Below are 55,132 nucleotides of genomic sequence, written 5' to 3'. Positions count from 1 at the left end.
TCACGGCGACGGCACCGCGGGCTACCACCCGCACGAGAGCCCGCTGCCGATGCTGATCCCGCTCATCGTGCTGAGCCTGGGCGCGGTCTTCGCCGGCCTGGTCTTCCACCATTCGTTCATCAGCGAAGGCGACGGCGAGTTCTGGAAGGGCAGCCTCGTGTTCAGCGAGCACCTGATCCACGCGATGCACGAAGTGCCGACCTGGGTTAAGTGGGCGCCGTTCACGGCGATGACCATCGGTCTGCTGACCGCCTGGTACGCCTATCTGAAGAACCCGAGCTTCCCGGCGACCTTCGTCAGCCAGTTCGGTGCGCTTCACAAGTTCGTCTACAACAAGTGGTTCTTCGACGAGCTCTACAACTTCCTGTTCGTCCGCCCGGCCTTCTGGCTCGGCAAGGTGTTCTGGAAGCAGGTGGACATCGGCATCGTCGATCGGCTCGGTCCCGATGGCGCGGCCTGGGTCGTCGCCAAGGGTTCGACCTACGCGCAGAAGGTCCAGTCGGGCTATCTCTACAGCTATGCGCTGGTGATGCTGCTGGGTCTTGTCGGGGCAATTAGCTGGGCAATGGTGGGCTAAGGTAATGAACGGTTTTCCCATCCTCTCGCTCATGATGCTCGTGCCGCTCGTCGGCGCGGTGGCTTGCCTTCTGACCGAGGCCAAGGCGGCGCGTTCGATCGCGCTGATCGCAACCTTGATCGACTTCGCGCTCGGCGTGCTGCTCTGGGCCAATTACGACGTCGGCGGCGCGCAGTGGCAGTTCCAGGAAAAGGTCGAGCTCTTCGCCGGCTTCAACTGGGCGCTCGGCATCGACGGCATCGCCCTGATGCTGATCATGCTGACGGTCTTCCTCATGCCGGTTTGCATCGGCGCGGGGTGGAACTCGATCGAGAAGCGCGTCGGCGAATACAACGCCGCCTTCCTGCTGGTCGAAGTGCTGATCATCGGCGTGTTCACCGCGCAGGATCTGTACCTGTTCTACATCTTCTTCGAAGCCGGCCTGATCCCGATGTACCTGATCATCGGCATCTGGGGCGGCACGGACCGCATCTACGCGTCGTACAAGTTCTTCCTCTACACCCTGCTCGGCTCGGTGGTGATGCTGATCGCGATGCTGTGGATGGTGAACGAGGCGGGCACCACCGACATCCCGACGCTGATGGCCTACGACTTCCCGAAGGAGGCGCAGACCTGGCTGTGGCTGGCCTTCTTCGCGAGCTTCGCGGTGAAGATGCCGATGTGGCCGGTCCACACCTGGCTGCCGGCCGCGCACGTTCAGGCGCCGACCGCGGGCTCGGTGATCCTGGCCGGCGTGCTGCTCAAGATGGGTGGCTATGGCTTCATCCGCTTCGCGCTGCCGATGTTCCCCGAGGCTTCGGCCCAGTTCGCCTGGCTGGTCTACTGGCTGTCGATGGTCGCGGTGGTGGTCACCTCGCTGATCGCGCTGGTCCAGCACGACATGAAGAAGCTGATCGCCTATTCGTCGGTCGCGCACATGGCGATCGTCACGATCGGCCTGTTCTCGTTCAACGTGCAGGGCCTCGAAGGCTCGATGATCGTCATGCTCAGCCACGGCCTGGTTTCGGGCGCGCTGTTCCTCGGCGTCGGCGTGATCTACGATCGCCTGCACACGCGTGAGATCGACCGCTACGGCGGCCTTGCGACGAACATGCCCTACTACGCGCTGTTCATGATGCTGTTCACGATGGCTTCGGTCGGCCTGCCCGGCACCTCGGGCTTCGTCGGCGAATTCCTGAGCCTGGCCGGCATCTTCCAGGTCTCGACCTGGGTGGCGCTGATCGCGACGACGGGCATCATCCTCGGCGCCGCCTACATGCTCTATCTCTATCGCCGGGTGATCTTCGGCGAGCAGAAGAACGCCGATGCCGCCGCCATGCTCGATCTCGACCTGCGCGAGTGGCTGATGATGGCGCCGATCGCAGCCGCCGTGCTGTGGATGGGCGTCTATCCCGAAAGCTTCCTGGCGCCGATGCGGCAGGACATCGCTGCGCTCGACGCGCGTATCGCCCGGGCTCGGCCCCATGGCGACGCGACGCTCGCGGTGGCGAAGGCACAACCCAAAACCCAAGATGCGGCGCATGAGGGGGCGCACCACTGATGGACTGGTCCCACTCGCTGCGCCTTATTGCGCCCGAAGAACTGCTGAGCATTGCCGGCCTGATCCTGCTGCTCGTCGCCGCCTGGAGCGGTGACAAGGCGAGCCGCCTGATCTCGATCCTGTCGGTCGCCGCGCTCGTCGGCGCCGCCTGCTTCGCGGCGCCTGCGCTCTGCGCCGGTGCCTCGGGCCCCGATACCTATGCCTTCTTCGGCCAGTTCCGCGCCGACGCCTTCGCCAGCTTCGCCAAGCTGCTGATCTACGGCGCCGCCGGTGCCTCGCTGATGATCGCGCCGCAGTTCTTCGAACGCGCGGGTGCGATGCGCGCCGAATATCCGATCCTGGTCCTGTTCGCCGCGCTCGGCGGCGGGATCATGGTCTCGGCCACCGATCTGCTGACGCTCTACATCGGCCTCGAGATGGCCTCGCTGGCCAGCTACGTGCTCGCCGCGATGCTGCGCAGCGACGATCGCTCGGCCGAAGCGGGCCTCAAGTACTTCGTGCTCGGCGCGCTCGCCAGCGGCATCCTGCTGTTCGGCATGAGCCTGACCTATGGCTTCACCGGCACGACCAACTTCTCGGGCATCAGCGCCGCGCTGGGTGGCGGTCTCTCGACCGGCGCGCTGTTCGGCGTGGTCTTCGTGCTCGCTGGCCTGGCCTTCAAGATCTCGGCGGTGCCGTTCCACATGTGGACGCCCGACGTCTACGAAGGCGCGCCGACCCCGGTGACGATGTTCTTCGCCACGGCGCCCAAGGTGGCGGCGCTAGCCCTGACGATGCGCGTCGCGCTCGATGCCTTCGGCTCGCAGGCCGACGCCTGGCGCCAGATCGTGATCTTCGCGGCGCTCGCCTCGATCGTCGTCGGCGCGCTCGGTGCCATCGGTCAGAAGAACATCAAGCGCCTGATGGCCTATTCGTCGATCAACAACGTCGGCTTCATCCTGATCGGCCTCGCCGCCGGCACCGTCCAGGGCGCTTCGGCGATGCTCGTCTACCTGGCGATCTACGTGGCGATGACCGTGGGCGGCTTCGTTGCCGTGCTGATGCTCAAGGATGCCGAGGGCAACCAGGTCGAGGCGATTTCCGACATCGCCGGGCTCTCGCGCGATCGCAAGGTGCTCGCGGCGGCGCTGGCCATGGTCATGTTCAGCCTCGCAGGCATTCCGCCGCTGTTCGGCTTCTGGGGCAAGTTCGTGGTCTTCCAGGCCGCGGTTCAGGCGGGCCTCGTGCCGCTGGCCGCGATCGGTATCGCCGCTTCGGTGATCGGCGCGTTCTACTACCTCAAGATCGTCAAGGTCATGTACTTCGACGAACCCACGGGCAAGGCCGTCGGCCGTAGCGACTGGGCGCACCAGGCCCTGCTGGCGCTTTCGGCGCTGTTCATCTCGCCGCTCGGCTACCTGCTGACCAAGTGCCTGGGCAGCCTGGCCGACACCGCAGCCGCCGCGCTGTTCGCCGCGGTGTGATCCAGACCCTAGCCGAAACCGGTTCGACCAACGCAGACCTCGCCGCGCGCCTGCGCGCCGGCGAGAGCGTGGTCGAGGGGGACTGGCTGGTCGCCGACCGGCAGACCGCCGGGAAGGGCCGGCAGGGCCGCGACTGGTTCGACGCTGCCGGCAATTTCATGGGCTCGACCGTCGCGCATCTGCGCTTCGGCGATCCCGAGCCGGCCTCGCTCGCGCTGCTCGCCGGGCTTGCCGTCCATGCGGCGGTCGCGCCGCACCTTGAAGATGGCGCGTCGGCCACGCTGAAATGGCCCAACGACCTGCTGGTCGGCAGGGCCAAGCTGGCAGGCATCCTGCTCGAGCGTGTCAACGACAGCGTCGTCATCGGTATCGGCGTCAATCTCGCCCAGGCGCCCGCGGTCGCCGATCGCGAGACCGTGGCGCTGGGCGGCGTCGACCGTGACGCCTTCGCCGCCCATCTCGAACGCATCTTCGCCGAAGAACTCGAACGCTGGCGCCATTTCGGCCTGGCGCCGGTGGTCCAGCGCTGGCTCGCCGCCGCGCACCCGCTCGGCACCCCGCTCACCGTCGGTGACCCTGAGGAGGGGGTGCTGAACGGCACCTTCGCCGGGCTCGCCGAGGACGGCGCGCTGCTGCTGCGCTTGGACGACGGGCAGACCCGTGCCATCCATGCGGGCGAAGTCCGTCTGACCCCGGACGCGTAAGGAGCTTCCGATGCTGCTCGCCATCGACGCCGGCAACACCAACGTCGTCTTCGCGCTGTTCGAGGGCCGCAAGCTCAAGGCCCGCTGGCGCATCGCCACCGATCCGCGGCGCACCGGCGACGAATATGCCGTCTGGCTGATGCAACTGCTCGAGATCCGCGGCATCAAGCGCGAGGAGATCACGCAGATCATCGTCTGCACCGTGGTCCCGCGCGCGCTCCACAACATCCAGGTCCTGGCGAGCAATTACTTCTTCGTCGAGCCGCTGATCGCCGGGCAGGGCACGGCGGACTACGGCATCGATCTCGACGTCGACCAGCCGAGTTCGGTCGGTGCCGACCGCGCGGTCAATGCCATCGCCGCCCATGCCAAGTATCCGGGTGACCTGATCGTCGTCGATTTCGGCACGGCGACGACCTTCGACGTCATAGATTTTCATGGCGCTTACAAGGGCGGCATCATCGCCCCGGGCATCAACCTCTCGCTCGACGCGCTGGTCGGGAACACCGCCATGCTGCCGCGCATTGCGATCCGTGTGCCCGACAGCAAGAGCGTGATCGGCACCAACACCGAGGATGCCATGCTAATCGGCGTGTTCTGGGGCTATGTCGCGATGATGGAAGGGCTGATCGCCCGCATGCGCGAGCAGATCGGCCGTCCGGCCAAGGTCATCGCGACGGGCGGCCTTGCCGTGCTGTTCGACGAGGTGACGGACATCTTCGATGCGGTCGATGCGGACCTCACGCTCGACGGGCTGGCTCTGCTGGCGGAAAGGGCTGCGGCCCAGGGAAGCGAAACCAAGTGAAACCGGGTAACGAACTGCTCTTCTGTGCGCTCGGCGGCTCGGGCGAGATCGGCATGAACGTCAATCTCTACGGCTGCGACGGCAAGTGGCTGATGGTCGACCTCGGCATGACCTTCAGCGGTTCGGAATATCCGGGGGTCGACCTGGTCTTCGCCGATCTCGAATTCATCGAGGACCGCAAGGAGGACCTCGTCGGTATCGTGCTGACCCATGCGCACGAGGATCACATCGGCGCGGTGCCCTATTTCGCCGAGGAACTCGGCGTGCCGTTCTATGCGACTCCGTTCACCGCCAAGCTGGTCGCGGCGAAGCTCGAAGAGGCGGGGCTGCTCGGCAAGGTCGAGCTCAAGGTGATCGACCATCTCGAGCCGTTCGATCTCGGTCATTTCACAGTGCAGTACGTGCCGCTGGCGCATTCGATCGCCGAGGGCAACGCCGTGCTGGTCGACACGCCTTATGGCCGCATCTTCCACACCGGCGACTGGAAGATCGACGAGGATCCGCAGATCGGCCAGCCGACCACCGCCGAGGAGCTCTGCGCGATCGGCGACAGCGGTATTCTCGCGCTGGTCTGCGATTCCACCAATGTGTTCAATCCCGAGAATTCGGGCTCCGAGGGCGAGGTCTATCGCGGGCTGCTCGAAGAGGTGGCCAAGCACAAAGGCCGGCGCATCGTCGTCACCACCTTCGCCTCGAACGTCGCGCGTATCCAGACCCTGGGCGAGGTGGCGCGTGCCACCGGGCGCAAGCTCTGTGTCGCCGGGCGCTCGCTCGACCGCATGATCTCGACCGGCCAGGCCAGCGGTTATCTTCAGCATCTGCCCGACCTGGTTGATTTCGACACGGCGATGGATCTGCCGCGTGGCGAGGTGCTGATCGTCGCCACCGGCGGTCAGGGCGAGCCGCGCGCGGCGCTCTCGCGTATTTCGGAGGGCAATCACCCGATCGCACTCGAAGCCGGCGACGTCGTGCTGTTCTCCAGCCGTCAGATCCCGGGCAACGAGATCGCCATCGGCCGCATCCAGAACCGCCTGGCCGAACGCGACATCGAACTCGTCACCGACCGGCAGAGCCCGATCCACGTCTCGGGCCATCCGGGACGTCCCGATCTTCAGGCGCTTTATGGCTGGCTGCGCCCCGAGATCCTGGTTCCGGTCCACGGCGAGATTCGCCACATGCGCGAGCAGTCGCGCTTCGGTCTGGCCTGCGGCATTCCCAAGGCGGTCAACCAGAAGAATGGCGACCTCGTGCGGCTTGCCCCGGGCAAGCCAGGCAAGTTCGGCGAGGTCCGCGCCGGTCGTCTCGTGCTCGACGGCGACATCATCGCGCCTGCCGATGGCGAGGCGATGGTCATGCGCCGCCGGCTCGCGCACAACGGTTTCCTGACCGTCGCCGTCGCCGGCAGCCGCATCGAGATCGCCGGCGTCGGCCTGCCGCTCGACGAGGACTATGCCGACTTCTGCGAGGAAGCGCGCGAGGACGTCGCGCAGGCGCTCGGCAAGCTCAAGGGCAAGGCCGCGCACGATCGCGATGCGCGGATCGAGGCCGCGCGTCTGGCCGCCCGCCGCGCGGCGACGCGCTGGTCGGGCAAGAAGCCGCAGGTGCAAGTGCTGCTGCTGGACGACTGATCATGAAACTGACCTCCATCATCGCCATCTACGTGCTGTTCTGGGTGTTCAGCGCTTTCCTCGTCATGCCTTTCGGCATCCGCACCCATGACGAGGCGGGTATCGAGAAGACCCCAGGCCAGGCCGACAGCGCGCCGGCCAACTTCGACGCCAAGCGCATCTCGCTGCGCGCCTCGGTGCTCGCGCTGGTGCTGTTCGGCCTCTACTACGCCAACTACGTCAATGGCTGGATCGTACCGGGCGACCTGAACCTGTTCGGCGAACCGCCGATCGCGGCGAAGATCTGAACATCGCCCGTCATCCCCGCGAAAGCGGGGACCTCTATCGAGCTTGTCCGAGAGATCGGAGATAAACCGGCCAAAGGTCCCCGCTTTCGCGGGGATGACGGGTTGGAGTGGGCTTGCCTCAGCTCCGCAGGCGTTCGATCGCCTGGGCCAGGGTGACATAGAGCTTGCCCATGTCCGAGGACAGCAGGGTCACGCCCATGGCTTGGCCGTCGCGGGCCGAGAGGACCTGGCGCAGCATCGCCTCGAAATCGTGAATGTAGCGGCTGACGTGATCGTGGAACTCACGGTCGCGCTCGTAGATCTGGACGATGGCCTTGGCCTCGACATTGTCGATCAGGCTCACCGCACGGCGCGTGAAGATGCCGCGGTCGCCACGCAGATAGGCGGTCCAGGCGGTGTCGGCGACGTCGGTCGAGAGCGCCTTGGCGATGTCGATCGAGTTCGAATTCAGCGATTCCGTGATCAGCGCGACGCGGCGGGTGAAGTCGTTGTCGACCTGCTCCTCGGCGCGCTGGCGCGCATGGGCGACGCGGCTCTCGAGATTGGCGGCGAGGTCGTTGACCTTGGAGAGCTGGTCGCGGAGCTGGATCGCGGCGTCGCGTCCGGCTGCGGCGGCTTGCGCGACCGCGCGCTCGAGCTGTCCGGTGGTCTCCTCGGCGCTGGTGCGCATGGCCTGTTCGATCGCCGCGGCACTCTCGCTGCCGAGCTGGCGGGCGAGGGTGGAGACCGTGCTGGCGCCGCTCTCGCCGAAGCCGGCGATGGCCTTCTGGGTCGAAGCCGATAGCGTATCGAGCGCCAGCGCGAGTTGCGCACGCGTCTGGTGGGCCAGTTGCGTGGACTGGCCGGCGATGGCGTCGAGCTGTTCGCGCAGGGTGGTCAGCGTCTCGCCGTGAAGCGCACCGGCCTGTTCGAGCTGGCTCTGCAGCTGCGAAAGCTCGGCATAAGTCTGCTGCAGGTGACCGTTGGCGGTCTCGATGGCCTTGGCGATGTGGGTGCCGTGCGCGTCGGTCTCCTTGGCCGCCTCGCGCAGCGCGGTCATGCGCGCTTCGAGGCCGGACAACTGCTCCTCGCCGCCGCCGAGCACGCGCGGGAGCTCTTCGCGGCTGTGCTTGACGCTCGCCTGGATCAGTTCGAGCAGGCGCACGCTGCTGTCGGTCAGCGCGGCGATGTCGCGATCGGTGCCAGACAGCGCCGAGCGGCTTTCGCCGAGCCGGGTGGCGAGCGTGGTCAGGCTGGCGCCGAGCGAGGCCTGGGCCGCCTCGCCGTGCGTGACGATCTCGGCGGTGCGGCTCTCGAATTCGGAAAGCTGCTGCACGATCGTCTGGCCCTGCGCCAGGATCGTCGCGCCGTGCTCTTCCTGCCGGGTGATCCGTTCGGCCATCTCGGCGTCGATCACGGCGAGGCTTTCGCGCAGGCGATCCGCGGCCTGGGCTTCGAGCTCCTGCTGGCGCGCGCGGCGTTCGGCGATCTCGGTATCGAGCGCGGCCACCCGCTCTTGCAGGTCGGCGGCAGCCGCCGCGTCGATCTCGCCGTGGCGTTCGCGGCTCGATGCGGCGATGAATTCCAGCGCGGCCAGATGCTCGCGCAGGCGCGCCACTGCGGCTTCTTCGGCGGCGGTGGTCTCGGCCTGGCGCCGTTCGAGCTCGGCGGCGAAGCGCGAGGCCTGGTCGAGAGTCTGGGCCTCGAGCTTGTCGAGCTCCTCGCGGATCGCGCCGGTGCGCGCCTGGCGTGCCTCGATCGCGTCGATCTCGGCCTGCTGGAGTTCGGTCAGCGCACCGTTCAGCTCCTCGCGCATCCGCACGACGCTGGCTTCCCAGCCTTCGAGCGCGCGGCTCTCGCCCTCGCGCAGCGCGCGGGCGATGGCGTGGCCCTCGTCGCGCAGCGCGGTCAGGCGCGCGCGCATCGAGGTCAGGCTCTCGGCCTCTTCGCCGTCGAGCCGCTGGCGGGTCTGCTCGAGCTCCTCGGCCATGGCCGAAGCGCGCGTGCGGATCGCGGCGAGCGCCTCGACCTCGTGACTGTCGAGCTGGGTGCGGAACTCGGCACCGCGTTCGCGGAACTCGCTGAAGCGCGCGGCGGTGACGTTCGCGAACTGATCGGCCTGTTGCGAGAATTCGGACATCGTCTCGTCGACGAGACCGCGCAGGACGTGGACCTGTCGCTCGCTCGCCTGGCCGAATTCGTTGAGCTTCTTGAAGCCGTTGATCATTTCCTGGAGCTGGCCGTGCGCGGTGCGGCCGGCATTGCCGATGTTGTTTGTGACGTCCTTGGCCGAGCTGGCGATGACCGGCAGCTGGCCGCGCAGCTTCTCCATGTTGTCGAGCGCGGCCGAGCTGACCGAGCCGATCGTTTCGACGCGCGCATGGTTGTCGTGGATCAGGCCCTGGAGGCGATCGGCCTCGGTCGAGAGACGATCGGCGGCCAGGCGGCCGAGCGTTTCGAGATCGCGCGACTGCGCGGCGATGAACTCGCGCGCGAGGCTGAGCTCGCGGTTGACCGTCGACAGTCGCACTTCGAGCAGCGCCGATTCCTGCGAGAGCACGCGGGCGGCTTCACCGAAGCGCAGCGCCTCGCGCCGGCTGTTGCGCAGCAGGACGAGCGCGGCAACGGCGATCAGCAGGACGGGCACGGCCCAGTCGCGGATCAGCGCGATGGCTTCGGTAGGGGCCAGGCGCGGGGTCAGGCGATCGCTGACGGCCCAGCCGAAATAGCCGGTCCAGCCGAGCAGCAGCACGATACCGAGCGCGGGCAGAACCCAGCGGAAACTGGAGGGTTCGACGGGCTCGGGATCGTCCCAGCTGCTGTCGACCGGCTCGGGCGCGGGGTTTTCCGCGGCCTCGTCGGTCAGCAGGATTTCCTCTTCCGGCGCTTTTGCGCTCGAAGCGTCGAAGGCGATGATGCGTGTTTCCCCGGCCATTCTCCCTGAATACCACGGTTATGCACAGGATAAACCCCACCTTAACCCTGCGGGCCTAGGCTTCTGTGGATGGCTTACGAAGCGGGTACCCTCGATGCCACTCTGGCCGCCGCGGCGGGCAACGATCCCGTGCTCATCGCCGAGCTGCGCCTCGCCTTCGTCGAGAGCCTGACCCACCAGCTCGATCTGCTCCGCCGCGCACGGTGCGACGGCAACTGGCAGATCGCCGCGCTGCGCCTCAAGGGGCTTGCCGCCAGCTTCAACGCCGAAAGGCTGATGGTCCTGGCCGACCAGGCGATCGACACGGCTCCCGGCGATCCCGTGGCCGTGCGCCGGATCCAGACCTTCCTCGACGAATTCGCAGCGGGCTGAGCCCGTACCAGTCTAGCACGTCGCCGCGCCATCGCGTGCTTGGCACCTGCTCAGGCTTTGCCTAGAACCTAGGGCAACTGCCCGGAGAAGCCCGCTGCGCGTCGCCCTGCTTGCCATGATCGAACCTGCTGGGACGGGGCAGAGCACGCCGCGCGCGTTCCTGCACGTCGGCGGGGCGACGCTGGCGCGGCACCAGCTCGGCATAGCCCTGGCGCTCGAATGCCAGCGCGTTGTCTGCATCGCGCGCGAGGTCACGCCGCCGCTGATCGCGCTGCAGCAGGAAGCCGAGAAAGCCGGGGTGCGCCTCCACGTCATTCCCGGGCCGCGCGCGCTGGCCGGGCTCGTCACCGCCAACGACGAACTGATCGTCTTCACCGAAGGGCTGCTCGCTGCGCCGCAGGCGGTGATCGCCCTGCTCGAGCAGGGGCATTCGGTGCTGGTCCAGCCGATCGAGAGCGGCCTTGCCGCGGGCTTCGAGCGGATCGACATCAACCACGCCGCGGCCGGCGCGATGCGCATTCCCGGCCGTCTGGTCGAGGCGCTGGGCGATCTGCCCGCCGATTTTGACATACCCTCGGCGCTGACGCGCATCGCGCTGCAATCGGGCGTGGCCATGCAGACCGTCCCCGCGGCGGCGCGAGAAGGCGCGCGCTGGAAGCTCGTCCACGACGAGGGCGAGGCGCACGAGATCGAGGATTCCTGGATCCGCCTGCACATGGGCGAGGGCGAGATGCCGACCCCTGGCATCGTGCTGTCGCGGCTCGGCGTTCTGGCGATCGGGCCCTCGCTGCTTCATGCCGGCAGTGGCTGGGGGCTGGTCGCGCTCGGCGCGGTGGCGCTCATGCTGCTGGCGCTGGGCGCGGGCTGGTTCGCCTATTCGGGGATCGCGCTGGTGCTCTGCGCCATCGCCTGGACCCTGCGTCGCGCCTCGGGCCTGCTCGAAAGGGTTGAGCACGATTCGCTGAAGATCGGCAAGGCGCCGGTTTCGGGCGAGACCGTGCTCGGCTGGCTGCTCGACCTCGAACTGATCGTGGTGATCGTCTGGAGCGCGCCGCTGCCGCCGTGGGATTCGCTGCTTGCACACGTATTCCCGCCATTCATCCTGATTGCGCTGGCTCGGCTGCTGCCGCGCGTGCTGCTGCGCGGTTGGATCGCCTGGCTCGAGGACCGCGCGCTGCTTGCGCTGATCCTGGCGCTCGCCGCCTTCTTCGGTGTCCTTTCCGAAGCCGTGCAGGTGCTGGCGATGCTGCTCGCCATGGCCGCTTTGCTGCTTTCCGCGGGCAAAGCGCAGATAACACGGGCTTAACCATGGCCGGCTATAGCGGGCTCATGAGCGATGCGGCGGCCAATCCCCGAGCGACGGAATCGGTGGAAGCGCGCCTGCGCGGCGCGCTCGACCAGGGCGACGTCGTGCTCGGCACGGTCGCACCCGTGCTCCGCCACCTGCTGGCGAGCGACGATAGCGGCCTGTTCGGCGATGCCATCCTCGCGCGCGTGCGCGGCATGATCGGCGACGTCGCGCGCCAGCTCATGGCGCGGGTCGAAGGCGGCGACGGCGACCTTGCGGCGCTGACCCTCGCTCTCACCGACAATCCCGCGTTCCTTGGGCACGTTCACGCGCTGGTGCTCGAATGGCACCTGACCGAACTGCTCCAGGCGCGGCTCGCGTTCGACCCCGTGCTTTCGCCTTTGCTCCAGGCGCTCGTCGCCTCGTCCGACGAGACGACCGCGGCGCTGGCGATGAAGTTCCTCGCGGCCCAGGCCCGGTTCGGCCAGGCCCAGCGGCGCATGCGGCTGGCGCTGGCCGAATTGCCCGGTGATCTGCTCCACGCGGCGCTCGTGGCCTTGCGCGGCGTGGCGGGTGGCAGCGCCGAAGCCGATCAGCGTGCCGCGGCTGCCGAAGCCGCGATCCGCGCCGACTATGACGAAGCGCGCAGCCGGCTCGGACTGCTGTCGCGGTTGGTCACGGGCATGGGGGCTGGCGCCGTCGCCGCACTGTCGCTGCACCACGCCGGCGCCGCGATCTTCCTCACCGCGCTCGCCGTTTCGGCACGACAGGACCGCGATCTTGCGACGCTCGCGACCAGCGAGACGCAGCGCACCCGCCTCGCGCTTGCGCTCTGTGCCGCGGGTCTCAAGCCCGAAGCGATCGAGGAGCAATTGCTCGCGCTCGATCCCGACGCCGAACTGCCCGAGGGCATCGATCGGCTCGCACCCGATCGCGCGGCGGCGCTGATCGCCGGGGCGGGACACTGACCGTGTCGGGCGGACTTCCCGCACCCTTGCGCGCGGTCAGCGACGGCGCCGACATGTTGGTCTCGGCCGACAAGGCGATCGCCGCGCTGCAACTGCGCTGTGGCGGCGACCTGCCGGGCATGATCGCGGTACCGGCGCTGCTCGAGGTGGTGCGCAAGGCGCGCCGCTACGGCCTCAAGCTCGCGCGTACGATCCAGGCGCAGGACGGCGCCAGTGCGATCACAGCCTGGGTCGAGGTGGAGCCGCTGCCCGGTGATGATGCCGGCTGCGAGATCCTGCTGCGCAACTGGCACGCGGCGCCGCTCGCCGCCGAAGATCCCGCCGAAGCCGACGAACGCCGCGGCGAGATCGACCGGCACGTCGCCGAACTGACCGCGCGGCTCGATGCCGGCCAGCGCGTGCTCACGGTCGAAGCGGAAGCTCCCGATCTCGTCGCCCTCGCTGCTGCGATGGAAGCCGGTTTCGGCCGCCCTTGGACCGATTTCATCACGATCGCCGGCAACAGCCATTCGCAGCCGCTGCACTGGCGCCTGCTCGACGGTGCCGACGTCGAAGTGCCCGGATCGCCGCGGCGCTGGCGCGCGAGCCTGTTTCCCCAGGCCGGACCGGGTCGCGAACCCGCGGGCTTCGAACTCTGCCTGGTCTCGCCCGAACTCCCGGCGCTGCCGCCCGAGCCCGACGCCGGCAAATCGGCAGCGCGCCACCGCCTGCTCGGCCGCGACGTTGCGCCGGTCCTGCGCCAGCCGATCGCGCGGATCATCGCCAATGCCGAGACGATCCACTCGCGCCTGGCCGGGCCGATTTCGGACGACTATGCCAACTATGCCGCCGACATCGCTTCGGCGGGCCAGCACCTGCTGGCGCTGATCGAGGATCTGACCGACCTCGAAGTGGTCGAGGCCGACGACTTCTCGACCGCGCCCGATCGCATCGATCTGGCCGACGTCGCCCGTCAGGCCGCAGGCATCCTCGGCGTAAGGGCGCGAGAGAAGCGTATCGCACTCGATGCGCCGCGCCCGGGTGAGAGTCTGCCCGCCGTGGCCGAGTTCCGCCGCGTGCTGCAGGTCCTGATCAATCTGGTGACCAATGCGATCCGCTACTCGCCCGAGGATTCGCAGGTGTGGATCCGGCTCGAGGATTCGATCGACGCCGGTCCGGGCCGCGTGCGCGTCGTCGTTTGCGATCAGGGGCCGGGTCTCTCCGAAGCCGATCAGGGCCGCGTCTTCGAGAAGTTCGAGCGGCTGGGTCGCAGCGGTGACGGCGGTTCGGGGCTGGGACTCTACATCTCCCGCCGCCTGGCACGCGCGATGGGCGGCGATCTCAGCGTGGAAAGCGCTTCGGGGCAGGGTGCCCGCTTCATCCTCGACCTGCCGGCCGCTTCTCAAGACTGATCCTGGCAAAGAAAAAGCCCCCCGTCGCGTGGCGACGGAGGGCTTCGACTTGGGCTGTACCGGTAAGCTTAGCGCTTTTCGACCGGAACGTAGTCGCGCTGCGCGGGGCCCGTGTAGAGCTGGCGCGGACGACCGATCTTCTGGCCGGGATCGCTGATCATTTCGTTCCACTGCGCGACCCAGCCGACGGTGCGGGCGAGTGCGAACAGCGCGGTGAACATCGTGGTCGGGAAGCCGATCGCCGAGAGGATGATACCCGAATAGAAGTCGACGTTCGGGAACAGCTTCTTCTCGATGAAATAGGGATCGTTGAGCGCGATCTCTTCGAGGCGCAGCGCGGTCTCGAACAGCGGATCGTCGACCTTGAGCGCCTCAAACACCTCGCGCACGGTCTTCTGCATGACCGTCGCGCGCGGATCGTAGTTCTTGTAGACGCGGTGACCGAAGCCCATCAGGCGGAACGGATCGTTCTTGTCCTTCGCGCGCTCGATGTACTCGGGGATACGCTCGGGACGGCCGATCTCACGCAGCATCTCGAGCGCCGCTTCGTTGGCGCCGCCGTGGGCCGGACCCCAGAGACAGGCGATGCCGGCCGCGATGCAGGCGAAGGGGTTGGCGCCCGACGAGCCGGCGAGACGCACGGTCGAGGTCGAGGCGTTCTGCTCGTGGTCGGCGTGGAGGATGAAGATGCGGTCCATCGCCTTCTCGACCGCCGGGATCACCTCGTACTCTTCCGCCGGCACGCCGAAGGTCATGCGCAGGAAGTTGCCCGTGTAGGACAGCGAGTTGTCGGGATACAGCATCGGCTGACCGACCGAGTACTTGTAGGCCGCGGCCGCGATCGTCGGCATCTTGGCGATCAGGCGGTGCGAGCTGATCTTGCGGTGCTGCGGGTCCGAGATGTCGGTCGAATCGTGGTAGAACGCCGAGAGCGCACCGACCACGCCGCACATGATCGCCATCGGGTGCGCGTCGCGGCGGAAGCCCTTGTAGAAGCTCATCAGCTGCTCGTGCAGCATCGTGTGGCGGGTGATCGTGCGATCGAAGTCCGCGAGCTCGGTGGCGTTGGGCAGCTCGCCGTTCAGCAGCAGGTAGCTGACTTCCATGAACGAGCTGTTCTCGGCCAGCTGGCCGATCGGATAGCCGCGGTGCAGCAGAACGCCCTCGTCGCCGTCGATGTAGGTGAGCGCGCTTTCGCAGCTCGCCGTCGAGGTGAAGCCCGGGTCATAGGTGAACTTGCCCGTCTGGCCGTAGAGCTTGCGGATATCGATCACGTCCGGACCGATCGAACCGCTCAGGACCGGATAGTCGAAGTCCTTGCCGTCGGTGCTCAGTTTAGCTTGATTGCCCAAGTGCCTTACTCCTCAGAATTATTCTGCTTCGGCCGGCGCGGCCTGGGCGGCGATGCGCGCCAGGCTTTCTTCCCGACCGAGCAATGTGAGAACATCGAAAATACCCGGTGACGTCGTCTGTCCCGTCAGAGCCGCGCGAAGCGGCTGGGCGAGCTTGCCGAGACCCAGGCCGATCTCTTCGGCCATCGCCTTGAGACTGGCTTCGAGGCCTTCGCTTGTCCAGCCGTTTTCGGCCAGCAACCGATCCTGAATGCGGCTCAGCAGCGTGCGCGCCTCGGGCGTCAGCAGCGCTTCGGCCTTGGGATCGAGCGTCAGCGGGCGCTGCGCGAAGAGGAACACCGAATTCGCTGCCAGCTCGTTGAGATCCTTGGCGCGGACCTTGAGAACCGGCATCGCACGCGTCAGCAGCGCGAGATCGGGCGTGCCGTCAAGCTTGGCCGCGACGAGATCGGCCAGACGCGCGTCGTCGGCCTCGCGGATGTAGTGGCCGTTGAGGTTGAGCAGCTTGGCCGTGTCGAACCGCGAGGGGCTCTTGCCGACATGGTCGATGTCGAACCACTCGATCGCCTGGTCGCGGCTGATGATTTCTTCGTCGCCGTGGCCCCAGCCGAGGCGCAGCAGATAGTTGAACAGCGCCTCGGGCAGCAGGCCGAGTTCGTCGCGATAGGCGTCGACACCCAGCGCGCCGTGGCGCTTCGACAGCTTGGCGCCGTCCGAACCGTGGATCAGCGGCACATGCGCATAGACGGGGACGTCCCAGCCCATGCCGTGGATGATCGACAGCTGGCGGAAGGCATTGTTCAGGTGGTCGTCGCCGCGGATGATGTGGGTGACGCCCATGTCGTGATCATCGACGACGACCGCGAGCATGTAGGTGGGCGTGCCGTCCGAGCGGAGCAGGACGAAATCGTCGATCTCGGCATTGCTGACCGTGACCGTGCCCTGGACCAGGTCGTCGATCACCGTTTCGCCTTCGCGCGGGGCCTTGATGCGTACGACCGACGGCGCGCCGGCGGGGGCCGTCGCGGGATCGGCATCGCGCCATTCGCTGTCGATACGGAACGGGCGGCGCTCGGCCTGGGCCTTCTCGCGGCGCGCGGCCAGCTCTTCGGGCGTCAGGTAGCAGCGATAGGCGTGGCCGGAGTCGAGCAGCGTCTGCGCGACTTCGGCGTGGCGCTCGGACCGGGCGAACTGGAAGGTGGCGGGCTCGTCGCCGTCGAGGCCGAGCCAGCGCAGGCCGTCGAAGATCGCCTCGATCGCCGGTTCGGTCGAACGCGCGCGATCGGTGTCCTCGATGCGGAGCAGATACTTGCCGCCGTGGTGGCGCGCGAACAGCCAGTTGAACAGCGCGGTGCGCGCGCCGCCGATGTGGAGATAGCCGGTGGGCGAGGGTGCGAAACGGGTAACGACCGCTTTGCCGTCCTTGCCGCTATCGCTTGCCATCTTCGCTCCTTCCTGCCCAAACTCTTGCATGCTCGAGAGTGCCGCTGTCTCTGACGAAACGGCCCCGAATTCGAAGGGCGACCTCGCCCGGGGCGCTGCACTGCAACATCGCCCTTGGCGCAGGCTGAGCGGCTTGTCCAGCGCGGGCGACGTGGTCGAGCGATTTCTTGGCGCTGCGGGCTTCGAACGTGGTCCGTGGCTGGCGGTCTTCTTCGCCGCGGGCATCGCGCTGTGGTTCGCGCTGGCGAACGTCTGGCAATGGCTGGCGCTGCTCGCCGCCTGCACCGCCCTGGCCCTGGCGAGCCTTGCGGGTTTGGCGCGCGACGGGCGATTTCCCTACCTGCGGCTGGCACTGATCGGTGTTTCCCTGCTGATCGGCGCGGGCTGCGCGGTGGTATGGGCCAAGTCCGAACTGGTCGGTGCACGGCCGATCGATCGCCCCATGGTAGCGATGCTGTCCGCCGTCGTCCTCGACCGCGAGCCGCGCCCCGCCGAGGACCGCGTCCGCCTGCTGCTGGCGACGCGCGAGCCCGAGACCGGTCGTGCGATCCGCGTGCGCCTGTCGCTGCCGCTGGCGCAGGACGACGCGCGGCTGGGCACGGGGGCTCGCCTGCGCCTGCGGGCGCGGCTGATGCCGCCGGCGCCGCCGATGCTGCCCGGCGCCTACGACTTTGCGCGCACGGCCTGGTTCGCGGGCATCGCCGCGACGGGCTCGGTGCTAGGGCCGATCGCCGTGACCGCCGCGGGCGCTGGCGGCGGCTGGCTCGAACGCACCCAGGCGCGGCTCTCAGAACATGTCCGTAGCCGCCTCGACGGCGCGGCCGGGGCGATCGCCACGGCCTTCGCCAGCGGCGATCGCGGCGCAATTCCCAAGGCTGATGACGAGGCTATGCGCGATGCCGGGCTCAGCCACCTGCTGTCGATCAGCGGGCTGCACGTCAGCGCTGTGGTTGCTGCGGTCTATCTGATCGCGCTGCGCCTGCTCGCGCTCTGGCCCTGGCTGGCGCTGCGCGTGCGGCTGCCGCTGCTCGCCGCGGGGGCCGGAGCAGGCGCGGGGATCTTCTACACGCTGTTGACCGGCGCCGAGGTTCCGACCGTGCGCTCGTGCATCGGTGCGGTGCTGGTGCTCGTGGCCCTCGCCCTGGGGCGCGAGCCGCTGTCGATGCGCATGGTCGCGGTGGCCGCCTTCTTCGTGCTGCTGTTCTGGCCCGAGGCGCTGGTCGGCCCGAGCTTCCAGATGAGCTTCACCGCGGTGATCGCGATCGTCGCCCTGCACGGCGCGGCGCCGGTACGCGGCTTCCTGGCCCCGCGCGAAGAGGCCTGGTACGCGCGGCTGGGCCGCAACCTGGCGATGCTGCTGATAACCGGCGTGGTGATCGAACTGGCGATCATGCCGATCGGCCTGTTCCACTTCCACCGCGCCGGCGTCTACGGTGCGATCGCCAACGTCGTCGCAATCCCGCTGACCACCGTGGTGACGATGCCGCTGATCTTCGTCGCGCTGGTGCTCGATTTGGGCGGGCTCGGAGCACCGGCCTGGTGGCTCGCCGGCCAGTCGATCGAACTGATGCTTGCGCTCGCGCACTGGGTTGCGGCGCAGCCGGGTGCGGTGACGACCATGCCCGCCATGGGGCGTGGTGCGATCGCGCTGTTCGTCGCGGGTGGGCTGTGGCTGGCGCTGTGGCGCGGGCCGCCGCGCCTATGGGGGCTTGCGCCGGTGCTGGTGGCCGCGGTGTCGCTGGTTTTCCTGCGCGCGCCCGACCTGCTGGTCTCCGGCGACGGCCGCCACGTCGGCATCACCGGCGTCGGCGGTTCGCTGCTGGTCCTGCGCGAGCAGAAGAGCGAATTCGTCCGCGACAACCTGACCGAGCTTTCGGGCATGGACGGAGAGCTGCGCCTGCTCGAGCAATGGCCGGGCGCCCGCTGTAACCGCGATTTCTGCGCGGTCACGCTGCAACGCGGCGGGCGCGACTGGCATCTGCTGATCGGCCGGGGGCGTGACCGCGTGCCCGAGCGCGACCTCGCCGCCGCCTGCGACCGCGTCGACATCGTCATCTCGGACCGCTGGCTGCCGCGCTCTTGCCGGCCGGCCTGGCTCAAGGCCGATCGGCGAAGCCTGGAGCGGAACGGGGGACTGGCGATCGACCTGATCGGGCAACGCGTGACGACGGTGGCCGAGACGCAGGGTGAGCACGGCTGGTGGCGCCTGTCCGAAGCAAGGCCGCGCATTCAGCCGACGGTTATGTCGTCAGGTATGCCTAACCCGCCACGGAAATGAGTGCGCCGACCACCGTGATGATGAGAGCCAAGGTGCTGCCGGCGATCATGATGCCGACACGCACCGTCATTGTGTGGATGGCTTCGCGGAGATCGGATTGAGAGGGCACGTCTTTCATCGCGACATCCGATATAGCACGCGCCATTCCCTGAGCCAAAGCCGGCTTTTGTCCGGCTTCCTCGAATGCCTTTGCCAGTCGAAGCGTGTCGATATGCGCGGGCATCGCTCACCCCATCAGTGATAGCGTCGCAGCAGCCCCGCCAGCTTGCCCTGAACCTCGACTTCGCCGTCGCGGTAGATCTGCGGTTCGTAGGCCGAGTTCGCCGGATCGAGACGGACCATGCCCTTCTCGTGGCGCAGGTACTTGAGCGTCGCTTCCTCGCCGCGGACGAGCGCGACGACGATCTCACCGTCGCGCGCGGTGCTGGTGCGACGGATCAGCGCGAAGTCGCCGTCGAGAATGCCGGCCTCGATCATCGAGTCGCCCGAAACCTCGAGCGCATAGTGCTCGCCCGGGCCGAGCAGCGCGGCGGGGACGGGCAGGGTCGACTGGCTTTCGAGCGCCTCGATCGGCACGCCCGCGGCGATGCGGCCATGCAGCGGGATCTCGATGACGTCGTTCGCCGGTTCGGGCCGCGAGGTCGCGGCAGCGGGCTTGAGTGCGGTCAGCGCCGTGTTGCTGTTCGCGGCGGCACGCGTCGTGGTCTTCCCGGTGGTCACGTCCTCAGGCTGCTTGAGCACTTCGAGCGCGCGGGCGCGATTGGGCAGACGACGGATGAAGCCGCGCTCCTCGAGTGCCGAGATCAGGCGGTGCACGCCCGACTTCGACTTGAGATCGAGCGCTTCCTTCATTTCCTCGAACGAGGGGGAAACGCCGCTCTCCTCGAGCCGGGTCTGGATGAAGCGGATCAACTCGTGCTGCTTGCGCGTCAGCATCCTGCACTCTCCCCTTGGCGCTCAAAATAGGCGGAAGTTCAGTGAACGAATGCGGAACAATTAAGAAACGATTCGAGTGCCGTCAAGCAATTCCGCCATTTTCCAGCAAGTAGACCGTGACCGTGTCGCCGGCCTCTGCTGCTGGCGCGCGCGCGGCGCGGTCGATCAGCACATTGCTCGCCGCGAGCGGGGCGAGGGCGCCACTGTCCTGCACCGTCTGCGGGGTCGCGCTCTCGCCGTCCCACACCGCGCGCAGGAACTCGCGGCGCGCGCCGCCGGCGCGCATCGGTGCGGCCAGGCGCGTGCGGATGCGCCGCGGCAGTGGATCGGCGGCGCCAAGCAGGGCGCGCAGCAGCGGCAGTAGGAACAGATAGGCGGTGACATGGCTCGACACCGGATTGCCCGGCAGGCCGAGGATCAGCTGCCGGCCTTTGGTTGCCACCAGGATCGGCTTGCCCGGCTTGATCGCGACTCTCCAGAAATCGAGTGCGGCGCCCCATGCGAGCAGGGCGGGGCGAACCAGATCGTGATCCCCGACCGAGGCGCCGCCGCTGGTGACGACGACGTCGGCCTCACCCGCGCGGTCGAGTGCTTCGGCCATGGCTTCCATCGAATCGGGAACGGGGCCGATGCGTTCGACTTCGCAGGACAGCGCGCGCGCCATGGCGGCGAGCATCACGCCGTTGCTGGCGGGCACCTGATGCGGCGCGCAGCTGTCGAAATCGATCGCGAGTTCGTCGCCGCTGTCGAGCACGACGACGCGCGGACGGCGGCGCACGGCGAGGTGGCTGTGTCCTGCCGATATGGCGAGCGCGATCTGAGCCGGGCCCAGATGCACGCCCGGCGTCAGCACCTGGGTGCCGAGCCGGAAGTCGAGCCCGCAGCGGCGGATGTGCTTGTCCTCCGGGATCGGCGCTTCGCCGGTCAGGGTGATCCGGTCGCCATCGCGTGCGATGTCTTCCTGCAGGATCACCGCGCCCGCGCCCGCGGGCATCACCGCGCCGGTCGATATGCGCGCGGCGCTGCCCGCGCGGACTTCGCCGGTGAAGGGATGGCCGGCGGCGCTCTCGCCGATCACCTGCCAGGGGCCGGCCATGTCGCCTGCCGCCACGGCATAGCCGTCCATCGCCGAGAGGTCGGTCGCCGGGTGGGTGCGGCGCGCGCCGAGCGGCTCGGCCAGATAGCGGCCGAGCGCGCCGTCCACGTCGACGCGCTCGATCGGCAACGGCGCGGCGAGCGCGAGCAGCCGGGCCTGAGCCTCTTCGAGCGGCAGTGGCGGTTGCTTCACAGGTCCGCGACCTTCCAGGTGCCCGACTTGCCGCCGCGCTTCTCGATCAGGCGGACCTGATCGATGATCATGCCCTTGTCGATCGCCTTGGCCATGTCGTAGATCGTGAGGAGTGCGATCGAAGTGGCTGTCATTGCTTCCATTTCGACGCCGGTCTTGGCGGTCAGCGAGGCCGTCGCCGTGGCGCGGACACCGTCTTCCTCGAAGGCGAAGTCGAGCGTCACCGCGTCGAGCGCGAGCGGATGGCAGAGCGGGATCAATTCGCCGGTCTTCTTCGCGGCCATGATCCCGGCGATGCGCGCGGCGGCTATGACGTCGCCCTTGGGCACTTCGCCCTGGCGGATCGCGGCGAGCGCCTGGGGCGACATGCGGATGCGGCCAGAAGCGATCGCGACGCGCTGCGTTTCCGCCTTGCCGCCGACGTCGACCATGCGCGCATGGCCCTGGTCGTCGAGATGGGTGAGCCTGTTCGAACTATCGGTCATTGTGCGCCGAGCGAAGCAAGGACCCGCGCGCCGCGCAAGAACAAATGCGCATTAGCCTTTTAGCAGCGCGTGAGTGGCGGCTGCGACGTCGGTCTGGCGCATCAGGCTCTCGCCGACGAGGAAGGTGCGTGCGCCGCACGGGGCGAGGCGGACGAGGTCGGCGTGGCCATTGATCCCGCTCTCGCTGACGAGGAGAGTGCCCTCGGGCATCAGCGGGGCCAGGCGCTCGGTCGTACCGATGTCGGTGACGAAGCGCTTGAGGTCGCGATTGTTCACGCCGATCAGACGCGATTTCAGGGCGCTCGCGCGCGTAACTTCATCTTCGTTATGAACTTCGACGAGCACGTCCATGCCGCGTTCGAGTGCGGCCGCCTCGATCTCGGCCATCTGAGAGTCGCTCAGCGCGGCGACGATGATCAGGATCGCATCGGCGCCGATCGCCCGGGCCTCGGCGACCTGCCAGGGATCGACCATGAAGTCCTTGCGCAGCACGGGCAGGTCGCAAGCGGCGCGGGCGGCGATCAGGTAATCCTCGTGGCCCTGGAAATAGGGTGCGTCGGTCAGGACCGAGAGGCAGGCGGCGCCGCCTGCCTGATAGGCGCGGGCGTGTTCGGCAGGCTGAAAATCTTCGCGGATCAATCCCTTGGAGGGCGAAGCTTTCTTGATCTCGGCGATCAGTGCGAAGCCGTTCGCAGCCTTGGCTTCGAGCGCGGCGCGGAAGCCGCGCGGCGCGGTCTGCGCCGTGGCGCGCGCGTCGAGATCGGCCAGCGAGGCCAGCGCCTTGCGCGCCGCGACTTCGCCGCGCTTGGTGTCGCAGATTTCGGTGAGCTTGTCGGTCATTTTGTCGTCGCGATCCAGCAGTCGAGCAGCGATTTGGCGAGGCCCTTGTCGATGGCCTCGGCGGCTTCCTCCACACCCTCGCGCCAGCCCTCGACCTCGCCGGCGACGATCAGCGCGCCGGCGGCGTTGAGCAGGACCGCGTCGCGGTAGGCGCCTTCTTCGCCCATCAGCAGGCGGCGCAGGGCTTCGGCGTTGTATTGCGGATCACCGCCGCGGATCGCTTCGACCGGGGCGGCGGCTAGGCCGGCGTCGGCGGCGGTTACGCGCTGCATGACGAAGCCGGTCGAGCCGACCGCAGCGATCTCGTTGCCGCCGGCGAGGCTGAGCTCGTCGAGTCCTTCGTCGCCCGAGATCACGAAGGAACGGTCGGTGCCGAGGCGAGCGAGCGCTTCGGCATAGATCGGCACATAGGCCGGGCGGGCGATACCGACGAGTTGGCGCGAGACCTGAGCCGGATTGGCCAGCGGGCCCATCAGGTTGAAGATCGTCCGGCGACCGAGCGCCTTGCGGATCGGCATGATCCGGGCCGCGGTCGGGTGGTGCTTGGCGGCGAAGAGGAAGCAGATGCCGAAATCGGCGAGCGTCGCCTCGGCGGTCTCGGCCGCGCGGTCGAGATCGAGGCCAAGTGCTTCGAGCGTGTCGGCGGCGCCGGCCTTCGATGAGGCGGCGCGGTTGCCGTGCTTGGCCACGGGCACGCCGCAGGCGGCGACGACCAGCGCGACCGCGGTCGAGACGTTGAGCGTGTGGAAGCCGTCACCGCCGGTGCCGCAGACGTCGATCGCGTTGGCGGGCGCCGCGACGGGGATCACCCGCGCGCGCATCGCGCGGGCCGCGCCGGCGATCTCGCTGGCGGTCTCGCCGCGGTCCGACAATGCGACGAGGAAGCGGGCGATATCCTCGTCCGCCACCTTGCCGTCGAGCATGGCGCCAAAGGCTTCTTCCGCTTCGTCCTCGGCGAGCGGCGCGGTGACGTCAGGCAGGCGGGTCATGCGGGGAGGCGCGCGTCGATCCCGCAGAGCGCGAGGAAGTTGGCGAGCATCGCGTGGCCATGTTCGGTGGCGATGGATTCGGGGTGGAACTGGACGCCGTGGATCGGCAGGCTCGCGTGGCGGAAGCCCATGACGTGGCCGTCGTCCGAGCGCGCGTTGACCACGAGCGCCTCCGGGATGTCCTCGACGATCAGCGAGTGATAGCGCGTCGCGGTGAACGGCGAGGGCAGGCCGGCGAAGACGCCGCTGCCGTCGTGGGTGACGGGCGAGGTCTTGCCGTGCATCAGCCCGCCGCGCACCACCTTGCCGCCGAAGGCCTGGCCGATCGACTGGTGGCCCAGACAGACGCCGAGCAACGGCTTGCCGGCGTCGGCGGCAGCCTGGACGAGATCGAGGCTGATCCCCGCCTCGTTGGGCGTGCAGGGGCCCGGCGAGATGAGGAAACCCGCGGCGCCGCTCGAGATCGCCTGACCGGTGGACAGCGCGTCGTTGCGCACGACGTCGACCGGTGCGCCCAGTTCCATAAGGTAATGGACCAGGTTCCAGGTGAAGCTGTCGTAGTTGTCGATGACGAGGATCATGCGCGGCCCTTAGCGTCTTGCATGGGCGAGGGGAACTGCCTCGCTAAAATACTGCATTGGGCAAAGATGATGATTGCGATAGATTTCCGCCAATGAAGACCCGGACCGTGACCGCTACCGAAGCGAACCGCTCCTTCTCCAAGCTGCTGCGCGCGGTCGAGCACGGTGAGCGGGTCGAGATCACGTCGCACGGCCGCAAGGTCGCGGTGATCGCGCCGGTCGAGACCAAGGCCGCGCGCGAGACGCGGGTCGAGGCGATCGAGCATCTGAAGGAACGGTGGTCGGGCGGATCGCAGAGCGGCGTCCGTTAAAAGCCGTCATCCCGGCAAAAGCCGGGACCTCTATCGGTTTATTTTGAGATCGCGGAGATGCACCGGCCAAAGGTCCCGGCTTTCGCCGGGATGCCGGCTTACTGCCCGAACCCGGCCTCGCTCGCCACGCGCACGGCTTCGCGCGCGGCGGCGATCAGCGCGCCGGCCTTGGCCTCGCACTCGCGCTGTTCGTATTCGGGATCCGAATCCGCGACGATGCCGGCGCCGGCCTGGACGTGGAGCACCCCGTCCTTGACGATGCCCGTGCGCAGCACGATGCAACTGTCGACCGAGCCGTCGGGCGCGAAATAGCCGACGCCGCCGGCATAGGCGCCGCGCGTCTCGGGCTCGAGTTCGGCGATGACCTCGCAGGCGCGGACCTTGGGGGCGCCGCTGACGGTACCCGCGGGGAAGCCCGCGAAGACCGCGTCGATCGCATCGTGCTTGTCCGTGTCGAGCTTACCCTCGACATTCGAGACGATGTGCATGACGTGGCTGTAGCGCTCGATCGTGTAGCTTTCGGTCACCTTGACGCTGCCGGCGCTGGCGACGCGGCCGACGTCGTTGCGGCCGAGGTCGAGCAGCATCAGGTGCTCGGCGCGTTCCTTGGGATCGGCGAGCAGGCTGGCTTCGTTGGCGCGATCTTCCTCGGGCGTCTTGCCACGCGGGCGGGTGCCGGCGATCGGCCGGATCGTGACGTCGCCGTCACGTACGCGCACGAGGATCTCGGGGCTCGAGCCGACCGCGGCGAAGCCGGGCAGGTCGAGGAAATAGAGGAACGGTGAGGGGTTCACCCGGCGCAGCGCGCGATAGAGCGCGAGCGGCGGCAGGGTGAACGGCGTGGTGAAGCGCTGCGCCAGCACGACCTGGAAGATGTCGCCGGCCTCGATGTATTCCTTCGCGCGCAGCACCATCGAGCGATAGGCGCCCTCGGCCAGGGTTGGCGTCAGCGTCGGTTCTGGCAAGGTCGCGTCGGTGAGCGTCGCGGGCACGGTGCTGGCCAGGCGGTGGAGCGCGGTGTCGATCCGCTCCTGCGCCTGGTCGAGCGCACGCTTGGGCGCCGCGGCTGAAGGCCAGACCGGGGCGATGCAGAACAGCGCGTCGCTGAGGCGGTCGAATACCAGGATTAGGGTCGGCCGCACGAACAGCATGTCGGGCAGCTCGAGCGCGCTCTGCTTGGCGCGCGGCAGCTTCTCGACCAGGCCGATCGTCTCGTAGCCGAAATAGCCGACCAGGCAGGCCAGCGCGGGCGGCAGCTCGGCCGGCACGTCGATGCGGCAGGCCTCGACCAGGCCGCGCAGTTCGGCAAGGGCATCGCCGGCAAGCGGAGCGAAGGCCGCGCGGTCACCCTGCCAGTCGCGGTTGATCTCGCAGGCATGGCCGGTCGCGCGGAACACCAGGTCGGGATCGAGCCCGAGCAGGCTGTAGCGGCCGCGCACGGCGCCGCCTTCGACCGACTCCAGCAGGAAGTCGCCGCGGCCCGGTTCGATCAGCTTCACCGCGGCGCCGACCGGCGTCTCGGTATCGGCGATCAGCCGGCGCCAGACGAGCGCGGGCTTGCCCTCGACGAGCGCGGCGGCGGCATTGTTCCAGTTCTCGAGACGACCCGTGGACATGTGCGTGATCAGTTGCTGCCGCTGAGCTGGTTGCGCAGGCCCTTGATCGCGGCCTCATCGCGCGAGACCTTGACCTCGGCGCGGATCGCACGGCGCAGGCTCTCGGCATATTCGTTGCCGACGAGCTGGCCGAGCTCGCGCTGGGCGGCGGGGATCAGCGTGGCGCTGGCGGCCGGCGGCGGCGTGACGATGTCCTTGAGCGAGACCACGAACCAGCCGCGGTTGCCGTCGGCCGGCAGCAGCTTGGTCGTGCCCTTGGCCATCGAGAACAGCAGCACCAGCGGCGGCGGCGGGCGCTGGCCGTTCTGGGTCAGCTGCTGGCGGTTCATGTCGATCGTCTGGACCGGCGGGATCGTCAGCTTGAGGTTGCTCGCGGCCTGGGCCAGCGGCACGCCCTTCTTGGCTTCGGCGAGCAGTCTGTCGGCCGCGGCCTTGGCCGCGCTCGCGCCGCGCTCGAGCAGGAAGGCGGCCGCGACGTCGGTCTTGATCTCGGCCAGCGGCGCCGGTGCCGAGGCGGCGATGTCGCTGACGTCGAAGATCACGAAGGTCTTGTTGGCCTCGGCTTCGGCGACCTGCGGCTCGTTTTCCTTCTCCATCGCGAAGGCGGCCGAGGCGATCCGGGCGATCACCGGCGGCATGGCCTCGCTCGGATTGACATAGGACTTGCCGTCGGCGGTCAGCGCCGGCGTGGTCTGGACGGTCAGGCCCAGCTCCTTGGCCGCGTCGGCGAGGTTGCCGCCCTTGTCGAACTCGTCTTCGAGCCGTGCGGTCAGGTCACCCAGTGCGGCGCGGCGCTTGGCGGCGGCGACCTGCTGGACGATCTCGCCGCGGACCTGGTCGAGCGTGCGTGCGGGACGGGCGTCGACGCGATCGACGTGGATCAGGTGCCAACCGATGGCGCTGCGCGCGGGCGCGGCCAGCGTGCCTTGCGCGGCGGCGAAGGCGGCTTCGGCGACCGCCGGGCTGCTGGTGCGGGCAAGGTCGGCCTTGTTGGTAGGCGGCAGATCGCCGGCCGACAGGCCCTTTTCCGCGGCTGCGGCCTTGAGCGTCTTGCCCTTGGCCACTTCGGCGGCGACCGCGCGCGCGGCGGCTTCGGTCGGCAGGACCAGCTGGGTCAGCACGCGTGCTTCGCTGGCCGCATACTGCGCCTTGTTGCTGTTGTAGAAGGCGGCGACCTCGGCATCGCTGGGCGCGGCGAGATTCTTGAGCGCTTCGTCGCCGAAGGTCGCATAGCGGATCACGCGGCGCTCGGGACGGATGAACTGGTTGCGGTGGCTCGCGTAGAAGTCCGCGAGTTCCTTGTCGGTCGGCGGGGCCTTGGGCGCGAACAGCGCAGCCGGCAGCAGGGCGATCGCGCCGTTGCGCTTTTCCTGCAGCAGCGCGGTGTAGCGCGTGGCGAGCTCACGCGGGACGACCGAGCCGAACGAAGCGGGCTCGAGGATCTGCCGCGCGATCAGGCCCTGGGCCAGGTCGGCGCGGACCAGCTTCTCGCTGATGCCACGCTGCGCGAGCAGCTGGCGGAAAGTGCTTTCGCTGAACTTGCCGTCGAGGCCGCGGAAGGCGGGGATCTTGGTGATCTCGCTGTCGATCAGTCGATCGCTGGCGATGATGCCGTGGTTCTGCCCGAACACCGACAGGGCGGTGCGGTCGATCATGTCGTCGAGCACGCGCTCGAGCCCGCCCGAGGCGACGAAGCCCTTCATCGACAGGCGCGGGTTCTGTTGGCGCATGTTATCGAGCGCGTTGGTCGCCGCCTGGTTGAGGTCGGCGGCGGCGAGCCGCTGTCGGCCGACCGTGGCGACCTTGTCCCCACTGCCGCCGTTATTGCGGAAGCCGGCGATGTCTCCCGCGGCAAAGGCGAAGGCGATCAACCCCAGGAACAGCAGGGCGAAGACCGCGCCGAACTTGGACGTGATGAAATTTCGGAAGAACTGCAGCATGGGGCAACCGCTCGTGAAAGCGCCCGGAAGCGTCCTTCCGGGCCGGGTTGGCTGCCTTTAGGAGGCAATCGGCGTTCCCGCAATGCCCGCTCGCCGCGCCGCTGTGGGCTTTGCAACATAGGCTTTTGACAAGCGCGACGCCCCTGGAATAGCTGCGCCTGAAGACAAGCGGCCGATCGCAAGGGATTCGGTTCGCAATGAGGGAATTTAATGGCTGGTCTGCCCTACATCGTCGGTAACTGGAAAATGAACGGGACGCGCGCCATGCTGGCCGAAGCCCGCGCGATCGATCGCGCGGCGAGCCGCTTCCCCGGCGTGCAGGTGGCGCTGGCACCGCCGTTCACCCTGGTGAACGCCATGCGCGAGGCCGCCGCCGACATCGGCGTGGGCGGGCAGGACTGCCATGTCCAGGCTAGCGGCGCCTTCACCGGTGACGTCTCGGCCGCGCTGCTGGCCGATGCCGGCGCCGATTTTGTCATCGTCGGCCACAGCGAGCGCCGCGCGCTCCACGGCGAGAGCAACGAACTGGTCCGCGCCAAGGCCGAAGCCGCGCAGGCCGCCGGCCTCGGCGTCATCCTCTGCGTCGGCGAGACCGAGGCAGAGCGGGATTCGGGCAATGCCGAGACGGTCGTGACCGATCAGCTCGCCGGTTCGCTGCCGCAGGGCGAGGAAGCCGCAGCCAAGCTGTCGGTCGCCTATGAGCCGGTCTGGGCGATCGGTACGGGCCGCGTGCCGTCGGTTGCCGATGTCGGCGCGATGCACCGTGCGATTCGCGCGAAGCTGGTCGCAACCTATGGTGAGGCCGGCGCAGCCGTGCGCATCCTCTACGGCGGTTCGGTCAATGCCGGCAACGCTTCGGAGCTTCTGGCGGCGGACGAGGTCGGCGGTGCACTGGTCGGCGGGGCGAGCCTCACGGCCGAAGCCTTCACCGCGATCATCGGTGCGGCTGCGGCTCTGGCCGAGCAGGCCTGAGTCTCGCGAGGAATCCGAATGGCGGTGCGCGCGGGTTGCGCCCGGGCGCACTAGCCCCTAGATGCGCGCCAGCCATTTTCATGATATCCGGATAGCATGTCGATCATCATCTTCCTTACGGTCGTCCAGGCCCTGATCGCGGCGGCGCTCGTTGGCGTCATTCTGATGCAGCGCTCCGAAGGCGGCGGGCTCGGCGTCGGCGGCAGCCCCTCGGGCTTCATGTCGGCGCGCGGCGCGGCCGATTTCCTGACGCGTTCGACCGCGATCCTGGCGACATTGTTCGTCCTGCTCAGCATCGTCCTGGCCGCCATGGCCGCGGGTGGCTCGTCGGGCCGCAAGATCGACACCACGCTCGATCGCAGCGCTCCGGCCGCTCCCGTGGCGCCGGCACCGGTCGATCCGCTGGCGGGCGCGGCCCAGCCGGGTGCTCCGGCACCCGATGCGGCTCCGGCCGCAGCGCCTGCGGCAAACGATCCGCTGGCTGGCGCCGCCAAGAAGTAATCGCCCAGAAGTCATACCAGGCATCATCGATGCAGCGCTGACCCGTTTTTTGCGGGACGCGGCTGGCTAGCTGTGGATTCCTACAGCCGGCTGGCCGCAGCGCGCTTGCTCTTCCCCCCCACTACGCACTAAGGCTCAATTCCCATGGCGCGGTATATTTTCATCACCGGCGGCGTGGTCTCCTCGCTCGGCAAGGGTCTCATGGCGGCGAGCCTCGCGGCGCTGCTGCAGGCACGCGGTTTCCGCGTCCGCATCCGCAAGTTCGACCCCTATCTGAACGTCGACCCGGGGACGATGAGCCCTTATCAGCACGGCGAGGTCTACGTGACCGACGACGGCGCCGAGACCGACCTCGACCTGGGCCACTACGAGCGCTTCACCGGCGTCTCCGCGCAGCAGTCGGACAACATCACTTCGGGCCGCATCTACCGCGACATCATCGCCAAGGAGCGTCGCGGCGACTATCTCGGCGCGACGGTCCAGGTCGTCCCGCATGTCACCGACGAGATCAAGGCGTTTGCGCTGGCTGACGAGGACGGGCTCGACTTCATCCTCTGCGAGATCGGCGGCACGGTCGGCGACATCGAGGGTCTGCCTTTCGTCGAGGCGCTGCGCCAGCTGCGCAACGAGCTCGGCCGTGAGCGGACCTGCGCGGTCCACGTCACCCTGGTGCCCTATATCGCCGCGGCGGGCGAGTTGAAGACCAAGCCGACGCAGCACTCGGTGCGCGAACTGGCGGGTCTGGGCGTCCAGCCCGACATCCTGCTGTGCCGCTGCGAGAAGCCGCTGCCCGACAGCGACCGCGCGAAGATCGCGCTGTTCTGCAACGTTCGCAAGGAAGCCGTCATCCCCGCGCTCGACGCGCCGAGCATCTATTCGGTGCCGCTGCAGTATCACGCCGAGGGTCTCGACGCCGAAGTGCTGCGCCACTTCGGTCTCGACTCGCCTGCGCCGGTGCTGGCGCGCTGGGAAGACATCGTCGATCGCCAGCTCAACCCCGAGGGTGAGGTCACGATCGGCGTGGTCGGCAAGTACGTCGGCCTGCCCGATGCCTACAAGTCGCTCAACGAGGCGCTGAGCCACGGCGGCATGGCCAACCGGGTCAAGGTCAACGTTCGCTGGATCGACGCCGAGCTGTTCGAGAAGGGCGATGCCGAGATCGCATCGCTGCTCGAGCCGATGCACGGCATTCTCGTCCCCGGCGGCTTCGGCGAGCGCGGCAGCGAGGGCAAGATCGCCTCGGTTCGCTTTGCGCGCGAGCACAACGTGCCGTTCTTCGGCATTTGCCTGGGCATGCAGATGGCCTGCATCGAGGGCGCGCGAAACACCGCGGGCATCGCCGAGGCGAGCTCGACCGAGTTCGGCGAGACCAAGGAACCGGTGGTGGGCATCATCACCGAGTGGATGGGCGCCGAAGGCCTGCAGACCCGCGCGGCGGGCGGCGACCTGGGCGGCACGATGCGGCTCGGCGCCTACGAAGCGCAGCTTGCCGGCAACAGCCGCGTGGCCTCGATCTATGGCGCGACGACGATCTCCGAACGGCATCGTCATCGCTACGAGGTCAACGGTGCCTATCGCGAAGCGCTGGAGAAGGGCGGTCTGGTGTTCTCGGGCATGTCGCCCGACGGGCTGCTGCCCGAGATCGTCGAGCGGCCGGACCACCCGTGGTTCGTCGGCGTGCAGTTCCACCCGGAGCTCAAGAGCAAGCCGTTCGATCCGCATCCGCTGTTCGCCGGCTTCGTCGAAGCGGCTTTGCGACAGGCGCGGCTTGTCTAGCGACGAACCGAAGCCCTACCTGGGGCTAAGTGCACTTTTGAACTAACCTCTTGTAAGGATTTTTTGCTAATTGCCTCCCGCAGGCAACGGCAAAGCACCGACAGCGATGCCTCGTTCTCGAGGTGCTGGTTGCGGCCTGAAGAAACTCGCCTTCGGGTGATCGTCATCAGCGACCCGGACGATCACATGGGGGCTAGGGCGGCGTGCAAACGTCGCGGGGGCGGGCCAATCCCGGGCCCGCCCCCAAATCCTCAAAACATTACGATGACTTAGGCGGCCTTGTCGGTCGCGGCGTCGGCCGGGGCTTCGACGATCGACAGCGGCTTCTGTCCGCCGATCGCGATCTTCTTGGGCTTCATCGCCTCGGGCACTTCGCGGACGAGGTCGATCACCAGCAGGCCGTCCTCAAGATTCGCGGCGTCGACGCGCACGTAGTCGGCCAGCTCGAAGCGGCGATCGAAGGCGCGCTGGGCGATGCCGACATGCAGGAACTGCCCGCTCTCTTCATCGGCGGCCTTGCGGCCCTGGACGACGAGCAGGTTCTGCTGCGCGGTGATCTCGATCTCGTTCGGCTTGAAGCCGGCGACGGCCAGGGTGATGCGGTAGGCATCGTCACCGCGGCGTTCGATGTTGAACGGGGGGTACTTGTCCTCGCCGCTCTGGCCCTGCTTTTCGAGCAGGTCGAACAGACGGTCGAAGCCGACCATCGAGCGACGATAGGGGGTAAAGTCGAAACGGTTCATGGCACAAATCCTCGTGTGAGCAATTTTCCAACAGGGAAGCCCGAAAGCGGCGCTTCCAACGTGATGCGTGTCATGCCCAGAGCGGCGCATGACACGCGTTTTGAGATATGTTAGCGCGCCACCCTTTCAAGAGGGCCGTTTCGAGAGGTCTGCCGATGTCCGCACCGAAAGTTGAGATCTACACCAAGTGGGGTTGCCCCTATTGCGTCGCAGCGAAGCAGCTGCTCGACAGCAAGGGCGTGGCCTATACCGAATACGACATCACCATGGGCGGTCCGAAGCGCGACGAGATGCGCACGCGCGTGCCCGGCGCGATGACCGTGCCGCAGGTCCTGGTCGACGACGTCGCTTACGGCGGATTCGACGACATCTCGGCGCTCGATCGCCAGGGCAAGCTCGACCCGGTGCTCGGGCTTTGAAGCGGATCGCCGTCCTGCAGATGACTTCGGGCATCGATCCCGAGGTTAATGCCCGGACCATCGTCAAGGCCTTCGATACGGCCAAGGCCAGCGCGGTGAAGATGCTGTTCACCCCCGAGATGTCGGGCCTGGTCGACCGAGATCGCAAGCGCGCGATCACGCAGGTCGTGCCCGAGGGCGAGGACCGCGTCCTCGCCGCCGTGCGCGAGGCCGCGGCGAAATCGGGGATCTGGGTGACGATCGGTTCGCTGGCAGTGCTGCGCGAGGACGGCAGCTGGGCCAATCGCAGCTTCGTGATCGACGGCAGCGGCGAGATCGTCGCGCGCTACGACAAGATCCACATGTTCGACGTCGATCTGGACACCGGCGAATCCTGGCGGGAATCGAACGCCTATGCCGCCGGCGACGCGGTGGTGACGGTCGAGACGCCGCTGGGCCGGCTTGGCCTGGCGATCTGCTACGACATCCGCTTTCCTGCGCTGTTCGAGGCGCTGGGCCAGGCGCGCTGCGACGTCATCGCGATCCCCGCCGCCTTCACCGTACCGACGGGCAAGGCGCATTGGCACCTGCTCCAGCGCGCCCGCGCGGTCGAGGCAAGCGCCTATGTCGTCGCCGCGGCCCAGGTCGGCCGGCACGAGGATGGTCGCTCGACCTATGGCCACAGCCTGGTCGTCGATCCCTGGGGCGAGATCCTGCTCGACATGGGTGAGGCCGAGGCCGGCCTCGGCTTTGCCGAGCTCCACCCTGAACGGATCGCAGACGTGCGCGCGCAGCTGCCGAGCCTTGCCAACCGTCGCGATATCGCCATTTAGGCGTTGCAATGATTGTATTCGATCTCGAATGCCGCGCGGCCGGCCACCGCTTCGAGGGCTGGTTCGGTTCCTCGGGCGATTTCTCCGAGCAGCAGGCGCGCGGCCTGGTGTCGTGTCCCGAATGCGGTTCGGCCGAAGTGATCAAGGCGCCGATGGCACCGAACCTGGCGCGCAAGGGCAACCAGCTGGTGTCGGCTCCTGCCGCAGCGCCAAGCGCGACCCCTGCCGCTGCTTCGCCGCAGCAGCCGATGACCAAGGCGCCGATGCCGCCCGAGGCGATCCAGCTGATCCATGCGCTTCATGCGATGCAGGCAGAGGCGCTCAAGGATTCGCGCTGGGTGGGCGACAAGTTCGCCGAGGAATCGCGCGCGATCCACTATGGCGAACGCGACGCCGAGATCATCCACGGTCAGGCCACCCGGGAAGAGGCCGAGGCCCTGCTCGAGGAAGGTATCGAGGTGGCGCCGCTGCCATTCCCGATCGCGCCGCCCGGTGAGGCCAACTAGGGCGAGGCCAACTAGTTCGCCGTGCTTCGCATTGCCTTGCGCGTGCCGCCCGTCTAACACCCCTGGCGGCGCGCCCGTAGCTCAGCAGGATAGAGCACCAGATTCCTAATCTGGGGGCCACAGGTTCGAATCCTGTCGGGCGCACCAGTTCCGTCACCGAGTTGTCGCAATCGGCGGGGCCGGCTATGCTGGTCTCGGGGCGGAGACGAGACCTGTATGATCGAGCCCGAGATTTCGCTGGCGCTACACCCCGGAGACTGGTTCCGCACCGCGATCGTCGAGCCCTATCGTGTCGATCTAGCCCAACTGGCCGACCATCTCGGCTTCGATCGCGAAAGCCTGGCCGCGCTGCTGCGGGGCGAACTTCCGCTCGATCACATCAGCGCGGTCCGGCTCGAAGAAGCCTTCGGCGTCAGTTCGGAATGGCTGTTGCGGATGCAAGAGAGCTTCGACCTGGCTCACGGCGGCCAGGGAGCCCAGGTGCAAATTTCTAAGCGATGATGCGGCGGGCGTGCCGCACGTTGGTCGTGCGGCGCAGGCGGTCGTCGCGCAGCTCGTCTTCGTAGTGCAGCACATGCGCGAGCGGCGCACCGAGGAAATACATCTGTTCGGACGCGGTCATGCTGTCGCCCACGTCGTTGTCGCATCCCAGCGGTCGCTGCCCGCTTCCCTCAATCCAGAGCATGGGTCCTCCTGTCCGGCACCGGCTCAATGGCCGGTGTGACGCAAGAGTTCCGCGGGGGCGACCGCCTTGGTGATGAACCGCCCTGCGCATGGGGTCAGTGCCTCGACCCTGCGATCAGTGCTGCTCGTACATCCAGATCTTGGCGTTCTCGCCGTCGACCGCATCGGACATCGACATTTCGCCCGCCTGCGAACGGCGCATCATCTCGCCGAGAACCGAAGCGGGATCCTCGGCTTCGATTTCGTAGATCGCGAGGTAGGGTGTGGGCTGGGGATGCGGCGTGACGGGAATGGCGTCGTAGCGGCGGCCGCTGACCACGCCGGGAAGTGCGCAGATCTCGTTGAGGTGCGTGCCGTCGTACCAGGCGTTGTATTCGTCATCGCGGCCGTCCTTGGCGCTGCTCGTGACGACCATCAGAAACTTGCCCATCGTCGATCCTTCCCACCTGATTTGGCCGGCTGCCGGACGCTTCGGGCAGCGGCTTCGATGCGCGGGGTCTGGCATCTCGGGGAGGTGTCGTCCAGCCTCGGCGCTCGCCTGTGAGCGTGGCGGCAGGGTTATCCGCAGCCATCTTCGCGGGCGTGCCAACCTTTTCTCGTGAAGTCCTTGAACGAATGGTCGAAAACCGCTTGAATCCGTGAATCAACTGTGATTCTGTCAGGCATGATCAAGAAAACGCGCACCGAACCGAAACTCGCCCGGGAAAGCCTGGTGCAGGGCGGTGCGCTCGTGTGTCTGCTGATCATGGCCGGCTATTCGCTGGCCGGTCCCAGCGGCGTCCTGGCCTGGGCCGAGAACCAGCGCATGCTCGAACAGCGTCGTGCCGAAGTGGTGGTGCTCACCCAGGAGCGTGACGAACTGCGCAACCGCGTTGCGCTGCTCGATCCGCGTCATATGGACCCCGATCTCGCCGGCGAACTGCTGCGCAGCAATCTCAACGTTGCGCATCCCGACGAAATGGTCATGCTCATCCACTGATGCCCTGCGCGATGTTATCGCCGCAGTGCTGATCCTATCGCGGCGTGCCTATCGCCGCGTTCAGGTTGTGCTTATACCCATCCGCGAATCTGCCAGAAGGGACAGGAATTGGCCAAACCCGCCAAAAGCGGCACCGTCGCCGCCAAGAGCAGCGCTGCCAAGAGCGGCTCCACCGCCACCCGGCGCCGCGCCGCGCCGGCCAAGAAGGCTGAGCCGGCCTTCGCCGAAGCGGGCGACGACAATTTTGCGCTGCGCAGCCTCCAGGAAGCGCACGGCAACGAGAAGCGCTACAAGGCCAGCGACGAGGAACTGCTCGAATTCTACGAGCAGATGTTGCTCATCCGCCGCTTCGAGGAACGCGCCGGCCAACTCTACGGCCTGGGCCTGATAGGCGGCTTCTGCCACCTCTACATCGGCCAGGAGGCCGTCGCGGTCGGCCTGCAGTCGGCGCTCGACAGCACCAAGGACTCGGTGATTACCGGCTATCGCGACCATGGTCACATGCTCGCCTATGGCATCGACCCCAAGGTCATCATGGCCGAGTTGACCGGGCGCCATTCGGGCATCTCGCGCGGCAAGGGCGGCTCGATGCACATGTTCAGCGTCGATCACCGCTTCTACGGCGGCCACGGCATCGTCGGCGCGCAGGTCTCGCTGGGCGCGGGCCTCGCTTTCGCGCACAAGTACCGCGAGGACGGCGGCGTCGCGCTGGCCTATTTCGGTGACGGTGCAGCCAACCAGGGCCAGGTCTACGAGAGCTTCAACATGGCCTCGCTGTGGAAGCTGCCGATCATCTTCGTGATCGAGAACAACGGCTATGCCATGGGCACCGCGGTCAAGCGCGGCTCGGCCGAGACCGAGTTCTACCGGCGCGGCACCGCCTTCCGCATCCCCGGCATGGACGTCAACGGCATGGACGTGCTCGAAGTGCGCCAGGCCGCCGAGATCGCGCTCGACTACGTCCGCCAGGGCAACGGCCCGGTGCTGATGGAGCTCAACACCTATCGCTACCGCGGCCACTCGATGTCCGATCCGGCCAAGTACCGCACGCGCGAAGAAGTGCAGGAGGTCCGCGAGAAGTCGGACCCGATCGAGGGTGCCAAGAAGGAACTGCTCGCGCGCGGGATTTCCGAGGACAAGCTTAAGGACATCGACAAGCGCATCCGCGCGGCCGTGTCCGAAAGCGCCGACTTCGCGGAGAATTCGCCCGAGCCGGATGCGTCCGAACTCTACACCGACGTTCTGGTGGAGCGCTACTGATGGCGATCGAACTGAAGATGCCCGCGCTCTCGCCGACGATGGAAGAGGGCAAGCTGGCCAAGTGGCTGGTCAAGGAAGGCGACACCGTCCAGTCGGGCGACATCCTCGCCGAGATCGAGACCGACAAGGCTACGATGGAATTCGAAGCCGTCGACGAGGGCACGGTCGGCAAGATCGTCGTGGCCGAAGGCACCGACGGGGTGAAGGTCGGCACGGTCATCGCGCTGATCGAGGGGGAGGGCGAGGCATCGCCGGCGCCCGCCGCGAGCAAGTCCGAGGAAAAGCCTGCGGCCGAACCGAAGGCCGAAGCCAAGCCTGCCGAGGCCGAAGCCCCGAAGAAGGCCGAGACGGGTACGGCCCAGCTCGCCAGTGAGGCCAAGCCCGCGGCCAATCCCGAGGTTCCGCGCGGTACCAACATGAAGATCGCTACGGTGCGCGAGGCGCTGCGCGACGCCATGGCCGAGGAAATGCGTCGCGACGACCGCGTCTTCGTGATGGGTGAGGAAGTGGCCGAGTACCAGGGCGCCTACAAGGTGACCCAGGGCCTGCTCGAGGAGTTCGGCCCCAAGCGCGTCATCGACACGCCGATCACCGAATACGGCTTCGCCGGCATCGGCACCGGCGCGGCGATGGGCGGCCTGCGCCCGGTGGTCGAGTTCATGACCTTCAACTTCGCCATGCAGGCGATCGACCACATCATCAACTCGGCGGCCAAGACCAACTACATGTCGGGCGGCCAGATGCGCTGCCCGGTCGTGTTCCGCGGCCCCAACGGCGCGGCCGCGCGCGTGGGCGCGCAGCACAGCCAGAACTATGGCCCGTGGTATGCCAGCGTGCCCGGCCTAGTAGTGATTGCGCCCTATGACGCGTCGGACGCCAAGGGCCTGCTCAAGGCGGCGATCCGGTCGGAGGACCCCGTGGTCTTCCTCGAGAACGAGCTCGTCTACGGCCGCTCGTTCGAGCTGCCCGAACTCGACGACCACGTCCTGCCGATCGGCAAGGCGCGGACCGTGCGCGAGGGCAAGGACGTGACGATCGTGTCTTACTCGATCGGCGTCGGCCTCGCGCTCGAAGCCGCCGAGCAGCTTGCGGGCGAGGGCATCGACGTCGAGGTTATCGACCTGCGCACCCTGCGCCCGCTCGACACCGATGCGATCCTGACCAGCCTCAAGAAGACCAACCGCCTGGTCGTGGCCGAGGAAGGCTTCCCCGTCTGCTCGATCGCTTCGGAAGTGATCGCGGTCTGCATGGAGAAGGGCTTCGACGATCTCGACGCTCCGGTGCTGCGCGTCTGCAACGAGGACGTGCCGCTGCCCTATGCCGCCAACCTCGAGAAGGCGGCACTGATCGACGTTCCCAAGATCGTCGCGGCGGTCAAGCAGGTCACCTATCGCTGATCCTATGAGCGGTGCCGAAGGTCTGTTGGAGGCGCTGCCGCCGGTGCAGCGCCTGGCGCTGGCCTATGCGCCGGCGCCCGCACGCGCGCCGACCCTGGCGCTGCTCGTGCTCGACCAGCGGCTGGCCGGCATCGTCCGCAATTCGCACGAACCCTCGCTCGCGCAGCTGCGCCTCGCCTGGTGGCGCGAGCAATTGCAGGTCGATGCCGAGGCCTGGCCGCGCGGTGAGCCGCTGCTGGCCACGCTCAAGTCGTGGAACGGTGGCCACGCCGCCGCGATCGAGCTGGTCAACGGCTGGGAATACCTGACCGGCGCGGCGCCGCTGCCCGAGGCGGATCTGCTGGCCTTCGCACAAGGGCGCGGCGAGGCTTTCGCCGGACTGGCGCGCGTGCTCGGCGCCGATCCTGCGCCGGCGCTCAAGCTCGGCCGGCAATGGGCACTGGCCGATCTCGCCGCGCATGTCGCGCATCCCGAGGAGCAGGCGGCGGCGCGTCGCCTGCTGGCGGCGGAGGGTAAGCCGCCGCGTGTCGCCCGCGCGCTGCGCCCGCTGGCCGTGCTCCATGGCCTCGCCGCCAAGGGGCGCGACGGACAGACCCCGGCCGCCTTGTTGACGGCGCTGCGTATCGGGCTGCTCGGGCGCTGAACCACCGCCTGCGATAGCGCGATTTCCGAGGCACCCACTGATTACGCGGCGGTGAAACCGCTCTAAGGTCGGCGTCCGAAGGGGGACGCCGCGATGAACCGCATCCTGCTCGGAGCTCTGGCCGCCTTGCTGCTGACCGCGGCGGGGGTGTTCTGGTGGCAGGGCCGCGCCGCCACCGAACGTGGTGCACCGCCGCCCGACGCCGCCCTGGCCAGCGCCGCCGCGGTCCAGCCGCTGCCGAATGTTGACGGCAAGGGCCTGCGCGGTGCGCCGCCGCCCGAGGCCACCGAGATCACCCGCGAGGAGCGGCGTTTCAACCGGATCGATCGCAACCGCGACAACGTGGTCACGCGCGTCGAGATGCTGATCCCGCGCGCTGCCATGTTCCGCGCGCTCGACAAGGACGGCAACAACCTGCTGAGCTTCGAGGAGTGGGCGGTGAAGACCTCGGACCGCTTCCACGCGGCCGACCGCAACCGCGACCAGAAGCTCGACCGCGGAGAATTCGTCGCGACCCGGCCCAAGCCGGCGGCCGCGCCGAAGTGCCAATGTGCACCGGCCGTGCGCGTCGTCCGGAAGCGTGCGATCGAGCACGTCGAGCCGGGCGAGGATGAGGACGAGGTCGAGCCGGAGGTTTGAACTGCCCCATCGTCATCCCCGCGAAAGCGGGGACCCCTCTCGATCCATTCTGAGATCGCCGAGATACACCGGCCAAAGGTCCCCGCCTTCGCGGGGATGACGATGGAGGTTGGTCAGCCCAGCGCCGCGACAAACCCGCGCATGTCGTCCTTGGCGCGCGCGGTATAGGCTTCCTTGCGGCCCTTCTTCTTCACTTCGGGGCCGACCGGCGGGAACAGGCCGAAGTTGACGTTCATCGGCTGGTAGGTCTCGGCCTCGGCATCGCCGGTAATATGCGCGAGCAACGCACCCATCGCCGTGGTGCGCGGCGGCGCCTGCCAGTCGCGCCCGGCGATCTCGGCCGCGGTCATCAGCCCGGTCAGCAGGCCGACGGCTGCGCTCTCGACATAGCCCTCGCAGCCGGTGATCTGCCCGGCGAAGCGGACGTGCGGCGCGGTCTTGAGCCGCAGCTGGCGGTCGAGCAGCACGGGCGAGTTGAGGAAGGTGTTACGGTGCAGCCCGCCGAGCCGCGCGAACTCGGCGTTCTCGAGACCCGGGATCGTGCGGAACAGGCGCACCTGCTCGGCGTGTTTGAGCTTGGTCTGGAAGCCGACCATGTTCCAGATCGTGCCGAGCTTGTTGTCCTGACGGAGCTGGACCACGGCATAGGGCCAGCGGCCGTTGGGGAATTCGGGCGTGGCGCTGTGCGGGTTGTCGAGGCCGACGGGCTTCATCGGGCCGAAGCGCAAGGTCTCGATCCCGCGCGACGCCATGACCTCGATCGGCATGCAGCCGTCGAAATAGGGGGTGTTCGCCTCCCACTGCTTGAACTCGGTCTTCTCGCCGGCGAGCAGCCCGGCGTGGAAGGCCAGGTACTGCTCCTTGTTCATCGGGCAGTTGATGTAGTCCTTGCCGCCCTTGTCCCAGCGCGCGGCCATCCAGCAGACGTCCATGTCGATCGAATCACGATAGACGATCGGTGCGATGGCATCGAAGAAGGCGAGGCTGTCGGCACCGGTGGCCGCGCCGATCGACTGGGCCAGGGCCTCGGCGGTCAGCGGCCCGGTGGCGACCAGCGTCAGTCCGGCCTCGGGCAGTCGATCGATCCGCTCGCGCACGATCTCCAGGGTCGGCAGCGCGGCGAGGGCGGCCTCGACCTCGGCCGAGAACACGTCGCGATCGACGGCGAGCGCCGATCCCGCGGGCACCTGCGCCTTGGCGGCGGCGGCCATGACCAGCGAATCGCACTGGCGCATCTCGTGGTGGAGCAGGCCGACCGCGTTCTTATCGGAATCGTCCGAACGGAACGAGTTCGAGCAGACGAGCTCGGCGAGGGCATCGGTCTGGTGGGCGGGCGATCGTTCCCCGGTCCCGCGCATTTCAGAAAGCCGCACGCGCAGCCCGCGCTTGGCGAGCTGCCACGCAGCCTCGCTGCCGGCGAGCCCGCCGCCGATGATATGTACGTCGTAAGTCATGGATCGGGGCCTTAGCGCCCGAACGCCTAGCCCGCTACCGGGAGCTTCACCTTGCCGGCCTCGTCGCGTTCGAGCGGGCCATAGGCGATCACTGCCGACAGCGGCAGCGCGGCATAGATGTGCGGGAACAGCGCGCCGCCGCGCGAGGGTTCCCAGACCACCGCGTCACCGAGCACCAGCAGGTCGACCGCCGCGACGTGGAGGTCGCTCTGGCCGGCGAAGTGCTTGGTCACGGTCTCGTCGAGCTGGGCGGCGGTCGACAGGTGGATATAGCCGTCGGCCAGGTCCACCGGCGCACCCGCGAAAAAACTGCCGTCGCGTTCGAGGTCCGCCATCTGATCGGCGGTCAGGACCTTGTAGGCGACGGCGGGTTGCTCGCTCATTCCTCGGGCTCGTCGCCGATGTCCTGGTCGCGGACCGGCTGGTCCTCGATCGGGGTGGTCTCGGTCAGGCCGGCGATCTCGTCAGCGACCATTTCCTCGGCGGCGTTCTCGGGCTCTTCCTGCTCGTCGAGGCGCACGGCGCTGACGACGTGTTCCTCGTCGGCGACGTTGAACAGGCGCACGCCCGCCGAGCCGCGGCCGATGACGCGCAGCGAGTCGAGGCTCAGGCGGATCAGCTTGGCCTGGTCGGTCACCAGCATCAGCTGATCGGCCTGGCTCGCCGGGAAGCTCGCCACCACCGGGCCGTTGCGACCGATGTTGTCGATGTTGGTGATGCCCTGGCCGCCGCGGCCGGTGCGACGGTACTCGTAGGCCGAAGACAGCTTGCCGTAACCGTTGGCGCAGACCGTGAGGATGAACTGCTCGCGCTCGGCCAGTTCGGCCAGGCGCTCGGCGCTCATCGTCGGCTCGCCCTCGCGCTCGCCCTTCCACGGCGCGAAGCGCAGGTAGTCCTCGCGCTCGTCCTGGTCCTTGACGCCGACGCGGTGGAGGATCGACAGCGAGATGACCTCGTCGTCACCCTTGAGCGCCATGCCGCGCACGCCGGTCGAGGTGCGGCTCTGGAATTCGCGGACGTCCTCGCCCGAGAAGCGGATGGCCTTGCCCCCGCGCGTGGCGAGCAGCACGTCGTCGCCCGGTTCGAGCAGCGCGACGCCGATCAGGCGATCAGCCGAGTCATCCTCGAAACGCATCGCGAACTTGCCGTTCGACGGGATGTTGGCGAAGGCGTCCATGGCGTTGCGGCGGACATTGCCCTTGGCCGTCGCGAAAACGACGTTGAGCTTGCCCCATTCGGCCTCGTCCTCGGGCAGCGGCAGCACCGTGGCGATGGTCTCGCCCTGGTCAAGCGCGGGCAGCAGGTTGACGATCGGCCGGCCGCGCGTGGTCGGCCCTCCCTCGGGCAGGCGCCAGACCTTGAGGCGATAGACCTTGCCCGCGGTCGAGAAGAACAGGACGGGGGTGTGGGTCGAGGTGACGAACATCGTCGCCACGGCGTCCTCGTCCTTGGTGGCCATGCCCGAACGGCCCTTGCCGCCGCGGTTCTGCGCGCGGAAGGTCGAGAGCGTGGTGCGCTTGATGTAACCGTCGAGGGTGATGGTCACGACCATCTCCTCGCGCTCGATCAGGTCCTCGTCGTCGATGCCGTCGGCGGCAGGAACGATCTGCGACAGGCGCGGCGTGGCATAGGTCTCGCGCACCGCGACCAGTTCCTCGCGCATCACGCCGTAGAGGCGGACGCGGTCGGCCAGGATTTCGAGATAGCCGCGGATCGCCGTGGCCAGTTCCTCGAGTTCGCCGCCGATCTCGTCGCGGCCCAGCGCGGTCAGGCGGTGGAGGCGCAGGTCGAGGATCGCCTTCACCTGGATCTCGGAAAGGCGGTAGGTGCCGCCCGCCTGCTCGGCATCGGGCTCGATGGCTTCGACCAGGCGGATATACTGCGCGATCTCGCCGATCGGCCATTCGCGCGTGAGCAGCGCGGCGCGCGCGGCGGCCGGGTTCGACGAACCGCGGATGATCTTCACCACCTCGTCGAGGTTGGTCACGGCGACGACCAGGCCGAGCAAGATGTGCGCGCGATCGCGCGCCTTGTTCAGCTCGAACTTGGTGCGGCGAGTGATGACCTCTTCGCGGAACTGGATGAACGACTGGATGATGTCGCGCAGCGCCAGGATCTCGGGACGGCCGCCGCGGATCGCCAGCATGTTCGCGGGGAACGACGACTGGGCCGGGGTGTGCCGCCAGAGCTGGTTGAGCACGACTTCGGGGGTGGCGTCGCGCTTGAGATCGACGACGACGCGCACGCCGAGGCGGCTCGATTCGTCGCGGATGTCGGAAACGCCCTCGATCCGCTTGTCCTTGGCGGCTTCGGCGATCTTCTCGACCAGGCCCGACTTGCCGACCTGGTAGGGGATCGAGGTCAGCACGATCGAACGGCGATCGCCGCGGCCTTCCTCGATCTCGTACTTGCAGCGCTGGATGATCGAGCCGCGGCCGGTGTTGTAGGCCGCGCGCGCGCCAGCGGTGCCGAGAATCTGCGGGGCGGTGGGAAAGTCCGGCCCGGGGATGATCTCGATCAGTTCGTCGGTGGTGATCGCCGGGTTCTCGATCATGGCGAGACAGCCGTCGATCACTTCGCCGAGGTTGTGTGGCGGGATGTTCGTGGCCATGCCGACGGCGATGCCGCCGGCGCCGTTGACCAGCAGGTTCGGGAACCGTGCGGGCAGGACGGTCGGCTCCTGGCGCGAACCGTCGTAGTTGTCGATGAAGTCGACCGTGTCCTTGTCGAGATCGTCGAGCAGCGTGTTGGCCACCCGCGCCAGGCGCGCCTCGGTATAGCGCATCGACGCCGGCGGATCGGGATCCATCGAGCCGAAGTTGCCCTGGCCGTCGATCAGCGGAACGCGCAGCGACCAATCCTGCGTCATGCGCGCAAGCGCATCGTAGATCGCGCTGTCGCCGTGCGGGTGGTAGTTACCCATAACGTCGCCGACAATCTTCGCCGACTTGCGATAGGGGCGCCCGGCGACCATGCCGCCTTCCTGCGCGGCGAAGAGAATGCGGCGGTGGACCGGCTTGAGGCCGTCGCGCACGTCGGGCAGCGCACGGCTGACGATCACGCTCATCGCGTAGTCGAGATAGCTGGTCTTCATCTCGTCGACGATGTCGACGCGCTGGAACTCACCCAGGGGGTGCGGGTTGTCCTGAATCTCGGTGTCTTCGCTCACGCCGGGTTAGCTTGTTCTGTTGCCGGGAAATGTCATCCGACGGCCCTAGGCGAAGGGGTAGGGGAATGCCAGCCGAAGCTTGCCTACAGCTCCCGCGAACGCGGGGTTTTCCACACCTGCCGCGTCGAACATGAACGGATGAGACAAATCGGATTAAAAGGCCGTTCAGCGGTATTTCTCTAGCGGCAGACCGGTTGCCAAGCCGACGTTTCGACGTCATCAGCGCAGGCGGAAGTTTCACATGGGTGCGGCGGACCTCCTCCCCCTGCCGCGGCTTTCAAGGAGAGACGTGAAGATGATCCGGACCACCACCGCGAAACGCGGCACTCTGTTCTCGCGTACCGCGCTCGGTCTCGCGCTGGCCCTGGGCGTTTCGGGCGCCTTCGTCGCGCAGCCCGCGCTTGCCGCCAAGAAGAACGAGCAGTCGGGCCCGAAGATCGAGTTCTCGAAGCCCTTCGCGGCCGCTGCCGCGGCGCTCGACAAGACGCTGTCGGACGCGGCCAAGACGCCGCCGGCCGGCGCTGCCGCGGTCAAGGCTGCGGGCACCAATGCCCAGGCGAAGGCCGCTGCCGTCGCGCAGCTCGATACCGAGCTCGGCGGTGCCAAGGCCAAGCTCGATGCCGCCAGCGCCGCCGCTTCGACCCCGGGCGACAAGCTCAAGCTGGGCGAAATGACGCGCACCTATGGCGTGCTGACCGATGACGTCGCGCTCCAGCATCAGGGCCTGGTGCTGATGATCGACAGCGGCGTGCTGCAGCCGGCGATGGCTGGCCAGGTCCAGTTCCTCGCGGGCGTCACCGCCTACCAGAAGCAGGACTATGCCGGTGCGGTGAAGTATCTCGAGCCGGCCAAGGCTTCGGGTTACCAGGATCAGCAGGGCCTGCTCGATCGCGTCCTCGCCGATGCCTACAAGCGCACGGGCAACACCCAGGCGCCGCTGCAGATGGCGCAGCGCGACATCGCTGCGGCCAAGGCTGCGGGCACCAAGCCGAGCGAGACCTCGATCCGCACCGCGCTGCAGGCTGCCTACGACACCAAGCAGGCTGCCCCGGCCAACGAACTGGCCGCAGATCTCGTGCGCTACTATCCTTCGGTCTCGGCCTGGAGCAATGCGATCAACGTGGTGCGCCAGCTGTCCAGCTATCAGAAGCAGGAGAACCTCGACCTGATGCGCCTGATGTCGCGTTCGGGTTCGATGACGACGCGCGGCGACTATCTCGAATATCTCGAGAACGCCGATGCTCGCACGCTGCCGGGCGAAGCGCTCAAGGTCATCGAGGCGGGTGTCGCTTCGGGCAAGATCACCGCGGGCGACGTCGCCGAGGCGCGCCAGGTCGCCAGCGGCCGTCTCTCGGCCGACCGCGCTTCGCTGCCGGGTCTCGAACGGGATGCGCGCGCGGCGAATGCCACGGCGGTGACCGCCGGCGCCGCGGGCGATGCCTTCCTCAGCTATGGCGACGCCGCCAAGGCCGAGGCGCTTTACACGATCGCGCTGGGCAAGTCGCCGGCCGACGCCAACCGCGTGCTCACACGTCTGGGCATCGCCCAGATCGATCAGGGCAAGGCGGCCGAAGCCCAGGCGACCTTCGCCAAGGTGCAGGGACCGCGCAAGCCGATCGCGCAGCTTTGGACGGCCTATGCCGCCTCGAAGGCTGGTGGCGCCACGCCGGTCGCCGCCGCGCAGTAAGCCGGGCCTTCAAGCCGCAAAAGAAAAGGGCGACGGGAAACCGTCGCCCTTTTTCATTGTCCCCGAGAGACGGAGGGATCACGCGATCGGCGCGAAGCTCCCGGCCGCCTCGTCGAGCAGGTGGAGCTGCCCGTCGGAGATCGCGAAGAAGGCACCGCGCAGCTTGAGCGTGCCTTCGCGCTCGCCCTTGCGGACGCAGGGGAAGCTGCGCAGGTTGGCGAGGCTGACCTTGACGCCGGCCTGCTCCATTGCGCGCTCGGCGTCGCGGCCCTCGGTGCCGTGTGCGGCGGCGACCGGTTCGCGCGCCTCGTCGAGCAGCCCGATCCAGTCGGCGACGAAACCGCCTTCGCCGCGCGGTGCGTCCTTGAGGCTCTGGGTCAGCGCCGCCTTGCAGCCGCCGCACATGCCGTGGCCCATGACCACGACTTCCTTGACCTTGAGCACCTGCACCGCGAATTCGAGCGCGGCCGAGACGCCGTGGAGGCCGGGCGTGGTCTCGAAGGGCGGCACCAGCGCGGCAACGTTGCGCACGACGAAGATCTCGCCGGGGTCGACGTCGAAAATCTGCGCGGGATCGACGCGGCTGTCCGAACAGGCGATGACCATCACCTTCGGTTCCTGCGCCTGGCTCAGCTGTTCCCAGCGTTCGCGGCGTCGGGCCCAGCCGGTCTGGCGGAAGCGGCGATAGCCGTCGATGAGGTGGGCGAGCTCGGCTGAGGTTTCCTGGGTCATGGCCCGTCTATTGGTCCCGAACTTTGCCACTGGCAAGGGGGCGAACATCGGCCTATCTGGGGCGCGATGAACGATCTCTCCTCTGCACCTGCCCCGCGTCCCGAAGGCCAGCCCGAGCGCCAGCGCAAGCCCGACTGGATCCGCGTCAAGGCCCCGACCTCGAAAGGCTATGGCGAGACGCGCCAGCTGATGCGCGACCTCGGCCTCAACACCGTCTGCGAGGAAGCCGCCTGTCCGAACATCGGCGAGTGCTGGACCAAGAAGCACGCGACGGTGATGATCCTCGGTGATGTCTGCACGCGCGCCTGCGCCTTCTGCAACGTCAAGACCGGCATGCCGCGCAAGGTCGATGCCCACGAGCCCGAGCACGTCGCCGAAGCGGCGGCCAAGATGGGGCTCGAGCACATCGTCATCACCTCGGTCGACCGCGACGACCTGCCCGACGGCGGTGCCAGCCAGTTCGTCAAGGTGATCGAGGCGCTGCGCCGCACGACGCCATCGACGACGATCGAGATCCTGACCCCCGACTTCCGCAACAAGATGGGGCGTGCGGTCGAGGCGATCGTCACCGCACGGCCCGACGTCTACAACCATAACCTCGAGACCGTGCCGCGGCTCTACCCGACGATCCGCCCGGGCGCGCGCTACTATGCCTCGCTGCGCCTGCTCGAGCAGGTCAAGCGCCACGATCCGTCGATCTTCACCAAGTCGGGCGTCATGCTCGGGCTCGGCGAGGAGCGGCTCGAGGTTCACCAGGTCATGGACGACATGCGCTGTGCCGACATCGACTTCCTGACGATGGGCCAGTACCTGCAGCCGACCCCGCGCCATGCCAAGGTGATCGAATTCGTCACGCCGCAGGCTTTCGGTGCCTATGGTGCGATCGCCCGCTCGAAGGGCTTCCTCCAGGTGGCGGCCAGCCCGCTGACCCGGTCGAGCTATCACGCCGGCGACGATTTCCGCCAGATGCGCGCCGCGCGCGAAGCGCAGCTGGCGAAGGTCCGCCAAGTCTAATGCCCGGCATTCACGAAGTCCGGCGGCTCCCCTACAGCGCGGAGCAGATGTTCGATCTCGTCGCCGACGTCGGCCGCTATCCCGAGTTCCTGCCGTGGATCATGGCGACGCGGGTGCGATCCGACGACGGTAGCGAGATGGTCGCCGACATGCTGATCGGCTTCTCGGCGATCCGCGAGAAGTTCACCTCGCGCGTCGAGAAGAACCGTCCCGACGAGCTGCGCGTACACTATATAGACGGGCCGCTGCGCGACCTCGACAACCGCTGGCAGTTCCGCGCGCTGGGCCCGAGCGAGTGCGAGGTCGACTTCTCGGTGCAGTTCACTTTCCGCAACGCGCTGTTCGAGAAGCTCGCCGGCCAGTACCTCGATCGCGCCTTCCGCAAGATGGTCGCCGCCTTCGAGACGCGCGCGGCCACGCTCTATGGCGACGCCGGCGAAACCAGCGCCGCCTGACCGCTATCAGAACACCGGAGTAATCCGGCGCAGTTCGCCCGCCGTCCCGTCGGTAAGAATCCACAAGGACCCATTGGGCGCTTCGGCGATTGCGCGGATGCGCGTGCCCATGTCGAAGCGCTGGACCTCTTGCGCTGAATCGCCATTGGTCCTGATCCGTACGAGCGTCTTCGAGGCTAGACCCGTCAGAAGGGCATCGCCGCGCCATTCCGAAAATTCACTACCTTTGTAGAAGAGCATGCCCGCCGGTGCGATCACTGGCGTCCAACTCACCTTCGGCGCTTCGAAACCGTCTCCCGGTGCGTGATCCGGGATCGGATTGCCCGTGTAGAAATCTCCATTCGATACGGCTGGCCAACCGTAGTTCCGGTTCGGCAGGATCAGGTTGAACTCGTCACCGCCCATCGGCCCCATCTCGCTCGACCACAATCGTCCGTCGGGCGCGAAGGCGAGGCCATAATGATTGCGATGACCGAGCGTCCAAATCTCGCCACGCGCACCGGCCTGATTGACGAAAGGATTGTCGGGCGGGATCGTGCCGTCGGGGAACAGCCTGACGACCTTGCCGAGATTGTTGGAAAGGCTGAAGAGGAAGTCCTTGTCGAGCTCTTGTCGATCACCCGAGGTCAAGTAGAGATAGCGTCCGTCGGGAGAGAAGGCGATCCGGCCGCCGGGCTCGCCCGATCCCTCGAATGTGACGATCGTCGGAACCTGGCGGAAGATCTCGGTCATCGCCGTCAGGCTGACGTTGCCGTTCGACTCGGTCAGGGTCGCGCGTGCGACCATCATCCGCTCGGGAAACAGGTTCGGTTCGTCTTTCGCCCGACCGACGCGTTCGGCGCTCAGATCGTGGACCATGTAGGAGAAGTAGATCGCGCGCGACGTTGCGAAGTCGGGTGCGAGCGCGACGTCGAGCAGGCCGATGCTGGTCGGCACGCCGTTCACCGCGGTTACCGTGCCGGTTTGGGTGACGATCGACAGTGTGCCGGGACTGCGCCGCTGCGTGACGAGGAAGCGCCCATCGGGAAGGATGGCGAGCGCCCAGGGATCGGCGAAAGTGGCTAAGGCCGCAGACTGGTTGAGCCCGATGACAGACCTGGGAGTCGGCGTAGGCGTAGGTGTCGGGCTGGGTGTCGGTGAAGCCGTGGGGCTGGGTGACGGCGGTCCATCGTCACCGCCACAGCTCGCGCAGGCCAGTGCCGCTATCGCAGCCACGAACAGTCTTACCCGCACCATCGGCGACAGTTTTGGCTATCCCTCGCGCGGGGGGCAACCGACCGGCGACGAGCGGCGATGACTAATCCACAGACGCGTCGGGGAGCAGCAGTTCGAGCGCGACGATCGTCGCCTGGCGACGCACCAAGGCGCGGCTCGATCCGTCGAGCTGGCGTTCCTCGGCGTTGACCTCCTCGCTGCCGCGCACCGCGCGGGCGAAGACCACCGTGCCAACGGGCTTCATCTCGCTGCCGCCGTCGGGACCGGCAATGCCGCTGATCGCTACGGCGACGTCGGCACCCGAGTGCTTGAGCGCACCCTGGGCCATGGCCCAGGCGGTTGCGACCGAGACCGCACCGAAGGTATCGAGGATGTCGCCGGCGACGCCGAGCGTCTCGCGCTTGGCCTCGTTCGAATAGGTCACGAAGCCGCGGTCGAGCACGGCCGAGGAGCCGGCGATCTCTGTGATCGCGGCGCTGACCAGACCGCCGGTGCAACTCTCGGCCAGCGCGACGGTGCGGCCCGCGGCCATGTTCTCGCTCACGACCCGGCGCGCGAGTTCGACGATGTCGTCGGGAAGCAGGCTGTCGTTCATCATTGTGTCTCCCGCGGGCAGCTGCGCATCTTGCTGTCCTTGCGCGCGACCGTGGTGAAGATCGTCGCCAGTAGATTGACCATCTGGTTTGCGTCGAGCGGGGCCAGCGCCTCGGTGACGTCGTTCACGTCGGCGCAGGCAGACGGGTTGATCGGGATTCTCAGCTTTTCGCTCATCGCGGCATCGACGACCGGGCGCAGTGCCTTGTCCGAGAGATTGACGAACCGTTTCTCGTCGGCGGTGCCGCGGCTCATCTTCAGGAAGGCGGCCTTGGCGACGGGCCAGTTGCGCGTCTTGGCCTCGGCGAGCTGCGTCCCCAGTTGCGGCAGACCCGTGCGCAGGTAGCTGTCGGCGGGCAGGTGCGCGGCGCAGTTGTTCGTCACCTCGCCGATCACCTCGGGCAGGAAGTAGCCGATCAGCCCGCGCATCTCGACGGGGTTGATGCAGGCGGGCGCCGGCGCGGCCTGGGCGGTGGTCGCCAGCAGCGCGAGCGCAGTGGCCGGCATACGGAACAAGGCGCGATGGTGGCGCATGGGCGGTGTCAGGCGGCGCAGATCGAGATCGCGCCCAGCTTGGCGCGGCCGGTCTTCGCGCCAAGTCCGACCGCGAGCGCGATCAGTTCGGCGGTGTTTTGCGCGGGCAGCGGTGCGAGCAGGCCAATCAGGCGGTCGATCGATCCGCAGCGATCGAGCGGGACCTGCTGGCTGACCATGCCCGCGAGCAGCGGATCGAGCATCTGCTGCAAGGAAGCGTCGGGCATCGTGCGGATCAGCTCGTCGGCCTGCGGGTTGATCGTCGGGCTCAGCTTGAGGAAGGCTGCCTTGGCGCGCGGCCAGGCCGCGGGGCGACGCGCGGCGTAGCGCTGGGCGAGCTGTGCACCCTCGCGCGGGAGATAGGCGTTGGCGCCGAGCGTGGTGCTGCAGCGCTGGGTCGTGCCGTTGATCATGCTCGGCAGGGCATATTCCGCGAGCGCGGTGAATTCGCCGGGCGAAAGGCAGGGCGGCTCGGCAGCCGATGCCAGAGTCGGCGCCAGGGTCAGCGCGGCGGCGGCGATGGCAGTGAAACGGCGCATCGGATTCATCCTTCCATTCGCACGAGGCAGGCGGCCGCCTGCGCGGCAATGCCTTCGCCGCGGCCGGTGAAGCCAAGCTTCTCGGTCGTCGTGGCCTTGACGCTTACCGCGCCGATGTCAACGCCGAGCAATTCCGCCAGCCGCGCACGCATCGCTTCGCGGTGCGGACCGATCTTCGGCGCTTCGCATATGATCGTAACGTCGACGTTGCCGACCGCGTAGCCCGCTTCGCCGACCAGCGAGACCGCATGGGCGAGAAACCGGTCGGACGAGGCGCCGCGCCACTGCGGATCGCTCGGCGGAAAGTGCTGGCCGATGTCGCCCGCGCCGATCGCGCCGAGCAGCGCATCGACGAGTGCGTGGATCGCCACGTCGGCGTCGCTGTGGCCGGCGAGCCCCTGGTGGTGGTCGATGCGAATGCCGTTGAGCCAGAGTTCCTCGCCATCGGCGAGTTGGTGGACGTCGTAGCCGGTGCCGATGCGGACCGGCGGCAGGTTCGTCGGGAAGTCCGAGGCGAAGGTCAGCTTGTGCAGGGCTTCGTCTCCTTCGACGAGCGCGATTTCGATCCCCGCAGCCTGGGCGACCTGAGCGTCGTCACCGGCGTCGGATGTTCCGGTCCATGAACGATGGGCGGCAAGGATTACAGGATAATGGAAGGCCTGCGGGGTCTGTACGCGACGCAGCGCGGTGCGATCGGCGGGTTGGCCCATCATCGTGCCGGACGCATGCGCGAGGCTGTCGACCACCGAAAGCACGGGGATGGCGCCCGCGTGTTCGACGAGAGCCGCCTGGAGGCGTTCGATCACCAAGGGCTTGAGCACGGGGCGGGCGGCATCGTGGATCAGAACGAGGTCGGGCGCCTCGGCAGTCAGCGCTTCGAGCCCGCGGCGGACCGAGTCCTGACGAGTCTGTCCTCCGGTCACCAGCCGGACATCGAGCCCGGACAGCGCCTTTCCCGCGAGATCTTCGGCCCGTTCCGGGATCATCACGACCACCGGGGACACTTTCGCGGCGATCAGCGCCTCGACAGAATGGCGGACAACCGGCTTGCCGCGCCACGGCGCGAACTGCTTGGGCAGCGGCTGGCCCGCGCGCAGGCCGGCGCCGGCGGCGACGACGATCGCGGCGGTGCGCGGGGGGGCGGCCGGGGAAGTTGTGTCGCTCGCGGACATGGCCCCGGCGGGTAGAGGCTTGCCGCGAGGAGAGCAATTCCCTATGTGCTGCCTGTTTTTTAGGCAGGTATACCGCTTTGCTCCCGACACCGCCCGTTCTCAAGCCGATCTCGGTTGGTCCCGTCACCGTCGATTGCCCGGTGATCCTGGCGCCGATGACCGGCGTCACCGATCTGCCGTTCCGCAAGCTCGTGCGCCGGTTCGGTTCGGGGCTCAACGTGACCGAGATGATCGCTTCGCCCGCGGCGATCCGTGAGACGCGCCAGTCGATCCAGAAGGCCGCCTGGGATGCGATCGAGGAGCCCGTGTCGATGCAGCTCGTCGGCTGCACCCCGCACGAGATGGCCGAGGCCGCCAAGCTCTCCGAGCAGAAGGGCGCGGCGATCATCGACATCAACATGGGCTGCCCGGTGCGGAAGGTGACCAGCGGCGACGCCGGTTCGGCGCTGATGCGCGACCTGCCGCTGGCGACGCGGCTGATCGAGGCGACGGTCAAGGCCGTCTCGGTGCCGGTGACGGTCAAGATGCGCATGGGCTGGTGCCACGACAGCCTCAACGCCCCCGAGCTCGCGCATATCGCCGAGGATCTCGGCGCCAAGCTGATCACGGTCCATGGCCGCACGCGCAACCAGATGTACAAAGGCTCGGCCGACTGGGGCTTCGTGCGCCAGGTCAAGGAGGCCGTGTCGCTGCCGGTGATCGTCAACGGCGACATCTGCACGATCGACGATGCCGCGCAGGCGCTCGATCAGTCGGGCGCCGACGGGCTGATGATCGGCCGCGGGGCCTACGGCAAGCCCTGGCTGCTCGGCCAGGTCATGCACTGGCTGCGCACGGGCGAAGGCGTGGCCGAGCCCAGCCTGGCCGAACAGTACGCGCTGATCATCGAGCACTACGAGGGCATGCTCGCGCACTATGGCGCCGATACCGGCGTCAAGATGGCGCGCAAGCACCTCGGCTGGTACACCAAGGGGCTGCCGGGCTCGGCCGAGTTCCGCAACAAGGTCAATTTCGTCGACGACGCGGCCGAGGTCGTGCGTATGCTCGGCGAGTTCTATGGGCCGCTGCTCGAGCGTCCCGTGCCGCAGCAACAGGCGGCATGAGGCCCGCTCTATGACTCCGGCCGAGGCGCCCGTCGCGGGTGCGCCGGACGCCTATCGCCAGCTCGCGAGCCTGCCGCTGGCAATCGTCATGCTGGCGCCGGGGCTCGAGATCGCCGCCGCCAATCCCGCGGCCGAGCAGTTCTTCGGCCAGAGCCTGCGCCGCCTGGTCGGTCGCCGCCTGACTGACTTGCTCGATTTCGAGCCACACCTCGTAAACCGCATAAATGACAGCGAGACACCGGTGTCCGCGCGCGAGGTCAACGTCGTTGTCCCGGGACATGGCTCGCGACAATTGGACGTCACGGTCACCCCGATCGTCGACGAGCCCGGCTGGCAGATGCTCACGCTGCATGACACCAATGCCGAGGCGCTGGGGGAGGCGGCGGGCGGTGCCGACAATACGGTGCTCCGCGCGCCCGAGATCCTGGCGCACGAAATCAAGAACCCGCTCGCGGGAATCCGCGGTGCGGCGCAGCTGCTCGGCCGCAAGGTCGGCGAGAAAGAGCGGGCTTTGACCAGTCTGATCGCCGACGAGGTCGATCGGATCGCAAAACTTATCGATGAAATGCAGACTCTTAGTCGTCAAACCTTGGCGCCTGTCGAGCCCTGCAACCTGCACGAGGCGGCGCGCCGTGCCGTGGCGGTGATGGACGCGGCCGGGGGGAAGGGCGCGCGGATCGAGGAGGAGTTCGATCCCTCGCTGCCGCCCGTGCTCGGCTCGCCCGACGGCCTGGTCCAGGTGCTGATCAACCTCATCGCCAATGCGCGCGAGGCATCGGGCGGCGCTGCCAAGCCGCGGGTCGTGGTGCGCACGCGTTTTGCCAGCGGCCTGCAACTCCATTCGACGGTTTCGGGCAAGCCGGTGCGCCTGCCGATCGAGCTGCGCGTCAGCGACAACGGGCCCGGTGTCGACCCGGCGATGCGCGAACACATCTTCGATCCTTTCGTGACGACGAAGAAGACCGGGCAGGGGCTCGGCCTGGCGCTTGTCCGCAAGCTGGTGCGCGACATGAACGGCCGCATCAGCCACGAGCGCGATGACGCCAAGGGCTGGACCCACTTCCGCCTGCACCTGCCGCTGGCCACCGAGCCGCGCGGGCGGCGCCGGGAGGCGGAGCGCGAGGCCGGCGCAGGGGGAGGTGAGGGCAAGTGACCGTTCTGCTCGTCGAGGACGATGCCTCGATCGCCATCGTGATTACCGCCGCGCTCGAGGCCGAGGGCTTCGACGTCGTGCACTGCGACACCATTGTCCAGCGTGACTGTCTCCTGGACAACCAGCGGTTTTCGGCGCTTGTCACCGATGTCATGCTGCCAGACGGCGACGGCATCGAAACCTTGGGCGGGGTGCACGAGCGCTTCCCGGCGATGCCGATCATCATCCTTTCGGCGCAGAACACGCTCGATACCGCGGTGCGCGCGAGCGATACGGGCGCCTTCGAGTATTTCCCCAAGCCCTTCGACATCGACGAACTGGCGCGGACGGTGCGCCAGGCGGTCGGCGCGGGCACGGTCATGGCCGAAAGCGTCGAGGACGGTACGATCGGCGAGGGTCTGCCGCTGGTCGGCCGCAGCGCCGCGATGCAGACCGTCTATCGCATGATCACGCGCGTCCTGCGCAACGACCTGACCGTGCTGATCCTCGGTGAGTCGGGCACGGGCAAGGAATTGGTGGCTGAGGCCATTCACCAGCTCGGCGGGCGGCGCGACGGGCCCTTCGTCGCGGTCAATACCGCGGCGATCCCGGCCGAACTCATCGAGAGCGAGCTGTTCGGCCACGAAAAGGGCGCTTTCACCGGCGCCGTGGCGCGCCATCTCGGCAAGTTCGAGCAGGCCGAGGGCGGTACCCTGTTCCTAGACGAGATCGGCGACATGCCGATGCAGGCGCAGACGCGGCTGCTGCGCGCGCTGCAATCGGGCTCGATCCGTCGCGTCGGCGGGCGCGAGGAGGTCAAGGTCGATGCGCGTATCGTCGCGGCGACCAACAAGGATCTCGAGCCACTGATCGCCGCGGGCCAGTTCCGCGAGGATCTCTACTATCGGCTCAACGTCGTGCCGATCACTTTGCCCGCGCTGCGCGAGCGCACCGACGACATTCCCGCGCTCGCGCGGCACTTCCTCAAGGCCGCGGCTGCCGAGG

The 55,132-nt window shown here is 67.8% G+C and carries 55 protein-coding genes and 1 tRNA gene (2 of these 56 only partly in view); 32 read left to right on the top strand and 24 right to left on the bottom strand.

What is annotated here, in order from left to right; all coding sequences use genetic code 11:
• The 7 genes in view from nuoL to OLX23_RS05400 are tightly spaced (at most 10 nt apart) and all read left to right on the top strand, a layout consistent with a single transcriptional unit that may run on beyond the window.
• On the top strand, window positions 1-577 hold the end of the coding sequence (nuoL, locus tag OLX23_RS05430; protein ID WP_264443577.1) for an NADH-quinone oxidoreductase subunit L. 1,502 nt of this gene lie to the left of the window's left edge; only the last 577 of its 2,079 coding nucleotides appear in the window; the start codon falls outside the window, past its left edge; it ends in the stop codon at window positions 575-577.
• A gap of 4 nt (window positions 578-581) precedes the next feature.
• Window positions 582-2,117, top strand: coding sequence for an NADH-quinone oxidoreductase subunit M (locus OLX23_RS05425; protein ID WP_264443576.1), 1,536 nt, complete (start codon window positions 582-584; stop codon window positions 2,115-2,117).
• Entirely contained in the window at window positions 2,117-3,580 is a 1,464-nt protein-coding gene (gene nuoN / locus OLX23_RS05420; protein ID WP_264443575.1) for an NADH-quinone oxidoreductase subunit NuoN, read from the top strand. The genes OLX23_RS05425 and nuoN overlap by 1 nt, the downstream gene beginning before the upstream one ends.
• A complete protein-coding gene (locus OLX23_RS05415) occupies window positions 3,577-4,284 on the top strand; it encodes a biotin--[acetyl-CoA-carboxylase] ligase (protein WP_264443574.1) in 708 nt (235 codons plus the stop codon). The genes nuoN and OLX23_RS05415 overlap by 4 nt, the downstream gene beginning before the upstream one ends.
• Window positions 4,285-4,294: 10 nt before the next feature.
• Entirely contained in the window at window positions 4,295-5,089 is a 795-nt protein-coding gene (locus OLX23_RS05410; protein WP_264443573.1) for a type III pantothenate kinase, read from the top strand.
• Window positions 5,086-6,717: a ribonuclease J gene (locus OLX23_RS05405; RefSeq protein WP_264443572.1), complete on the top strand. Its 1,632-nt coding sequence runs from the start codon at window positions 5,086-5,088 to the stop codon at window positions 6,715-6,717. Before OLX23_RS05410 ends, OLX23_RS05405 begins: the two co-directional genes overlap by 4 nt.
• 2 nt (window positions 6,718-6,719) lie before the next feature.
• Complete coding sequence (locus OLX23_RS05400) at window positions 6,720-7,004, top strand: DUF1467 family protein (RefSeq protein ID WP_264443571.1); 285 nt, start codon at window positions 6,720-6,722, stop codon at window positions 7,002-7,004.
• A 118-nt stretch (window positions 7,005-7,122) separates the two neighbouring features.
• On the opposite strand, the gene OLX23_RS05395 is transcribed toward OLX23_RS05400, so the two are convergent.
• Complete coding sequence (locus tag OLX23_RS05395) at window positions 7,123-9,918, bottom strand: ATPase (protein WP_264443570.1); 2,796 nt, start codon at window positions 9,916-9,918, stop codon at window positions 7,123-7,125.
• A gap of 69 nt (window positions 9,919-9,987) precedes the next feature.
• On the opposite strand from OLX23_RS05395, the gene OLX23_RS05390 reads away from it, so the two are divergent.
• From OLX23_RS05390 to OLX23_RS05375, 4 genes are all read left to right on the top strand, one after another.
• Entirely contained in the window at window positions 9,988-10,290 is a 303-nt protein-coding gene (locus OLX23_RS05390; protein WP_264443569.1) for an Hpt domain-containing protein, read from the top strand.
• Window positions 10,291-10,405: 115 nt separating this feature from the next.
• Window positions 10,406-11,596 (top strand): hypothetical protein, encoded by a 1,191-nt coding sequence (locus OLX23_RS05385; protein WP_264443568.1) that lies wholly within the window; start codon window positions 10,406-10,408, stop codon window positions 11,594-11,596.
• A 2-nt stretch (window positions 11,597-11,598) separates the two neighbouring features.
• Complete coding sequence (locus OLX23_RS05380) at window positions 11,599-12,546, top strand: hypothetical protein (protein WP_264443567.1); 948 nt, start codon at window positions 11,599-11,601, stop codon at window positions 12,544-12,546.
• 2 nt (window positions 12,547-12,548) lie between these two features.
• Window positions 12,549-13,937: a HAMP domain-containing sensor histidine kinase gene (locus tag OLX23_RS05375; RefSeq protein ID WP_319641296.1), complete on the top strand. Its 1,389-nt coding sequence runs from the start codon at window positions 12,549-12,551 to the stop codon at window positions 13,935-13,937.
• A 68-nt stretch (window positions 13,938-14,005) separates the two neighbouring features.
• On the opposite strand, the gene OLX23_RS05370 is transcribed toward OLX23_RS05375, so the two are convergent.
• Window positions 14,006-15,289, bottom strand: a complete 1,284-nt coding sequence (locus OLX23_RS05370) for a citrate synthase (protein ID WP_264443565.1) — start codon at window positions 15,287-15,289, stop codon at window positions 14,006-14,008.
• Window positions 15,290-15,307: 18 nt separating this feature from the next.
• Entirely contained in the window at window positions 15,308-16,732 is a 1,425-nt protein-coding gene (gene gltX, locus OLX23_RS05365) for a glutamate--tRNA ligase (protein WP_264443563.1), read from the bottom strand.
• 133 nt (window positions 16,733-16,865) lie between these two features.
• Here gltX and OLX23_RS05360 point away from each other — a divergent pair, with 133 nt between their 5' ends.
• A complete protein-coding gene (locus OLX23_RS05360) occupies window positions 16,866-19,010 on the top strand; it encodes a ComEC/Rec2 family competence protein (RefSeq protein WP_319641295.1) in 2,145 nt (714 codons plus the stop codon).
• On the opposite strand, the gene OLX23_RS05355 is transcribed toward OLX23_RS05360, so the two are convergent.
• From OLX23_RS05355 to OLX23_RS05325, 7 genes are all read right to left on the bottom strand, one after another.
• Window positions 18,991-19,233 (bottom strand): hypothetical protein, encoded by a 243-nt coding sequence (locus OLX23_RS05355; protein WP_264443559.1) that lies wholly within the window; start codon window positions 19,231-19,233, stop codon window positions 18,991-18,993. The genes OLX23_RS05360 and OLX23_RS05355 overlap by 20 nt on opposite strands.
• Before the next feature lie 11 nt (window positions 19,234-19,244).
• Window positions 19,245-19,946 (bottom strand): transcriptional repressor LexA, encoded by a 702-nt coding sequence (lexA, locus tag OLX23_RS05350; protein ID WP_264443558.1) that lies wholly within the window; start codon window positions 19,944-19,946, stop codon window positions 19,245-19,247.
• A gap of 82 nt (window positions 19,947-20,028) precedes the next feature.
• Window positions 20,029-21,234, bottom strand: coding sequence for a molybdopterin molybdotransferase MoeA (locus tag OLX23_RS05345; protein ID WP_264443557.1), 1,206 nt, complete (start codon window positions 21,232-21,234; stop codon window positions 20,029-20,031).
• A complete protein-coding gene (gene moaC, locus OLX23_RS05340) occupies window positions 21,231-21,719 on the bottom strand; it encodes a cyclic pyranopterin monophosphate synthase MoaC (RefSeq protein ID WP_264443555.1) in 489 nt (162 codons plus the stop codon). The genes OLX23_RS05345 and moaC overlap by 4 nt, the downstream gene beginning before the upstream one ends.
• A gap of 51 nt (window positions 21,720-21,770) precedes the next feature.
• On the bottom strand, window positions 21,771-22,559 hold the full coding sequence (gene trpC / locus OLX23_RS05335; protein WP_264443553.1) for an indole-3-glycerol phosphate synthase TrpC: 789 nt from the start codon (window positions 22,557-22,559) through the stop codon (window positions 21,771-21,773).
• Window positions 22,556-23,548, bottom strand: a complete 993-nt coding sequence (gene trpD, locus OLX23_RS05330) for an anthranilate phosphoribosyltransferase (protein WP_264443552.1) — start codon at window positions 23,546-23,548, stop codon at window positions 22,556-22,558. Before trpD ends, trpC begins: the two co-directional genes overlap by 4 nt.
• On the bottom strand, window positions 23,545-24,129 hold the full coding sequence (locus OLX23_RS05325) for an anthranilate synthase component II (protein ID WP_264443550.1): 585 nt from the start codon (window positions 24,127-24,129) through the stop codon (window positions 23,545-23,547). The genes trpD and OLX23_RS05325 overlap by 4 nt, the downstream gene beginning before the upstream one ends.
• A 92-nt stretch (window positions 24,130-24,221) precedes the next feature.
• Here OLX23_RS05325 and OLX23_RS05320 point away from each other — a divergent pair, with 92 nt between their 5' ends.
• Window positions 24,222-24,440: a type II toxin-antitoxin system Phd/YefM family antitoxin gene (locus OLX23_RS05320; RefSeq protein WP_264443548.1), complete on the top strand. Its 219-nt coding sequence runs from the start codon at window positions 24,222-24,224 to the stop codon at window positions 24,438-24,440.
• A 98-nt stretch (window positions 24,441-24,538) separates the two neighbouring features.
• Here OLX23_RS05320 and trpE read toward each other — a convergent pair whose 3' ends face one another.
• Together trpE and OLX23_RS05310 are read right to left on the bottom strand one after the other, a co-directional pair.
• Window positions 24,539-26,056 (bottom strand): anthranilate synthase component I, encoded by a 1,518-nt coding sequence (gene trpE / locus OLX23_RS05315; protein ID WP_264443546.1) that lies wholly within the window; start codon window positions 26,054-26,056, stop codon window positions 24,539-24,541.
• An 8-nt stretch (window positions 26,057-26,064) separates the two neighbouring features.
• A complete protein-coding gene (locus OLX23_RS05310; RefSeq protein ID WP_264443544.1) occupies window positions 26,065-27,996 on the bottom strand; it encodes a peptidylprolyl isomerase in 1,932 nt (643 codons plus the stop codon).
• 210 nt (window positions 27,997-28,206) lie between these two features.
• Here OLX23_RS05310 and tpiA point away from each other — a divergent pair, with 210 nt between their 5' ends.
• The 3 genes from tpiA (at window position 28,207) to OLX23_RS05295 (ending at window position 31,245) form a co-directional block, all read left to right on the top strand.
• Window positions 28,207-28,968 carry a triose-phosphate isomerase gene (gene tpiA, locus OLX23_RS05305; protein WP_264443543.1) on the top strand — a complete coding sequence of 254 codons (762 nt, stop codon included), beginning with the start codon at window positions 28,207-28,209 and terminating at the stop codon, window positions 28,966-28,968.
• Window positions 28,969-29,064: 96 nt separating this feature from the next.
• Window positions 29,065-29,469 (top strand): preprotein translocase subunit SecG, encoded by a 405-nt coding sequence (secG, locus tag OLX23_RS05300; RefSeq protein ID WP_264443542.1) that lies wholly within the window; start codon window positions 29,065-29,067, stop codon window positions 29,467-29,469.
• Window positions 29,470-29,613: 144 nt separating this feature from the next.
• The gene (locus OLX23_RS05295) at window positions 29,614-31,245 is read left to right on the top strand and encodes a CTP synthase (RefSeq protein ID WP_264443540.1); all 1,632 of its coding nucleotides are present in this window, start codon (window positions 29,614-29,616) and stop codon (window positions 31,243-31,245) included.
• Between the two features lie 269 nt (window positions 31,246-31,514).
• Here the strand turns inward: OLX23_RS05295 and OLX23_RS05290 are convergent, their stop codons facing one another.
• Window positions 31,515-31,988, bottom strand: coding sequence for an Hsp20 family protein (locus OLX23_RS05290; RefSeq protein ID WP_264443538.1), 474 nt, complete (start codon window positions 31,986-31,988; stop codon window positions 31,515-31,517).
• 155 nt (window positions 31,989-32,143) lie between these two features.
• Between OLX23_RS05290 and grxC the strand changes: the two genes are divergently transcribed.
• From grxC to OLX23_RS05265, 5 genes are all read left to right on the top strand, one after another.
• Window positions 32,144-32,407: a glutaredoxin 3 gene (grxC, locus tag OLX23_RS05285; RefSeq protein ID WP_264443536.1), complete on the top strand. Its 264-nt coding sequence runs from the start codon at window positions 32,144-32,146 to the stop codon at window positions 32,405-32,407.
• Window positions 32,404-33,219 carry a carbon-nitrogen hydrolase family protein gene (locus OLX23_RS05280; RefSeq protein ID WP_264443534.1) on the top strand — a complete coding sequence of 272 codons (816 nt, stop codon included), beginning with the start codon at window positions 32,404-32,406 and terminating at the stop codon, window positions 33,217-33,219. Before grxC ends, OLX23_RS05280 begins: the two co-directional genes overlap by 4 nt.
• Window positions 33,220-33,227: 8 nt before the next feature.
• On the top strand, window positions 33,228-33,725 hold the full coding sequence (locus tag OLX23_RS05275) for a DUF1178 family protein (RefSeq protein ID WP_264443533.1): 498 nt from the start codon (window positions 33,228-33,230) through the stop codon (window positions 33,723-33,725).
• A 70-nt stretch (window positions 33,726-33,795) separates the two neighbouring features.
• Window positions 33,796-33,872, top strand: a tRNA-Arg gene (locus OLX23_RS05270).
• A 69-nt stretch (window positions 33,873-33,941) separates the two neighbouring features.
• On the top strand, window positions 33,942-34,226 hold the full coding sequence (locus tag OLX23_RS05265) for a HigA family addiction module antitoxin (protein WP_264443531.1): 285 nt from the start codon (window positions 33,942-33,944) through the stop codon (window positions 34,224-34,226).
• Here OLX23_RS05265 and OLX23_RS05260 read toward each other — a convergent pair.
• Both OLX23_RS05260 and OLX23_RS05255 read right to left on the bottom strand, forming a co-directional pair.
• Window positions 34,216-34,410 carry a hypothetical protein gene (locus tag OLX23_RS05260; RefSeq protein ID WP_264443529.1) on the bottom strand — a complete coding sequence of 65 codons (195 nt, stop codon included), beginning with the start codon at window positions 34,408-34,410 and terminating at the stop codon, window positions 34,216-34,218. The two genes, OLX23_RS05265 and OLX23_RS05260, sit on opposite strands and share 11 nt — an antisense overlap.
• 114 nt (window positions 34,411-34,524) lie before the next feature.
• On the bottom strand, window positions 34,525-34,839 hold the full coding sequence (locus OLX23_RS05255; RefSeq protein WP_264443527.1) for a hypothetical protein: 315 nt from the start codon (window positions 34,837-34,839) through the stop codon (window positions 34,525-34,527).
• Window positions 34,840-35,073: 234 nt separating this feature from the next.
• On the opposite strand from OLX23_RS05255, the gene OLX23_RS05250 reads away from it, so the two are divergent.
• The 5 genes from OLX23_RS05250 to OLX23_RS05230 all read left to right on the top strand — a co-directional run bounded on the left by OLX23_RS05250 (window position 35,074) and on the right by OLX23_RS05230 (window position 39,327).
• Window positions 35,074-35,388 (top strand): FtsB family cell division protein, encoded by a 315-nt coding sequence (locus tag OLX23_RS05250; protein ID WP_264443525.1) that lies wholly within the window; start codon window positions 35,074-35,076, stop codon window positions 35,386-35,388.
• 249 nt (window positions 35,389-35,637) lie between these two features.
• The gene (pdhA, locus tag OLX23_RS05245) at window positions 35,638-36,648 is read left to right on the top strand and encodes a pyruvate dehydrogenase (acetyl-transferring) E1 component subunit alpha (protein WP_264443741.1); all 1,011 of its coding nucleotides are present in this window, start codon (window positions 35,638-35,640) and stop codon (window positions 36,646-36,648) included.
• Window positions 36,648-38,045 carry a pyruvate dehydrogenase complex E1 component subunit beta gene (locus OLX23_RS05240; protein WP_264443524.1) on the top strand — a complete coding sequence of 466 codons (1,398 nt, stop codon included), beginning with the start codon at window positions 36,648-36,650 and terminating at the stop codon, window positions 38,043-38,045. The genes pdhA and OLX23_RS05240 overlap by 1 nt, the downstream gene beginning before the upstream one ends.
• Before the next feature lie 4 nt (window positions 38,046-38,049).
• Window positions 38,050-38,688 carry a hypothetical protein gene (locus OLX23_RS05235; protein WP_264443522.1) on the top strand — a complete coding sequence of 213 codons (639 nt, stop codon included), beginning with the start codon at window positions 38,050-38,052 and terminating at the stop codon, window positions 38,686-38,688.
• A gap of 93 nt (window positions 38,689-38,781) precedes the next feature.
• Window positions 38,782-39,327, top strand: coding sequence for a hypothetical protein (locus OLX23_RS05230; RefSeq protein ID WP_319641294.1), 546 nt, complete (start codon window positions 38,782-38,784; stop codon window positions 39,325-39,327).
• 113 nt (window positions 39,328-39,440) lie between these two features.
• Here OLX23_RS05230 and trmFO read toward each other — a convergent pair whose 3' ends face one another.
• The 3 genes from trmFO to gyrA are packed head-to-tail and all read right to left on the bottom strand — an operon-like array spanning window position 39,441 to window position 43,950.
• On the bottom strand, window positions 39,441-40,781 hold the full coding sequence (gene trmFO / locus OLX23_RS05225; protein ID WP_264443520.1) for a methylenetetrahydrofolate--tRNA-(uracil(54)-C(5))-methyltransferase (FADH(2)-oxidizing) TrmFO: 1,341 nt from the start codon (window positions 40,779-40,781) through the stop codon (window positions 39,441-39,443).
• Window positions 40,782-40,807: 26 nt separating this feature from the next.
• Entirely contained in the window at window positions 40,808-41,164 is a 357-nt protein-coding gene (locus OLX23_RS05220; RefSeq protein ID WP_264443518.1) for a DUF952 domain-containing protein, read from the bottom strand.
• Window positions 41,161-43,950, bottom strand: coding sequence for a DNA gyrase subunit A (gene gyrA / locus OLX23_RS05215; protein WP_264443517.1), 2,790 nt, complete (start codon window positions 43,948-43,950; stop codon window positions 41,161-41,163). Before gyrA ends, OLX23_RS05220 begins: the two co-directional genes overlap by 4 nt.
• Window positions 43,951-44,245: 295 nt before the next feature.
• Here gyrA and OLX23_RS05210 point away from each other — a divergent pair, with 295 nt between their 5' ends.
• On the top strand, window positions 44,246-45,637 hold the full coding sequence (locus OLX23_RS05210; protein ID WP_264443515.1) for a hypothetical protein: 1,392 nt from the start codon (window positions 44,246-44,248) through the stop codon (window positions 45,635-45,637).
• A gap of 78 nt (window positions 45,638-45,715) precedes the next feature.
• Here the strand turns inward: OLX23_RS05210 and OLX23_RS05205 are convergent, their stop codons facing one another.
• Window positions 45,716-46,369: a carbonic anhydrase gene (locus tag OLX23_RS05205; protein ID WP_264443514.1), complete on the bottom strand. Its 654-nt coding sequence runs from the start codon at window positions 46,367-46,369 to the stop codon at window positions 45,716-45,718.
• A gap of 66 nt (window positions 46,370-46,435) precedes the next feature.
• On the opposite strand from OLX23_RS05205, the gene lipA reads away from it, so the two are divergent.
• Together lipA and OLX23_RS05195 are read left to right on the top strand one after the other, a co-directional pair.
• Complete coding sequence (gene lipA, locus OLX23_RS05200) at window positions 46,436-47,383, top strand: lipoyl synthase (RefSeq protein ID WP_264443512.1); 948 nt, start codon at window positions 46,436-46,438, stop codon at window positions 47,381-47,383.
• Complete coding sequence (locus OLX23_RS05195; RefSeq protein WP_264443511.1) at window positions 47,383-47,838, top strand: type II toxin-antitoxin system RatA family toxin; 456 nt, start codon at window positions 47,383-47,385, stop codon at window positions 47,836-47,838. Before lipA ends, OLX23_RS05195 begins: the two co-directional genes overlap by 1 nt.
• A 6-nt stretch (window positions 47,839-47,844) precedes the next feature.
• Here the strand turns inward: OLX23_RS05195 and OLX23_RS05190 are convergent, their stop codons facing one another.
• From OLX23_RS05190 to OLX23_RS05170, 5 genes are all read right to left on the bottom strand, one after another.
• Window positions 47,845-49,053 (bottom strand): PQQ-dependent sugar dehydrogenase, encoded by a 1,209-nt coding sequence (locus tag OLX23_RS05190; protein ID WP_264443510.1) that lies wholly within the window; start codon window positions 49,051-49,053, stop codon window positions 47,845-47,847.
• Between the two features lie 82 nt (window positions 49,054-49,135).
• Window positions 49,136-49,648 carry a CinA family protein gene (locus OLX23_RS05185; RefSeq protein WP_413629780.1) on the bottom strand — a complete coding sequence of 171 codons (513 nt, stop codon included), beginning with the start codon at window positions 49,646-49,648 and terminating at the stop codon, window positions 49,136-49,138.
• Window positions 49,648-50,181 carry a hypothetical protein gene (locus tag OLX23_RS05180; protein ID WP_264443507.1) on the bottom strand — a complete coding sequence of 178 codons (534 nt, stop codon included), beginning with the start codon at window positions 50,179-50,181 and terminating at the stop codon, window positions 49,648-49,650. Before OLX23_RS05180 ends, OLX23_RS05185 begins: the two co-directional genes overlap by 1 nt.
• 8 nt (window positions 50,182-50,189) lie before the next feature.
• Entirely contained in the window at window positions 50,190-50,720 is a 531-nt protein-coding gene (locus OLX23_RS05175; protein ID WP_264443506.1) for a hypothetical protein, read from the bottom strand.
• 5 nt (window positions 50,721-50,725) lie between these two features.
• The gene (locus OLX23_RS05170; protein WP_264443505.1) at window positions 50,726-51,892 is read right to left on the bottom strand and encodes a bifunctional 2-C-methyl-D-erythritol 4-phosphate cytidylyltransferase/2-C-methyl-D-erythritol 2,4-cyclodiphosphate synthase; all 1,167 of its coding nucleotides are present in this window, start codon (window positions 51,890-51,892) and stop codon (window positions 50,726-50,728) included.
• 77 nt (window positions 51,893-51,969) lie between these two features.
• On the opposite strand from OLX23_RS05170, the gene dusB reads away from it, so the two are divergent.
• The 3 genes in view from dusB to OLX23_RS05155 are tightly spaced (at most 10 nt apart) and all read left to right on the top strand, a layout consistent with a single transcriptional unit that may run on beyond the window.
• Complete coding sequence (gene dusB / locus OLX23_RS05165) at window positions 51,970-52,995, top strand: tRNA dihydrouridine synthase DusB (protein ID WP_264443504.1); 1,026 nt, start codon at window positions 51,970-51,972, stop codon at window positions 52,993-52,995.
• A 10-nt stretch (window positions 52,996-53,005) separates the two neighbouring features.
• Window positions 53,006-54,148: a two-component system sensor histidine kinase NtrB gene (locus OLX23_RS05160; protein WP_264443503.1), complete on the top strand. Its 1,143-nt coding sequence runs from the start codon at window positions 53,006-53,008 to the stop codon at window positions 54,146-54,148.
• Window positions 54,145-55,132, top strand: the 5' portion of a protein-coding gene (locus OLX23_RS05155) for a sigma-54-dependent transcriptional regulator (RefSeq protein WP_264443501.1). It continues 428 nt past the right edge of the window; the window shows 988 of its 1,416 coding nt (coding positions 1-988); the start codon lies at window positions 54,145-54,147; its stop codon lies beyond the right edge, outside the window. The genes OLX23_RS05160 and OLX23_RS05155 overlap by 4 nt, the downstream gene beginning before the upstream one ends.

Origin of the sequence: Novosphingobium sp. JCM 18896, assembly GCF_025938095.1 — a bacterium.
GTDB lineage: Bacteria > Pseudomonadota > Alphaproteobacteria > Sphingomonadales > Sphingomonadaceae > Novosphingobium.
This window is presented reverse-complemented; position numbering and strand designations above follow the sequence as displayed.

Excerpts from the sequence above, each read along its gene's own strand:
- OLX23_RS05425 (WP_264443576.1), top strand. The coding sequence starts at position 582 with ATGAACGGTTTTCCCATCCTCTCGCTCATGATGCTCGTGCCGCTCGTC.
- nuoN (WP_264443575.1), top strand. The coding sequence starts at position 2,117 with ATGGACTGGTCCCACTCGCTGCGCCTTATTGCGCCCGAAGAACTGCTG.
- OLX23_RS05410 (WP_264443573.1), top strand. The coding sequence starts at position 4,295 with ATGCTGCTCGCCATCGACGCCGGCAACACCAACGTCGTCTTCGCGCTG.
- OLX23_RS05400 (WP_264443571.1), top strand. The coding sequence starts at position 6,720 with ATGAAACTGACCTCCATCATCGCCATCTACGTGCTGTTCTGGGTGTTC.
- OLX23_RS05395 (WP_264443570.1), bottom strand. The coding sequence starts at position 9,918 with ATGGCCGGGGAAACACGCATCATCGCCTTCGACGCTTCGAGCGCAAAA.
- OLX23_RS05390 (WP_264443569.1), top strand. The coding sequence starts at position 9,988 with ATGGCTTACGAAGCGGGTACCCTCGATGCCACTCTGGCCGCCGCGGCG.
- OLX23_RS05385 (WP_264443568.1), top strand. The coding sequence starts at position 10,406 with ATGATCGAACCTGCTGGGACGGGGCAGAGCACGCCGCGCGCGTTCCTG.
- OLX23_RS05380 (WP_264443567.1), top strand. The coding sequence starts at position 11,599 with ATGGCCGGCTATAGCGGGCTCATGAGCGATGCGGCGGCCAATCCCCGA.
- gltX (WP_264443563.1), bottom strand. The coding sequence starts at position 16,732 with ATGGCAAGCGATAGCGGCAAGGACGGCAAAGCGGTCGTTACCCGTTTC.
- OLX23_RS05355 (WP_264443559.1), bottom strand. The coding sequence starts at position 19,233 with ATGCCCGCGCATATCGACACGCTTCGACTGGCAAAGGCATTCGAGGAA.
- lexA (WP_264443558.1), bottom strand. The coding sequence starts at position 19,946 with ATGCTGACGCGCAAGCAGCACGAGTTGATCCGCTTCATCCAGACCCGG.
- moaC (WP_264443555.1), bottom strand. The coding sequence starts at position 21,719 with ATGACCGATAGTTCGAACAGGCTCACCCATCTCGACGACCAGGGCCAT.
- trpC (WP_264443553.1), bottom strand. The coding sequence starts at position 22,559 with ATGACCGACAAGCTCACCGAAATCTGCGACACCAAGCGCGGCGAAGTC.
- trpD (WP_264443552.1), bottom strand. The coding sequence starts at position 23,548 with ATGACCCGCCTGCCTGACGTCACCGCGCCGCTCGCCGAGGACGAAGCG.
- OLX23_RS05325 (WP_264443550.1), bottom strand. The coding sequence starts at position 24,129 with ATGATCCTCGTCATCGACAACTACGACAGCTTCACCTGGAACCTGGTC.
- OLX23_RS05320 (WP_264443548.1), top strand. The coding sequence starts at position 24,222 with ATGAAGACCCGGACCGTGACCGCTACCGAAGCGAACCGCTCCTTCTCC.
- trpE (WP_264443546.1), bottom strand. The coding sequence starts at position 26,056 with ATGTCCACGGGTCGTCTCGAGAACTGGAACAATGCCGCCGCCGCGCTC.
- OLX23_RS05310 (WP_264443544.1), bottom strand. The coding sequence starts at position 27,996 with ATGCTGCAGTTCTTCCGAAATTTCATCACGTCCAAGTTCGGCGCGGTC.
- tpiA (WP_264443543.1), top strand. The coding sequence starts at position 28,207 with ATGGCTGGTCTGCCCTACATCGTCGGTAACTGGAAAATGAACGGGACG.
- secG (WP_264443542.1), top strand. The coding sequence starts at position 29,065 with ATGTCGATCATCATCTTCCTTACGGTCGTCCAGGCCCTGATCGCGGCG.
- OLX23_RS05295 (WP_264443540.1), top strand. The coding sequence starts at position 29,614 with ATGGCGCGGTATATTTTCATCACCGGCGGCGTGGTCTCCTCGCTCGGC.
- OLX23_RS05290 (WP_264443538.1), bottom strand. The coding sequence starts at position 31,988 with ATGAACCGTTTCGACTTTACCCCCTATCGTCGCTCGATGGTCGGCTTC.
- grxC (WP_264443536.1), top strand. The coding sequence starts at position 32,144 with ATGTCCGCACCGAAAGTTGAGATCTACACCAAGTGGGGTTGCCCCTAT.
- OLX23_RS05275 (WP_264443533.1), top strand. The coding sequence starts at position 33,228 with ATGATTGTATTCGATCTCGAATGCCGCGCGGCCGGCCACCGCTTCGAG.
- OLX23_RS05265 (WP_264443531.1), top strand. The coding sequence starts at position 33,942 with ATGATCGAGCCCGAGATTTCGCTGGCGCTACACCCCGGAGACTGGTTC.
- OLX23_RS05260 (WP_264443529.1), bottom strand. The coding sequence starts at position 34,410 with ATGCTCTGGATTGAGGGAAGCGGGCAGCGACCGCTGGGATGCGACAAC.
- OLX23_RS05255 (WP_264443527.1), bottom strand. The coding sequence starts at position 34,839 with ATGGGCAAGTTTCTGATGGTCGTCACGAGCAGCGCCAAGGACGGCCGC.
- OLX23_RS05250 (WP_264443525.1), top strand. The coding sequence starts at position 35,074 with ATGATCAAGAAAACGCGCACCGAACCGAAACTCGCCCGGGAAAGCCTG.
- OLX23_RS05240 (WP_264443524.1), top strand. The coding sequence starts at position 36,648 with ATGGCGATCGAACTGAAGATGCCCGCGCTCTCGCCGACGATGGAAGAG.
- OLX23_RS05235 (WP_264443522.1), top strand. The coding sequence starts at position 38,050 with ATGAGCGGTGCCGAAGGTCTGTTGGAGGCGCTGCCGCCGGTGCAGCGC.
- OLX23_RS05230 (WP_319641294.1), top strand. The coding sequence starts at position 38,782 with ATGAACCGCATCCTGCTCGGAGCTCTGGCCGCCTTGCTGCTGACCGCG.
- trmFO (WP_264443520.1), bottom strand. The coding sequence starts at position 40,781 with ATGACTTACGACGTACATATCATCGGCGGCGGGCTCGCCGGCAGCGAG.
- OLX23_RS05220 (WP_264443518.1), bottom strand. The coding sequence starts at position 41,164 with ATGAGCGAGCAACCCGCCGTCGCCTACAAGGTCCTGACCGCCGATCAG.
- OLX23_RS05210 (WP_264443515.1), top strand. The coding sequence starts at position 44,246 with ATGATCCGGACCACCACCGCGAAACGCGGCACTCTGTTCTCGCGTACC.
- OLX23_RS05205 (WP_264443514.1), bottom strand. The coding sequence starts at position 46,369 with ATGACCCAGGAAACCTCAGCCGAGCTCGCCCACCTCATCGACGGCTAT.
- lipA (WP_264443512.1), top strand. The coding sequence starts at position 46,436 with ATGAACGATCTCTCCTCTGCACCTGCCCCGCGTCCCGAAGGCCAGCCC.
- OLX23_RS05195 (WP_264443511.1), top strand. The coding sequence starts at position 47,383 with ATGCCCGGCATTCACGAAGTCCGGCGGCTCCCCTACAGCGCGGAGCAG.
- OLX23_RS05185 (WP_413629780.1), bottom strand. The coding sequence starts at position 49,648 with ATGAACGACAGCCTGCTTCCCGACGACATCGTCGAACTCGCGCGCCGG.
- OLX23_RS05180 (WP_264443507.1), bottom strand. The coding sequence starts at position 50,181 with ATGCGCCACCATCGCGCCTTGTTCCGTATGCCGGCCACTGCGCTCGCG.
- OLX23_RS05175 (WP_264443506.1), bottom strand. The coding sequence starts at position 50,720 with ATGCGCCGTTTCACTGCCATCGCCGCCGCCGCGCTGACCCTGGCGCCG.
- OLX23_RS05170 (WP_264443505.1), bottom strand. The coding sequence starts at position 51,892 with ATGTCCGCGAGCGACACAACTTCCCCGGCCGCCCCCCCGCGCACCGCC.
- OLX23_RS05160 (WP_264443503.1), top strand. The coding sequence starts at position 53,006 with ATGACTCCGGCCGAGGCGCCCGTCGCGGGTGCGCCGGACGCCTATCGC.